47 protein-coding genes, 1 tRNA gene and 1 pseudogene (1 of these 49 only partly in view) are annotated in these 42,424 nt (G+C 68.9%); 22 read left to right on the top strand and 27 right to left on the bottom strand.

Annotation, left to right across the window (positions count from 1 at the left end; all coding sequences use genetic code 11):
• The 6 genes in view from hemE to HYV14_09715 are tightly spaced (at most 4 nt apart) and all read left to right on the top strand, a layout consistent with a single transcriptional unit that may run on beyond the window.
• On the top strand, positions 1-186 hold the 3' portion of the coding sequence (gene hemE, locus HYV14_09690; protein ID MBI2386271.1) for a uroporphyrinogen decarboxylase. The gene continues 843 nt to the left of window position 1, outside the view; only the last 186 of its 1,029 coding nucleotides appear in the window; its start codon lies beyond the left edge, outside the window; its stop codon occupies positions 184-186.
• Entirely contained in the window at positions 183-1,625 is a 1,443-nt protein-coding gene (gene hemG, locus HYV14_09695) for a protoporphyrinogen oxidase (protein MBI2386272.1), read from the top strand. Before hemE ends, hemG begins: the two co-directional genes overlap by 4 nt.
• On the top strand, positions 1,597-2,238 hold the full coding sequence (locus tag HYV14_09700) for an MgtC/SapB family protein (GenBank protein ID MBI2386273.1): 642 nt from the start codon (positions 1,597-1,599) through the stop codon (positions 2,236-2,238). Before hemG ends, HYV14_09700 begins: the two co-directional genes overlap by 29 nt.
• The gene (locus HYV14_09705; protein ID MBI2386274.1) at positions 2,238-3,278 is read left to right on the top strand and encodes a 23S rRNA (adenine(2503)-C(2))-methyltransferase RlmN; all 1,041 of its coding nucleotides are present in this window, start codon (positions 2,238-2,240) and stop codon (positions 3,276-3,278) included. Before HYV14_09700 ends, HYV14_09705 begins: the two co-directional genes overlap by 1 nt.
• Positions 3,275-3,757, top strand: a complete 483-nt coding sequence (locus HYV14_09710; GenBank protein MBI2386275.1) for a hypothetical protein — start codon at positions 3,275-3,277, stop codon at positions 3,755-3,757. Before HYV14_09705 ends, HYV14_09710 begins: the two co-directional genes overlap by 4 nt.
• Positions 3,758-3,761: 4 nt before the next feature.
• Entirely contained in the window at positions 3,762-4,181 is a 420-nt protein-coding gene (locus tag HYV14_09715) for an acyl-CoA thioesterase (GenBank protein MBI2386276.1), read from the top strand.
• A 10-nt stretch (positions 4,182-4,191) separates the two neighbouring features.
• Here the strand turns inward: HYV14_09715 and HYV14_09720 are convergent, their stop codons facing one another.
• Both HYV14_09720 and HYV14_09725 read right to left on the bottom strand, forming a co-directional pair.
• Positions 4,192-5,853 carry a putative transporter gene (locus HYV14_09720; GenBank protein ID MBI2386277.1) on the bottom strand — a complete coding sequence of 554 codons (1,662 nt, stop codon included), beginning with the start codon at positions 5,851-5,853 and terminating at the stop codon, positions 4,192-4,194.
• Between the two features lie 54 nt (positions 5,854-5,907).
• Complete coding sequence (locus tag HYV14_09725) at positions 5,908-6,543, bottom strand: protein-L-isoaspartate(D-aspartate) O-methyltransferase (protein ID MBI2386278.1); 636 nt, start codon at positions 6,541-6,543, stop codon at positions 5,908-5,910.
• Positions 6,544-6,923: 380 nt separating this feature from the next.
• On the opposite strand from HYV14_09725, the gene HYV14_09730 reads away from it, so the two are divergent.
• The 6 genes from HYV14_09730 to HYV14_09755 are packed head-to-tail and all read left to right on the top strand — an operon-like array spanning position 6,924 to position 10,329.
• Positions 6,924-7,196: a hypothetical protein gene (locus HYV14_09730; GenBank protein MBI2386279.1), complete on the top strand. Its 273-nt coding sequence runs from the start codon at positions 6,924-6,926 to the stop codon at positions 7,194-7,196.
• A 24-nt stretch (positions 7,197-7,220) separates the two neighbouring features.
• The gene (locus HYV14_09735; GenBank protein ID MBI2386280.1) at positions 7,221-7,766 is read left to right on the top strand and encodes a HEAT repeat domain-containing protein; all 546 of its coding nucleotides are present in this window, start codon (positions 7,221-7,223) and stop codon (positions 7,764-7,766) included.
• Positions 7,763-8,602, top strand: a complete 840-nt coding sequence (locus HYV14_09740; GenBank protein MBI2386281.1) for a hypothetical protein — start codon at positions 7,763-7,765, stop codon at positions 8,600-8,602. Before HYV14_09735 ends, HYV14_09740 begins: the two co-directional genes overlap by 4 nt.
• Positions 8,599-9,192, top strand: a complete 594-nt coding sequence (locus tag HYV14_09745; GenBank protein MBI2386282.1) for a MotA/TolQ/ExbB proton channel family protein — start codon at positions 8,599-8,601, stop codon at positions 9,190-9,192. Before HYV14_09740 ends, HYV14_09745 begins: the two co-directional genes overlap by 4 nt.
• Positions 9,176-9,577 carry a biopolymer transporter ExbD gene (locus HYV14_09750; protein MBI2386283.1) on the top strand — a complete coding sequence of 134 codons (402 nt, stop codon included), beginning with the start codon at positions 9,176-9,178 and terminating at the stop codon, positions 9,575-9,577. The genes HYV14_09745 and HYV14_09750 overlap by 17 nt, the downstream gene beginning before the upstream one ends.
• Positions 9,574-10,329: a TonB family protein gene (locus HYV14_09755; GenBank protein ID MBI2386284.1), complete on the top strand. Its 756-nt coding sequence runs from the start codon at positions 9,574-9,576 to the stop codon at positions 10,327-10,329. Before HYV14_09750 ends, HYV14_09755 begins: the two co-directional genes overlap by 4 nt.
• A 78-nt stretch (positions 10,330-10,407) precedes the next feature.
• On the opposite strand, the gene HYV14_09760 is transcribed toward HYV14_09755, so the two are convergent.
• Positions 10,408-10,917 carry a GNAT family N-acetyltransferase gene (locus HYV14_09760; GenBank protein ID MBI2386285.1) on the bottom strand — a complete coding sequence of 170 codons (510 nt, stop codon included), beginning with the start codon at positions 10,915-10,917 and terminating at the stop codon, positions 10,408-10,410.
• Positions 10,917-12,380 carry an MFS transporter gene (locus HYV14_09765; protein MBI2386286.1) on the bottom strand — a complete coding sequence of 488 codons (1,464 nt, stop codon included), beginning with the start codon at positions 12,378-12,380 and terminating at the stop codon, positions 10,917-10,919. The genes HYV14_09760 and HYV14_09765 overlap by 1 nt, the downstream gene beginning before the upstream one ends.
• On the opposite strand from HYV14_09765, the gene HYV14_09770 reads away from it, so the two are divergent.
• The gene (locus HYV14_09770) at positions 12,367-12,669 is read left to right on the top strand and encodes a hypothetical protein (protein ID MBI2386287.1); all 303 of its coding nucleotides are present in this window, start codon (positions 12,367-12,369) and stop codon (positions 12,667-12,669) included. The genes HYV14_09765 and HYV14_09770 overlap by 14 nt on opposite strands.
• Here the strand turns inward: HYV14_09770 and HYV14_09775 are convergent.
• The 3 genes from HYV14_09775 to proC all read right to left on the bottom strand — a co-directional run bounded on the left by HYV14_09775 (position 12,666) and on the right by proC (position 16,213).
• Complete coding sequence (locus HYV14_09775) at positions 12,666-14,006, bottom strand: CPBP family intramembrane metalloprotease (protein MBI2386288.1); 1,341 nt, start codon at positions 14,004-14,006, stop codon at positions 12,666-12,668. The two genes, HYV14_09770 and HYV14_09775, sit on opposite strands and share 4 nt — an antisense overlap.
• Positions 14,007-14,106: 100 nt before the next feature.
• Positions 14,107-15,273 (bottom strand): ribonuclease D, encoded by a 1,167-nt coding sequence (locus tag HYV14_09780; protein ID MBI2386289.1) that lies wholly within the window; start codon positions 15,271-15,273, stop codon positions 14,107-14,109.
• A 118-nt stretch (positions 15,274-15,391) separates the two neighbouring features.
• Positions 15,392-16,213, bottom strand: coding sequence for a pyrroline-5-carboxylate reductase (gene proC / locus HYV14_09785; protein ID MBI2386290.1), 822 nt, complete (start codon positions 16,211-16,213; stop codon positions 15,392-15,394).
• Between the two features lie 123 nt (positions 16,214-16,336).
• Here proC and HYV14_09790 point away from each other — a divergent pair, with 123 nt between their 5' ends.
• Positions 16,337-16,486: a hypothetical protein gene (locus tag HYV14_09790; GenBank protein MBI2386291.1), complete on the top strand. Its 150-nt coding sequence runs from the start codon at positions 16,337-16,339 to the stop codon at positions 16,484-16,486.
• Between the two features lie 84 nt (positions 16,487-16,570).
• On the opposite strand, the gene HYV14_09795 is transcribed toward HYV14_09790, so the two are convergent.
• A complete protein-coding gene (locus HYV14_09795) occupies positions 16,571-16,765 on the bottom strand; it encodes a hypothetical protein (GenBank protein MBI2386292.1) in 195 nt (64 codons plus the stop codon).
• 77 nt (positions 16,766-16,842) lie between these two features.
• Between HYV14_09795 and HYV14_09800 the strand changes: the two genes are divergently transcribed.
• Positions 16,843-18,255, top strand: coding sequence for a glycosyltransferase family 39 protein (locus HYV14_09800; GenBank protein ID MBI2386293.1), 1,413 nt, complete (start codon positions 16,843-16,845; stop codon positions 18,253-18,255).
• On the opposite strand, the gene HYV14_09805 is transcribed toward HYV14_09800, so the two are convergent.
• From HYV14_09805 to HYV14_09835, 7 genes are read right to left on the bottom strand one after another with little or no spacing between them, the layout of a single operon-like run.
• Complete coding sequence (locus HYV14_09805; protein ID MBI2386294.1) at positions 18,252-18,785, bottom strand: 3'-5' exonuclease; 534 nt, start codon at positions 18,783-18,785, stop codon at positions 18,252-18,254. The genes HYV14_09800 and HYV14_09805 overlap by 4 nt on opposite strands.
• Positions 18,785-20,023 carry an aspartate kinase gene (locus tag HYV14_09810; GenBank protein MBI2386295.1) on the bottom strand — a complete coding sequence of 413 codons (1,239 nt, stop codon included), beginning with the start codon at positions 20,021-20,023 and terminating at the stop codon, positions 18,785-18,787. The genes HYV14_09805 and HYV14_09810 overlap by 1 nt, the downstream gene beginning before the upstream one ends.
• Before the next feature lie 2 nt (positions 20,024-20,025).
• Entirely contained in the window at positions 20,026-20,943 is a 918-nt protein-coding gene (locus tag HYV14_09815) for a homoserine kinase (GenBank protein MBI2386296.1), read from the bottom strand.
• Between the two features lies 1 nt (position 20,944).
• Complete coding sequence (locus HYV14_09820; protein MBI2386297.1) at positions 20,945-21,982, bottom strand: threonine synthase; 1,038 nt, start codon at positions 21,980-21,982, stop codon at positions 20,945-20,947.
• Positions 21,958-23,256, bottom strand: a complete 1,299-nt coding sequence (locus tag HYV14_09825) for a homoserine dehydrogenase (GenBank protein ID MBI2386298.1) — start codon at positions 23,254-23,256, stop codon at positions 21,958-21,960. The genes HYV14_09820 and HYV14_09825 overlap by 25 nt, the downstream gene beginning before the upstream one ends.
• Positions 23,257-23,269: 13 nt before the next feature.
• Positions 23,270-23,905: a hypothetical protein gene (locus HYV14_09830; protein ID MBI2386299.1), complete on the bottom strand. Its 636-nt coding sequence runs from the start codon at positions 23,903-23,905 to the stop codon at positions 23,270-23,272.
• Positions 23,902-24,855, bottom strand: a complete 954-nt coding sequence (locus tag HYV14_09835) for a hypothetical protein (protein ID MBI2386300.1) — start codon at positions 24,853-24,855, stop codon at positions 23,902-23,904. Before HYV14_09835 ends, HYV14_09830 begins: the two co-directional genes overlap by 4 nt.
• A 29-nt stretch (positions 24,856-24,884) precedes the next feature.
• Between HYV14_09835 and HYV14_09840 the strand changes: the two genes are divergently transcribed.
• Entirely contained in the window at positions 24,885-26,606 is a 1,722-nt protein-coding gene (locus HYV14_09840) for a peptidylprolyl isomerase (protein ID MBI2386301.1), read from the top strand.
• Between the two features lies 1 nt (position 26,607).
• On the opposite strand, the gene HYV14_09845 is transcribed toward HYV14_09840, so the two are convergent.
• From HYV14_09845 to HYV14_09860, 4 genes are read right to left on the bottom strand one after another with little or no spacing between them, the layout of a single operon-like run.
• Complete coding sequence (locus HYV14_09845; GenBank protein ID MBI2386302.1) at positions 26,608-27,330, bottom strand: hypothetical protein; 723 nt, start codon at positions 27,328-27,330, stop codon at positions 26,608-26,610.
• Positions 27,308-28,246: a hypothetical protein gene (locus HYV14_09850; protein MBI2386303.1), complete on the bottom strand. Its 939-nt coding sequence runs from the start codon at positions 28,244-28,246 to the stop codon at positions 27,308-27,310. The genes HYV14_09845 and HYV14_09850 overlap by 23 nt, the downstream gene beginning before the upstream one ends.
• Positions 28,243-28,890: a hypothetical protein gene (locus tag HYV14_09855; GenBank protein ID MBI2386304.1), complete on the bottom strand. Its 648-nt coding sequence runs from the start codon at positions 28,888-28,890 to the stop codon at positions 28,243-28,245. The genes HYV14_09850 and HYV14_09855 overlap by 4 nt, the downstream gene beginning before the upstream one ends.
• A complete protein-coding gene (locus HYV14_09860) occupies positions 28,881-29,933 on the bottom strand; it encodes a hypothetical protein (GenBank protein ID MBI2386305.1) in 1,053 nt (350 codons plus the stop codon). Before HYV14_09860 ends, HYV14_09855 begins: the two co-directional genes overlap by 10 nt.
• 111 nt (positions 29,934-30,044) lie before the next feature.
• Between HYV14_09860 and secA the strand changes: the two genes are divergently transcribed.
• From secA to HYV14_09890, 6 genes are all read left to right on the top strand, one after another.
• A complete protein-coding gene (secA, locus tag HYV14_09865; protein ID MBI2386306.1) occupies positions 30,045-32,783 on the top strand; it encodes a preprotein translocase subunit SecA in 2,739 nt (912 codons plus the stop codon).
• Complete coding sequence (lnt, locus tag HYV14_09870) at positions 32,756-34,336, top strand: apolipoprotein N-acyltransferase (GenBank protein MBI2386307.1); 1,581 nt, start codon at positions 32,756-32,758, stop codon at positions 34,334-34,336. The genes secA and lnt overlap by 28 nt, the downstream gene beginning before the upstream one ends.
• Positions 34,333-35,208, top strand: coding sequence for a histone deacetylase (locus HYV14_09875; GenBank protein MBI2386308.1), 876 nt, complete (start codon positions 34,333-34,335; stop codon positions 35,206-35,208). Before lnt ends, HYV14_09875 begins: the two co-directional genes overlap by 4 nt.
• 96 nt (positions 35,209-35,304) lie before the next feature.
• Positions 35,305-36,441, top strand: coding sequence for a peptide chain release factor 2 (gene prfB, locus HYV14_09880; GenBank protein ID MBI2386309.1), 1,137 nt, complete (start codon positions 35,305-35,307; stop codon positions 36,439-36,441).
• A gap of 89 nt (positions 36,442-36,530) precedes the next feature.
• Entirely contained in the window at positions 36,531-38,807 is a 2,277-nt protein-coding gene (locus tag HYV14_09885; GenBank protein MBI2386310.1) for a hypothetical protein, read from the top strand.
• Between the two features lie 7 nt (positions 38,808-38,814).
• Complete coding sequence (locus HYV14_09890; GenBank protein ID MBI2386311.1) at positions 38,815-39,606, top strand: RDD family protein; 792 nt, start codon at positions 38,815-38,817, stop codon at positions 39,604-39,606.
• 70 nt (positions 39,607-39,676) lie between these two features.
• On the opposite strand, the gene HYV14_09895 is transcribed toward HYV14_09890, so the two are convergent.
• The 8 genes and pseudogenes from HYV14_09895 to tuf form a co-directional block, all read right to left on the bottom strand.
• Positions 39,677-40,366 carry a 50S ribosomal protein L1 gene (locus HYV14_09895; GenBank protein MBI2386312.1) on the bottom strand — a complete coding sequence of 230 codons (690 nt, stop codon included), beginning with the start codon at positions 40,364-40,366 and terminating at the stop codon, positions 39,677-39,679.
• A 78-nt stretch (positions 40,367-40,444) separates the two neighbouring features.
• Positions 40,445-40,872: pseudogene (gene rplK, locus HYV14_09900) on the bottom strand (50S ribosomal protein L11).
• A 36-nt stretch (positions 40,873-40,908) separates the two neighbouring features.
• Positions 40,909-41,217 carry a hypothetical protein gene (locus tag HYV14_09905; protein MBI2386313.1) on the bottom strand — a complete coding sequence of 103 codons (309 nt, stop codon included), beginning with the start codon at positions 41,215-41,217 and terminating at the stop codon, positions 40,909-40,911.
• A 20-nt stretch (positions 41,218-41,237) separates the two neighbouring features.
• The gene (gene nusG / locus HYV14_09910; protein ID MBI2386314.1) at positions 41,238-41,792 is read right to left on the bottom strand and encodes a transcription termination/antitermination factor NusG; all 555 of its coding nucleotides are present in this window, start codon (positions 41,790-41,792) and stop codon (positions 41,238-41,240) included.
• Between the two features lies 1 nt (position 41,793).
• Positions 41,794-41,979 carry a preprotein translocase subunit SecE gene (gene secE / locus HYV14_09915; protein MBI2386315.1) on the bottom strand — a complete coding sequence of 62 codons (186 nt, stop codon included), beginning with the start codon at positions 41,977-41,979 and terminating at the stop codon, positions 41,794-41,796.
• Between the two features lie 36 nt (positions 41,980-42,015).
• A tRNA-Trp gene (locus HYV14_09920) sits at positions 42,016-42,091 on the bottom strand.
• 20 nt (positions 42,092-42,111) lie between these two features.
• Positions 42,112-42,264, bottom strand: coding sequence for a 50S ribosomal protein L33 (rpmG, locus tag HYV14_09925; protein MBI2386316.1), 153 nt, complete (start codon positions 42,262-42,264; stop codon positions 42,112-42,114).
• 12 nt (positions 42,265-42,276) lie between these two features.
• The coding region (gene tuf, locus HYV14_09930) for an elongation factor Tu (protein MBI2386317.1) at positions 42,277-42,424 on the bottom strand (148 nt) is incomplete at its 5' end.

Consider the following 42,424-nt stretch of genomic DNA (forward strand, 5'->3'; position numbering starts at 1 on the left):
AACCTCGACCCGATCCTGCTGTTCTCCGGCAAAAAGGCCCTGCGGGCCGCGGTCAAGGACATCATCGACCGCAACGGCGGACGCAAAGGGCACATCTTCAACCTGGGCCACGGCATCCTGCCGACGACGCCGGTCGACACCGTCAAGATGGTCGCGGACTGGGTCCACGAGTTCAGCCGGACATGAGACCCGGAAGACCGGCGCCGACGAAGCGCGTCGTCGTCCTCGGCGGCGGCATCGCCGGCCTTGTCGCGGCCTACGAGCTCTCGAAGAAGGGCCCGTCGGTCGAGGTCACCTTGCTCGAGGCCTCGCCGGTCCTCGGCGGCAAGATCCGCACGGAGACGATCGACGGCCAGATCTTCGAGATCGGGCCGGACAGCTTCCTCACCACCAAGCCGGAGATGCTCGAGCTCGTGCGCGAGCTCGGCCTGGAGGGCGAGCTGACCGGCACCGGGCCCGACGCCGGCTTCGACATCCTCGTCGGCGGCCGCTTCGTCCCGATGCCCGCGGGCATGAACCTCATCGCGCCGACGCGGCTGCTCCCGTTCGCGTTCAGCTCCCTGTTCACTCCGGCCGCGAAGCTGCACATGGCCCTCGAGCCGCTGCGGCCCGCGCGCAAGGACGGGGCCGACGAGTCGCTCGCCGACTTCACGCGCCGCCGCCTCGGCCCGGAGGCCCTCGAGCGCCTCGTCGGCCCGATGCTCGCCGGCATCTACGCCGGCGACCCCGAGCGCATGAGCGTCAGGAGCACGTTCCCGCAGCTGCTCGACATGGAGAAGAAGGGCGGGCTCGTGAAATCGATGTGGCTCGGGTGGCTCGGCACGAAGCGGGCCCCGCGCAAGGACGGGCTCACGACGTTCGTGACGCTTAAGGGCGGCCTGTCGAAGGTCGTCGAGGCGCTGAAGAGCCGCCTGCCCCCGGGCAGCGTCCGCGTCGACTGTCCGGCGCAGGCCGTGCGCCGCAGGGACGGGCATTGGGAGGTCGTCACGCCCAACGCCGTGTTCGAGGCCGACGCGGTGATCTCCGCCCTGCCCGCCTCCGCGCTCGCCGACGTCATCGAGGGCCTCGACCCCGAGCTGTCGATGCGCCTGCGCGAGATCCCGTTCTCGTCCACCGCGACCTCGGTGCTGATCTACGACGACAAGGACGTGCCGGTCCGGCCCAAGGGCTTCGGCTTCCTCGCCCCCAAGGGCGAAGGGCTGATCGTGACGGCGGGCACGTATTCCTCGGCGAAATTCCCCGGCCGCGCGGTCCCGGGCAGGACCACGGTCCGCGCCTTCATCGGCGGGGCCGGGCGGGAGGGCGACGCCGAGAGCGCGATCACCCGGCTCGAGTCGCGCGTGCGCGCCGATATCGACAAGGTCCTCGGCCTGAAGGGCGCCGCGCCGCTGGCGCAGAAGACGACGCGCTGGATCAAGGCCAATCCGCAGTACGAGGTCGGCCACGCGCGCCGCCTCGACCGCATCAGCTCCTGCCTGAGGAGCCACCAGGGGCTGATCCTCGCCGGGGCCTCGTTCAACGGCGTGGGTCTGCCCGACGGCGTGAAGTCGGGACGCCGCGCGGCCGAACTCGTTCTCGCCGGTTCACGGAGGAGTCATGACGCCGCTCGACCAGGACTTGCTTAGTCTTTTCATCGCGCTGGCGCTCGGCGCCTTCATCGGCCTCGAGCGCGAGCTCAGCGACAAGGCCGCCGGCCTGCGCACCAACATCCTGATCTGCGTGGGCTCGTGCCTGTTCGCGATCCTCTCGCGCCATCTCGCGTTCACCGCGGGGAGCGACACGACGCGCATCGCCGCGCAGATCGTCTCCGGCATCGGCTTCCTCGGCGCGGGCGCGATCATGCGCGACGGCGAGCAGGTCACGGGCCTGACCACGGCGGCGACGATCTGGGTCGTCGCCGCGATCGGCGTCACCGTCGGCTACGGCTTCTACTCCCTGGCGGCGGCGACCGCCGTGATGACCTTGATCGTGCAGGGCGTGTTCCCGCATCTCGACACCCTGATCGACGAGCTGCGCCAGCGCCACACCTTCAAGATCACCTCGAACCTCGACGACGAGGGCCTCGAGCAGATCAAGACCATATTCCGGAACTCCGACGTGAAGGTCCTGCGCCGCAAGCTGATGAAGCGGGCGAACCTGTACTACAGCGAGTGGTACGTCGCCGGCCCGCGTCTCGAGCAGAAGAACGTCGTGCGCCTGCTCCTCGACAACAAGCACGTCCGGGAGCTCACCTACTGATGGACGCGGCCAAGGTCCACGCGGCCCTGACGGACCTCGGCCTGCCCAAGTTCCGTTGGGAGCAGGTGCGGCAGGCCGTCTTCGGCCGGGCCGTCTCCTCCTACGAGGAGATCTCGGTGCTGCCCGCGCAGGCGCGCAAGGACCTCGCCGAGAAGGCCCCGCTGATGAGCGTGCGCGAGCGCCGCGTCGACGTCTCCGGCGACGGCCGCGCGCACAAGGCCCTGCTCGACCTCGCGGACGGCAGCGTCGTCGAGACCGTTCTGCTGCGGCCGAGCGAGACGCGCTGGACCACCTGCATCTCCTCCCAGGTCGGCTGCGCGGTGGCCTGCACCTTCTGCGCGACGGGGCTCATGGGGCTCAAGCGGAGCCTCACGCCGGAGGAGATCACCGACCAGGTCCTGTTCTGGCGCCAGTACATGGCCAAAAAGAACCTTCCCGGACGGCTCGACAACGTCGTCTACATGGGCATGGGCGAGCCTTTCGCCTGCTACGAGCAGGTCTCGGCGAGCCTGAAGGCGCTGCTCGACCAGAGGCAGTTCGGCATCGGCGCGCGCCACATCTCCGTCTCCACCTCCGGCGTCGCGCCCAAGATCGCTCTGTTCGGCCGCGATTTCCCGCAGGTCAACCTCGCGATCTCCCTGCACGCCGCGACCGACGAGCTGCGCACGCGCCTGGTGCCGATGAACAAGGCCTTCGACCTGGCCGCGCTCGCCGCGGCGCTCAAGGAGTACATCGGCTCGACGAACCGCAAGATCTTTTTCGAGTACGTGCTGCTCAAGGGCGAGAACGACCGCCCCCAGGACGCCGACGCCCTGGTGAAGTGGCTCGACGGCGTCGGCCCCAAGGAGCTGCTCCACGTCAATCTGATCGTGTTCAACCAGACCGACACGGCGCACAAGCCGACCGACGAGAGCGACGCGCGCGAGTTCCAGGCGCGCCTGCTCGCGGGCGGCTACAAGTCCACGGTCCGTCAGAACCTCGGGCGCGACATCGACGGCGCCTGCGGACAGCTGGTGGTATTGGAGAAGAAGGCCAAATGAGCGACGACTATCGAAAAGATCAGCCCCCGCGCGATATCCGCGATCGCCCGTCCCGCGCGCGCTACGACAAGATCAAGTCGACCCTCGACCTCAAGTGGCGGCGCCGCGCCCTGCAGAGCGAGCGCATGACGCGCGAGCTCGCCGACGCGCTGTGGGACGCCTTCGAGAACCCGTGGACGTGGTGCGGCTTCTGGCTGCTCCAGCCCGACGGCAAGGCCTTCCAGCCCGGCCCCGCCCGCCCCGAGCCCGCGCCCGCGGCGGTTCCCGCCGAGGGCGCCATCGCCGAGGCCCTGCGCTCCGGCGACGCCAAGCCCGGCTCGACGACGATCTTCGTGCCGGTCTTCGACAAGAACATGCGCGTGTGGGCCGTGTTCGAGGCGCGCTCCTCCGCCGCGTTCGACGACATGGACGCGCGCTGGATCGAGCGCCTTTTCAAGCCCTTCCAGACGATCGAGAAGCTGCCGCCGCAGGCGCCCTGACCGGATGGACCGTCTTCCCGGCGCGGAGCACGAGTACCCGTTCCAGATCCTGGAGCGGCACCTCGACGGCTTCGGCCACGTCAACAACGCGGCCTACCTCGAGATCTTCGAGGAGGCGAGGTGGGACCTGATCACGCGCGGCGGCTTCGGGCTCGAGCAGGTCCGCGAGCGCATGATCGGGCCGGTCGTGCTCGCCGTCGACATGCGCTTCCACCGCGAGGCGGTCAACCGCGAGAGGGTCGTCATCAAGACGCGCTGCGTCGAGTACCGCGGCAAGGTCGGGCGCCTCGAGCAGGTGATGGAGCGCGCCGACGGCCTGCCGTCGTGCACCGCCGTGTTCACGTTCGGGCTCTTCGACCTGCGCACGCGCCGCCTGCTGCGGCCGACGCCGGAGTGGCTGAAGGCCGTCGGCATCGCGCCTTAAGCGTCGCGGCTCAAGAGAAGAAGAGGACGAGGAGCTGGGCGCTGAGTATGCGCAGGATCATCACCGTCGGGTACACCGCCGCGTAGGCGATGGACGGGGCGTTGGAGGCCGCGATGGAGTTCGCGAATCCCAGCGCCGGCGGGTCGGTCATGCTCCCGGCGAGAAGCCCGCAGAGGCTCATGTAGTCCAGGCCCAGCAGGCGGCGGCCGGCCCAGCCCACGATGAGGAGCGGGACCAAGGTGATGGCGGCCCCGAGGAGCATCCAGGAGAACCCGGGCCCCTGGACCAGGACCTTCACGAAGCTGTCTCCGGCGTGCAGGCCCACGCAGGCGAGGAACAGGACGATGCCCATCTCGCGCAGGACCAGGTTGGAGCTGCGGGGCAGGTGCCAGGTGACCGCTCCGACGTTGCCGAGGCGGCTGAGCAGGATGGCGACGACCAGCGGCCCGCCGGCCGACCCCAGGCGTATCGGCGTGGGCAGGCCGGGGATGGGGATGGGCCAGTGTCCCAGCAGCACGCCCAGCGCGATGCCCACGAAGACGGGCAGGATCTGCGGGTGGCCGATCTTCTCCAGCGAGTTGCCCAGGAAGCGCTCGACCGAGGCCACGTCGTCGGGCTCGCCCACCACCAGGAGCTGGTCGCCGTATTGGAGCTCCAGGTCGGGGCTCGGCACGAACGCGACGTCGGGCCGCTGCAGGCGGGCCACGGCCACGCCGTGGAGCATCTGGACCTCGCCGACGCTGCGTCCGAGGGCGTCGCGGCGGGTGACCACCAGCTTGCGGCTGAGCAGGTTCGTGGAGATCGCCTTGAGGTCCTTCTCCGACTCCGGGCCGATGAGGACGCGCAGGCCCTCCAGGGCCGCGGCGCGCCCGACGACGCGGACCGCGTCCCCGGTGCGCAGGACCATGTCGGGGACGGCGACGGCGACTTTCCCATCGTGGAGCACGCGCGTGATGACGGCCTTGACCGACTGGAGGTGGGGGATGTCCTTGATCGCCAGGCCGTCGAGGTTGGGGTTCTGGACCTCCAGGTTCATCGCCACCGGCGCGTCGGCGTCCTTGTGCTGCGTCTCGAGGAAGGCCCGGGCCTCGGCCGCGGGATCGACGCGGAAGACGCGCTTGATGATCAGCATGGCGACGATGATGCCGATGATCCCGAAGGGATAGGCGACCGCGTAGCCTAGGCCGGGGAGCTTGGTGCTCTCGGGCGAGAGTCCGCTCATCGAGCCCATGGCCTGCTGCGCCGCGGCCAGCGCGGGCGTGTTGGTCGTGGCGCCGGAGAAGAGGCCCACGGCCAGGGGCATCTCCACGTCCTTGACGAGGATCGCCGCGACGGTCAGCCCCACGCCGAGCAGGACCACGGCCGCGGCCAGCAGGTTGAGCTTGAGCCCCTGGCGCTTGAGCGAGGCGGCGAAGCCCGGGCCGACCTCCAGGCCGACGGAGTACACGAACAGGATGAGTCCGAAATCCCGCACGAAGAGCATGACCTGGGGGTCGAGCGCGGCGCCTATATGCGCGGTGGCGATGCCCGCGAAGAGCACGCCGGCGATGCCGAGGCGCACGCCCTTGAGGCTCAGGTTGCCCAAGGTCAGCCCCGAGGCGATGACCAGGCACAGGACCAGGAAGTCCCGGGCGACCGACTCCAAGCTCAGGAAAGAGAAGAGGGAGGTCATCACGTCCTCATGCTACGAAACAACGGCGGATCGGCCTATGACCTAACTCAAGTCTCATGGCCGGCCGCCGCGGCCCCTCATCGGGACGAAACGCACGTCCATGCGCTTCTCGCGCTCCATCCCTTTCGCGGTCTTGCGCACGACGATGAGCTCCTGCGCGGAGAATGAGCCGCGGACCTCGGGCCCGACCGGGATGATCATCCGTCCTCCCGTCTTGAGCTGGGCGACCAAAGGCGGGGGGATGTGGTCGGGGGCGCAGGTCACGATGATCGCGTCGAAGGGCGCCTTCTCGGGCCAGCCCGCGTAGCCGTCGCCGATCCGGACCGTGACGTTCGCGTAGCCGAGCCTCCTCAAGGTCCGTTCGGCCCGACGGCCGAGGGAGGGGACGATCTCGACGGTGTAGACCTCCTTGGCCAGCTTGGCGAGGATGGCCGCCTGATAGCCCGATCCGGTCCCCACCTCGAAGACCTTGTCGGAGGGCCGCAGCTCGAGGGCCTCGGTCATGAGGCCGACGATCAGCGGCTGGGAGATGGTCTGCCCCTCCCCGATGGGGAGAGGGCCGTCGTCGTAGGCCCGGCGGACGAGGCTCTCGGGGACGAACTCGTGGCGAGGGACCTCGCGCATGGCCTCGAGGACTTTGCGGTCGCCGACCCGGTGATCGGGGGAGTAGGAGGCGACGAGGTCCACCATCTCCCGCCGGGCCCTCGCCGCCCATTCCTCGAAGGCCTCGGGCGCGCCCGCCTGGACGGCGCCCGCCAAGAGGAGGGCGGCCAGGCCGGAGAGGATCGTTCTCATGGGCGCAGTGTAGAAAGGATCCCCGTTCCGGGGCCATCGGGGCCTTGTCTCGGTTTTATCGCCTCGGGCGCCGATGAAAATGGCCCGCCCGGGACCATATAGGTCCCGGGCGGGCGCTCCTGGTGGGGTCGACGCGAACTGGTGTCGTTCGAGTAAGACGTTCTGTCGCGTCTAAAAGTATTCTAACAGGTCGCCGTTTCGAATTTATTTCGGCCTCATTAAATTCACGCGCCGGACCGTGGAAGATTCGGGAAGGATAAGCCATACTTATGGGGATGAGACCGGCGCTCAAGCTGAGCCTGCTTCCGGCCCTCGCGCTCCTGTCGAGCTGCGGCGAGGTCACGGTGCGCACCGACATCCCGTCGGCCTACGGCGCGCCGGCGCCCGGCACCTCGCCGTTGGCGCCCGGCGAGACCCGCCTCGACCCCGCGATCTCCAACGCCCTGATCAGGCTCGCCGAGGACCGCCGCGGCCTCAAACGCGACCTCACCAAGGTCGAGGGCACGCCGATCGCCGACATCCTGACCGGCGGCTCGCCGATCGGCTAGAGCCTCAGGAACCGCTTCCTCAACGTGGGCATCCCGCTCGGCGACGCCTTCTCGCACAGCACGGATCCCGCCTTCAGGGCTCAGCTGCTCGAGCTGTCCCGTTGGGACCGCGACGGCGAGTCGCGCGCCGCGGCGCTGATCGCGCTGGCGCGCACGCACGACCTCAAGTACCTCCAGGTGTTCAACGAGGCGCTGATCCATCTCGACCCCGCGGTGCGCTTCGGCGCCCTCGAGGCGCTCGTCGTCTTCGAGCACCCGCGCGAGGCGATGCCGCTGCTGGCCGCCGCCTCCGAGCGGGACACCGAGCCCCTGCTGCGAGTCTACGCCGCCGCGGGCCTGGCCCGCATGGGCGACGTCGCGGGCCTGCACCGCGTGCGCTCCTTCCTCGACAACCCCTCCTGGGTGGTCAAGGCGCTGGCCGCGAAGTACCTCGGCGAACTCGGCACGGCCGAGGACTACGACCTCCTGCTCCGCCGCGTCGACGGCGAGGTCGGCAACGACTTCGTCGTCGCCGAGTTCTGCGTCTCGGCGCTGAAGCTCTGGCCGAAGAAGAAGGCGGCCGCCAAATGAAGACGATCCTGGCCGCCGTCCTGCTCCTGGCGCCGCTGCTCGCCGGCGCGGCCGAGCCGCTGCCCGTGAACCTGGGCGCCGACGCGGGCATGCTGTTCTCGCTCGAGCCGCTGACGATCACCGCCCCGCGCGTCAAGCAGGAGGACCTGATCGACCCGCGCATCAACGCGCACCTGATCCGCCTCCTGCAGCAGCGCATGGACGCGCGGCCCGACACCCTCGCCTCGAGCGACGCGTCGCTGTTCAACCTCGCGCGCCTGTCCACTTTGACCGGCTACTCGCTGAAGACGCGCTACACCGAGCTCGGCTTCCTGCTCACCGAGGGCCTCGCGGGCACGAAGGACTATCAGCTCCAGCGCGAGCTCGAGAACGCGGCGCGCTTGGCCAAGAACGTGCAGACGCGCGCCGCCGCGCTCGTCGCGCTGTCCTACGCCAAGGACATGCGCCACCTGAGCCTCTTTCAGGGCGCGCTCAACGACCCCAGCGTCACCGTGCGCTTCGCCGCTCTCGAGTCCCTGCTGACCCTCGGCGACGCCTCGATCCAGCTCCAGCTCGGCGGCGCGGCGCGCAACGACCAGTCGGTCGCCGTCCAGGTCTACGCCGCGGCCGGGATGTGGCGCAAGGGCGACAACTTCGGCAAGGAGATACTATTGCGCTTCCTCGACCATCAGGACTGGTTCGCCCGCGCGATGGCGGCCTACTACCTCGGCGAGATGGGCGGCGGCTACGAGTACCGCCGCATGGCCCAGTACCTCGAGCGCGAGACCGATCCCTCGACGAAGGCGGAGCTGGCGACCGCCCTCATGAAACTCCATCCGAAAAAGGACGAGAATTGAACAACAGCCCCTTGATGGCGTTGGCGCTCACCGGCGGCGGCTGGGTCATCTGGGCCCTGATCATAAGTTCCATCGGCGGCGTCGCCGTGGCCTACGACCGCTGGAACCTGCTCAAGGAGGAATCGAAGGCGCTCTCGGCCCTGCGTCCCGTGTTCCTCGCCGCGCTCGCCGCGGGCGACCACGACGCGGCCGACAAGGCCGTCAAGGCCAACCCCGGCGCCGCGTCGCGCGTGCTCTCCGAGCCGGAGAACCTCCAGGCCGCCCTGTCCGACGAGAGGCGCCACCTCGAGGGCCGCCTGCTCTGGCTCGGCACGCTCGGCAACAACGCGCCGTTCGTCGGCTTGTTCGGCACCGTGCTCGGCGTCATCAAGGCCTTCCACGACCTGGCCGAGTCCGGCGCGGGACCGGAGGTCGTCATGGCCGGCCTCTCCGAGGCGCTGGTTGCCACCGCCGTCGGCCTGCTCGTCGCGATCCCGTCCGTGCTCGCCTTCAATTTCCTGCAGAAGAAGATGCGCGACCTGCTCTTGGAAACGGAGGCGCTCGGCCTGCGCTACGCCGCCGTGCGGACCCACCATGCACGCCACCGATGACGCCGACAGCCCCATAACCGGGATCAACATCACCCCGCTCGTCGACGTCGTCCTCGTCGTCCTCATCATCTTCATGGCCACCGCCCCCATGATCGCCCGCCGCGCGATCAAGGTCGACGTCCCCAAGGTCTCCAAGTCGGACAAGACCGCGACGGAAGCCATCGCGGTCGCGTTGAACGACAAACGAGAACTGACCGTGACTGGAAAGCCCACAACGCTTGATGATTTGAAGAAGATGCTGTCGGCCGCGACCGCGCTCAAGCCCGATCAGGCCGTCACCCTCTCCGCCGACAAGACGCTTCCCTACGGCGAGATCGCGGAGCTCCTCGACGCGGTGCGCTCCGCCGGCGTCAAGAAGGTCGGCCTGGAGGTCCAGCGCAAGTGACGACGGCCCAGAAGAAGCGGGCGCCTTCTCCGCCGCCGTTCCAGCGGTCGGTGGCGATGTCCGCGGGCATGCACGTCCTCTTCTTCGCCGCGCTGTGGCTGCTGCCGCGCCTGAGCTTCGACTCGCCGCCCCCGTTCGAGGTCGAGATCACGAGCCCCTTCCTCGGCGACGGCCCCGCGAAACTCGGCGCGCCCAAGGCCTTCGTGCCCGGCGTGCCCGCCAAGATCAACGTGACGCCCGACGTCCCCGTCCCGCCCAACCCCATCGAGAAGGCTCCCGAGCCTCCCAAGGATTGGACCTTGCCCGGCCCCAGCACCAAGGTCGTCGAGACTCCGGAGCCGGTCGCCCCGACGCCCGGCGGCGAGGTCGGCGGCACCGGCACGGCGGCCAAGACCGGCGGCTCGGGGGAAGGCTCCGACGACGGCGTTCCCGGCGGCACCGGCCACGGCGGCACCCCCCTCAAGGAACTGCCGCGCCTGCTCAACCGCGACGAGGTGCTGGCCGGCCTCAAGCGCCTATATCCGGAGAGCGAGCGTCAGGCCGGCCGAGAGGGCGCCGTCGTCATCATGATCCACCTCGGGACCGACGGCCTGGTCTCCTCCTCCGACATCACCCGCGCCGCCGGCCCCGCCTTCGACGCCGCCGCCCGCAAGGTCGGCGCCCTCATGCGCTTCTCTCCCGCCATCGGCCTGAATGGCAAACCGGTGCCCGTGCGCATGCCCCAGGAAGTCCGCTTCAGGCTGACGGACTAAGAATTTCGGTGATTTTGGTGCCTGACTCGCAAATTCGTCGAATTCGAATTCAATGAATTTGCGAGTCAGGCACCTTTTTTAGGGGCGCCGGATCTCGTAGACGACGGTGGGGTCGGGGGAGCCGTCGGGCTTGGCGCGCTCGAGGCGGCCGACGAGCTTGGCGCCGATCTTCTCCAGGGCGCGGCGCGAGCGGAGGTTGAGCGGGCCGACGTGGAAGAGCGCGCGGCGCACGGCGAAGAAGGCGTGGTCGAGCATCATGAACTTCAGCTCGCGGTTGTAGCTCCCGCCCCAGTGATCGCGAGTGAGGAACGTGAAGCCGATGCAGACGGAGTCCTTCCCCTCGAGGTCGTAGTAGCGCGAGGTGCCGACGATCTTCCTCGTCGCCTTGTCGACGACGGCCAGCGCGCCGCGCGACTTGAGGGCGCGGTCGAAGAATTCCTCGAAGACCCGGAGTTCGTGGCGGTTCGGCGCCGGGTGCTGCTCCCAGATGAGGGGATCGGAGGCCGCGGCGTAGAGCTCGTCGAAGTCGGCGGCCTTGAGCGGGCGCAGGCGCAGACGCGGCCCTTCGAGGACGGGCTGAAGCTCCATCAGGGCTTCAGGCGGCGCGAGGCGAGGTACACCGTGAGCGCCAGCGCGCTGAAGCCGCCGCAGATCCAGTACAGCGCGACGGCCGCCGGCATCGCGCCGAGCAGGCCGCCGAGCGCCAGCGACAGCAGCGACGAGCCGATCACGAAGGCGCCGTACAGGAAGCTGATCGCGCGGGGCTGGTCCTTCTCCGAGACCGTCCGCTGGACCTCGGAGCGCAGCGACAGGTCGCTGGCGGCCCAGGTGAGCGAAGAGAAGAGGATCAGGGGCAGGAGCAGCGGCAGGCTCGTCGAGAAGGCCAGGACCCAGGTGAGCAGGAGGCCGAGCGCGCCCCACTTGACCCAGCCGTGGGAGCCGGGGAAGCGCGCGGCCAGGCGCAGCAGTACGGCCGCGCCGGCGAGCTCGCCGGCGTTCGAGGCGGTGAGCAGCCAGGCCGAGGCCGCGGGGTTCTCGAGCACGGTCTTCGCGAAGACGGGGATCAGCAGGTTCTCGAAGACGCGATGGACGATCTGCGGCAGGACGAAGGCGAGCGCCACCCAGCGCATGCGCCCGTCGCCGATCACGAGCTTCGCGCCGGCCTTGATGTCGCTGAAATAGGCGCGGACCTTGGCGACGGCGCCGCTCTTGGCGGGAGGGTCGCCGGCGGGCAGGGGATGGCGGACGCGCCAGAAATACCACGCGGCGAGGGCGAACGCCGGGGGCTGGATCGCGAGGGACCACAGCGGGCCGACGAAGGCGATGAGCGCGCCCGCCGTCAGCGCGCCGATCACGCCCGCGACCTCGTAGGAGATGTGCAGCTTCGCGTTGTACTTCTTGAGCGCGGCCTCGTCCTGGCCGAGGAGCAAAGTGGGGATCGAGTGGCGCGTGGTCTCGATGACGCCGGTGACGCCGCCGATGAGGAGGTAGAGGGGGATCAAGGTCGGCATCGACAGCGCGCCGGCGGCGCCGACGGCGATCAAGGTCCCGACGAGGGCGGCCTGCGCGAGGACGGCTCCCGCGAGGACTTTGCGGGCGGAGAAGCGGTCGGCGAGGCCGCCCGCCATGGCGGCGAAGATCGCCTGAGAGAGGCCGTAGACGACGACGAGGCCGGCGACGGCGGAGATGCCGCCGAAGGCGGTGAGCGCCAGCATGGGCACGCTGAGGGTGATGGTCTCCATGCCGGACTTCATGACGGCGGTGCCGACCATCATGCGGCGGACGTTCTTGGAGGTCTCGGGGGCGGGGGTCGGAGTACGCGGCGCGGGGTCGGACGGGACGGCGGAAAGGAAGGGAGAGTCGAAGTGCGCGGGGGCGGCGAGGACGGCGGGGGAGTCGGCGCGGCGGGTCAGGGCCTCTCCGGTCAGCAGGGAGAAGCTTTCGGCGGCGGCGGCGGGGGCGTGCGAGACGGGGAGGTCGGGAAGAGCCTTCGTGAGGGCCGAGGCGGCTTCGACGCGGACGGATAACGGCGACGGTTTGACGGGCTCCATCCCGGGAACGGCGACGGATCTGATGCTTGCCGGCGAAACGGCGGCCTGGAGCGCCGGCGCGGCCGCGACGGATAATCCGAGGGAGGAGGGCGACATCAACGGCGACGGCAACGACATTAACGACAACGGAGTGGAGAAGCTCGAGGAGAGACCGGCGCCCGCAACGGAAGGAACGACGCGCGGGGCGTTGATCGTAATGGTACGGATTTGTGCGACGGCGTCGGCGGGGACCGAAGCCGAGACCAATGATAATACGGCGAGGAAGCGGACGGCTCTCATCTCTGTTTAGGCCTTCCGGCTCCGGAGCATCGTGATCCCCTTCACGATCAGCGCGATCGCGCCGATGATCCAGAAGATGTTGGGCATGAGGAAGAAGTAGCCGAGGGCCAGGACGCCGGCCATGAGGAACGAGAGTCCGGCGGTCAGGGGCTTAGGGGTCAGGGCGCCGGAGGCGATGTCGGGCTTCTGGGCGCGGACGACCTTGGCGGCGCGCAGGGCGAAGTACAGCGCCGCGGGGACGACCGCGAGGCCGAGCCAGGGCAGGCCGAGGGCGGAGAAGACGACGGAGAGGGCGAGCAGGCCGTTGAAGAAGCCGTGGGCGGCCATCGAGGCGAGGATGCCTTCCTTGTGGTAGACGTGGCTGAGGATGAGGGCGTGAACGAAGCGGGTGAAGAAAAGCACCGGATCGGAGGTCTCGTGCAGGGCGACGAAGATGAACGAGGTGATGGCCGCGGGAACGACGAAGTCGCCGATGCGGAGCTTGGCCGTCAGTTGGGAGAGCTTCTTCTGAAGGCCGCCGCGGAAGATGGCCTCCTCGGAGACCGGGGCCATCACGGCGGCGCCGATCCACATCGCCAGCGCCGACAGGATGGTCGGCACTTCGCCCGCGCTGGGGCCCTGGTAGTTCGGGTGCAAGACGTAGCCGAACAGCTGGGCGATCACGACGGTGACCATGGTGACCGCGATCGGCACGACGGCGGCAAGGAAGCCGACGGAGAGCGTGCGCTTGACCGAGGTCGCGGGCGCTTCGTCCGGGCCGCGGAAGGACTTGACCCAGCGCGGGCCTTGGGCGGGGCCGCGGGACGGATCGAGGCGGGGGGCGCCGGAGGCGGCGGAGCGGGCGGAGACGGCGAGGGCGTCGGGGCGGGCGGCGGAGCCTTCGAACAGGCCGTCGAGGGCGGTCCGCGGGGCCTCGGCCGCGCCGGTCCTGGCGGCGGTCTCCAGGGCCTTCGTTCCGGTCTGAAGCGAGGAGAGAGCGGCGACGGGGGCGGCGGCTATAACGGGTGCGTTCGCCGCCGGTGCGGCGGACGCGGCGACGGCCTTGAGCGCGGCCGGCGAGGCGATCGACGGCACCGCGGCGAAGACGCCGGCGGGCGCGTTCAGGACCGGCGTCAGCGCGGCGGAGGGGGTCAGCGAGGGGACGAGGCCGAGCCGGAGGCTCGCCGCCGGCAGGGCGAGGTTGGCGCCGCCCAGGCCGTGGATCGAGGCGCCCGCGGCGCCGATGGAGCCTGCGGGAACGGCCGCGCGCGCGGCGCCGACCGTCTGCGCGGCGGCCTGGTACGGGGCGAGGCCGGGGGCGGCGAGGAGGAGCGACAGCGCGACGAAAAAGCGGGCGATCCGGTTCATGGGACCAGTATAGCGGGAGGAGGAGGGGCGGGCTCGGTCCGAGAGGGCGTTATTGGGGCGGCACAGTGCCTATGAGGAAGGAGGACCTAGGTCCTAGGGTCTAAGCGGCTTTGCCGTTGGCGCGGGCGGCGGCGATGACCTTGAGGATGTCGTCGCCGTAGCGGGAGCGCTTGAGCTCGGACAGAGGGCCGAGCGGGTCCCCGCCGTGGTCGCGGCAGGCGTGGATGGCCAGCGTGCGCAGGTTCTCGGTCGTCATGATGACGACGGGCTCGACGGCGTCCTTCTCGGAGCGGCTCTTGCGCCAGGCGCGCAAGGCCTCGAAGGTCCGCCACTCGAGGTCGGTCAGGCGCTTGCGCTCGGGCGCGGCCGACGGGGGGCGCGTGATCGGCGGCGCGGCCTTGCCCCGCTCGACGGCGGCCAGCAGGCCGGAGGCGAAGCGCTCCAAGATGTAAGGCGACATGCCGCGCACCGCGGCCAGGGCCTCGCGCGTCTCGGGCATGGCCTGGGCCATGCGCACCATCAGGTCCTCGGGCATGACGCGGAACGGCGCCCGGTCGCGCGACTGGGCCTGCTGCTCGCGGTACAGCCAGATCTCCTTGAGGACGGCCATCTGCTGGCCGCCGATGTCGTCGCGGCCGACGAGCTTCCAGTAGCCCTCCTGGTCGAAGGTCTTGAGGTTCGGCTCGAGGGCGGCGAGGTCGCGGAAGGACTCGAACGCGTCCTCCATGCGGCCCTTCTCGACGAGCATCTTCTTTTGGATGTCGGCCAGGCGCATCAGGAAATGGGTGTCGCCCTGGGCGTAGCGGATCATCTCGTGCGTCAGCGGGCGCTTGCCCCAGTCGGCGCGCTGCAGCTTCTTCGAGATCACGATCCCGAAGTGGCGCTCGATGGCGGCGGCCAGGCCGAGCTCCTTGGTGCCGAGGATGCGCGCGGCGATCATCGTGTCGTAGAGGTTGGCGAAGGTGAAGCCGTAGTCCCGCTTGAGGCAGAGCACGTCGTACTCGCCGGCGTGGAACAGCTTCTCGATCTTCGGGTCGGCGAACAGCGGGCCGAGGGCGGAGATGTCCTTGAACGCGATCGGGTCGACGATGAAGTCTTCCGTCGGCGTGGAGATCTGGATCAGGCAGACCTTCTCCTTGTGGGCGTAGAAGCCGTTGGACTCGGTGTCGAAGGCCAGGCGGTCGCACTTGGCGAACTCGACGCACACCTCTTCGAGGTGCTCCTTGGCGGTGATCAGGGCGGCGGTTTTGATTTGGCTAAGCGGCATGTCGCGGCAAGTTCCCTATAAATAAAAAGCCGGAAGCGCCCCAGCTCGGCGTTCCGGGTGAACTACCTGTTCTTTATAACAGGTAAGGGACGGTCCGTCAAGGCTGGAGGACGGCGCGTCAGGCGTCGAAGAGCCTCGAGAGCTCCTGCGAGCGCTTGGTCGCGGCCTCGACGCCGTCGATGAGGACGGAGCGCAGGCCCCTGCTCTCGAGGACGTGGATCGCGGTGATCGCGGTGCCGCCGGGCGTGGTGACCTCGTCCTTCAGCACGGCGGGGTGCTTGCCGGACTCTAGAACGAGCTTGGCGGAGCCGTACACCGTCTGCGCGGCGAGCTTGGCCGCGACGGCGCGGGGGATGCCCATCTTCACGCCGCCGTCGATCATCGCCTCGATGGCCATGTAGATGTAGACCGGTCCCGAGCCGGAGAGGCCCGTGACGGCGTCGAGCGCGGACTCCGGCAGGGTCACGACGAGGCCGATCGCGCCGAACACGGCCTCGGCGAGCTTGAGCTCGCGCTCGCTGGCGTGGGCGCCGGCGGCGACCGCGGTAGCGCCCGCGTCCACGAGGCAGGGGGTGTTGGGCATCGCGCGCACGACCGGCCCGTCCACGCGCAGGGCCTTGCTGATCGAGGCGGTCGTGACGCCCGCCATCACCGAGATGACGAGCTGCTCGCCGGAGATATGGCCCGCCAGCTCCTCCATGACTTTCCGCGCCATCTGCGGCTTGACCGCGAGGATCACGATATCGGCGCCCGCGACGGCCTTCTTGTTGTCGGTCGAGGCGCGCACGCCCCATTTCTTCTGGAGCGCCGCGAGGGCCTCGGGGTCGCGCCGGGCGGCGACGATGCTCTTCGCGGGGACGAGCTTCGATCTGATCATGCCCCCGATCATGGCTCCCGCCATGTGCCCGGCCCCGATCACCGCGATGGTCTGGTTCTTCATAGGACTCCTATATAACAGCCGCGCCCGGAGGCGTCAAGGACGTGATCCCGGTCACGGGAAACATTCGCTGAATCGTAACACCCATGTAATGACATTCCGGGCCTCCCGGGCTATACTCCATCCATGAAGCTCGCGCTCTCCGCCAAGGTGACCATCGACCCCCGCCGGCTCCTCAAGAGCCGCTGGATCCACGACACCGCGCACCGCATCGTCGACTCGCTGCGCAAGGCGCAGGACGACGCGCGCCGCCAGGAGACCCGGCGCCGGCACTGAATTTTCGGCCCACCGAAAGACAGGCGCCCGGGGGCGATAATAAACCCCCGGGCGCTTCGTTTTTTCTCCCCGAAGGGAGAAAGGCTACATGTTGATGAAGTCGTGGGCGCGGACGGTCTTGCGGCCGTTCGCCTTGGCGCGCTTGGCGGCCTGCTCGAGCAGCCAGTAGGCCCAGCCGTTGAGTCCGTCCAGCGCGTCTCCCGACGTGTTGCAGCCGGCCTTCTTCAGGATCGCCTTCGCCTTGCTCGCGATCACGAGCGGTTCCATCTTCTTCGCCATATCGTTGTCCTCCGGAGCCCCTCGGGGGCTTCGACGTCCCATCCTACTTAACCAAGTTTACGGCTACAATAATGATCGTGAGAGAGGACCGGGCGAAGAGGGGCGGCTTAGCGGTCATGGCGGCGGCGGCGATCCTGGCGGGGACCGTCCTGCGCGTCCTGTTCCTCGGGGCGAGATCCCTCTGGCTCGACGAGGCGAGCGTCCTGTTCCTCGCCGGGAAGCCGCTGTCCGAGCTGGTCCCCGCGCTCGTGAACAACGAGTTCAACCCGCCTCTGTACTTCGCGCTGATGCGGTTCTGGCTGAAGGCCTTCCCGGACCCGCGCCTGGGCTTGAGGCTGTTCTCGGCGCTGTGCGGCGTCGCCTCGCTGTTCGCGTTCCGCGCGCTCGCGGACAAAGTCCTCCCGGAGCGTGTGCGCCTGCCCGCGCTCTGGCTCGCGGCGGCGTCGTCCTTCTGGATCCACGTCGCGCAGGACGGGCGCTGCTATTCCCTGCTGCTGCTGGTGAGCCTGCTCTCGACGCTCGCGGTCGTCGAGCTGTCGGAGGAAAATCCCCGCCGGCGGGCGCTTGCGGCCTACGCGCTTCTGGCGGGACTCGGCCTCTACACGCACTACTATTACGCGATCCTGCTCGCGGGCCACGCCGTCTGGCTCGGGCGGAAGATGAAGGACCGCCTCGCCTGGCTGCTCGCGCACGGGGCCGCGGTCCTGATGTTCGCGCCGTGGCTGCCGAGCCTCGCGGCGCAGGCCCGGGTGCACGGGGGGGAGGCGGTCGTCGGAGAGCCGCTGACCTTCCCGCGCGTCCTGGACCTGCTCGGCACGGCCTTCTTCGACGTCACCTTCCTCGGCCTGGCGCTGCCGGCCTGGACCGGGGTCGCCGTCGGCGCCGGGTTCGCGGCGCTGGCGCTGTCCGCCGCCGCGGACGCGCGCCGCGCGCCCCGCGGCTCCCCCGAGTCCCGCGCCCTCGATCTCGCGCTGACCCACGTCGCGGCGGCGCTCGCCCTCATCGTCTGCGTCGAGCTGGTCGGCGGCCGCCCCGTCACCCAGGCGCGCTACTTCACGCCGCTGTCGCCGGTCCTGCTCCTGCTCGCCGCGCTCGGCGTCCGGCGGAGCTGGACGAAGGCCGCCGCCGGCGTCGTGGTCGCCGCGGGCTGCGCCGGCTACTTCTTCTCGGCGCTCAACGTGGACCCCCGGCTCGACGCCCTGGCCGCCGTCATCCGCCGCTCGTCGGACGCGGGCGTTCCCGTCGTGCATCTCGGGCGGTACTACTACCTTCCGCTGCGCGTCTATTATCTCCCCGAGCGCCGGCACCTGCTCATGGCCTCGGCGGCGATCGGGATGGACTACCGGGGCATGCCGCCGTATCCGGGCGTCGTCGAGGAGAAGGACCTCACGAGCCTGGGTCCCTGCGTCGTGGTCGACGAGAGCCGCGCCCTGTCGCTGGAGCGCGTGAGCCTGGCCACCGGCGCCCGGCTCGCCGAGCTCCTCCGCTAGATCCTGACGCCTTTCTTCTCGGCGGCGATGACGATCTGAGCGCACGCCAGCGCGTCGGACAGCGCCTCGTGGTGGTTGAGCTGGATGTTGAGGTGCTGGCAGACGTTGTTGAGCTTCGTCGGGTAGATGCTCCACGTGCTGCGCGCCAGGCGCACCGTGCAGACGAAGCGGTGCGCGGGCTTGGGAAGGCCCGCGGCCTCGCAGCAGGCGTTGAGGACGCCGCTGTCGAAGGGGGCGTTGTGGGCGGCCATGAACTCGACGCCCTTCAGGATCGGCGCGAGCTTGGGCCAGGCCTGGCCGAAGGTCGGCGCGTCGAGCACCTGCTCGGGCTTGATGCCGTGGATGTACGTGAACATGAAATCGGCCGGGGCGGGGGTGAAGAGGTCTCCTCCCTCGAGGCGGGGCGGCCGGATGAGCTGGACCTCCTTCCGGGTGATGACGCCGTGCTCGACGCGCACGAGGCCGACCGAGCAGGCGGAGTCGCGGCCCTGGTCGGCCGTCTCGAAGTCGATGGCGACGAAGACGGACATCAGCGCTTCCCTTTCGCCAGGCCGTAGGCCTTGTGCAGCGCCTTCAGCGCGGCCTCGCCCTGGCCGAGGTCCACGATGCAGGAGACGCGCAGGTCGGAGGCGGAGATCATGTGGATGTTGATCTTATGGTCGGCGAGCGCCGTGAACATCGTCGCCGCGATCTTCGGGCTGTGACGGAAGCCGGTGCCGACGGCGGAGATCTTGGCGACCTGCTCGTTGAGGTCCACGCGCTCGGCGCGCAGGGCCTTGGCGACGCCCTCGAGCGCCTTCTTGGCCTTGACGGCGGACGCCTTCGGCGTCATGAAGGACATGTCGTTGACGCCGGCGTGGCTCGGCGCGGACTGGATGATCATGTCGACGGGGATGTCGGCGGCGGCGAGCGCGGTCAGGACTTTCGCGGCCACGCCGGGCTGGTCGGGGACGCCGACGACGGTCAGGCGCACCTCGCTCTTGTCGAGGGCGAGGCTTGAGACGAAGGCTTTTTCCAGCATGAGCTTCTCCTTGGAAACGACCCAGGTGCCTCCCTGAGGATGGAACGCGGAACGGACGTGGATCTCGACGCCGAAGCGCTCGGCGACCTCCATCGACCGGGCCTGCATGACCTGGGCGCCGGAGCCGGCGAGCTCGAGCATCTCCTCGAAGGAGACGCGGGCGAGCTTGCGGGCGTCGTGCACGACGCGCGGGTCGGCGGTGTAGACGCCCTTCACGTCCGAGAAGATCTCGCAGCGGCCGGTCTTGAGCGCCGAGGCCAGCGCCACCGCGGTGAGGTCCGAGCCGCCGCGGCCGAGGGTGACGGTGTCGCCGTTCGGGGCGCGGCCCTGGAAGCCGGCGACGGCGACGATGCGCCCGGCGTCGAGGTGCCTGAGGATCGCGCGCGTGCGGATGCGGCTGACCTGGGCCTTGGACGCGTCTCCGATCGCCTCGATCCCCGCCTGCGGTCCGGTGAGGGATATCGCGGGAACCGCCCTGGCCATGCAGGCCATCGCGAACAGGGAGATGCCGACCTGCTCCCCGGTCGTGATCAGTTGGTCGAGCTCGCGGTCGTCGGGCTTGGGCGTGATGCGCTCGGCGAGCGCGATGAGCTCGTCGGTCATGTCGCCGGGAGCGGAGACCACGACGACGACGCCGAAGCCCTTGCGGCGCTCGCCGATGGCTCGCTCGGCGGCGCGCGAGATCTTCTCGGGGTCGGCGACGGAGGTGCCGCCGAACTTCATGACCGTGATCTTCCCGCGGGCCATGGTCAGCGCTCGACGCGCACTCCCTGATGGTCGACGGCCAAGGCGAGCCAGCGGCTCCCGACGCCGTGCTTCGAGAAGGCCTTGACCATCGCGTCGCCGACCGAGGCGTTGCGGCCCTCGACGAAGGCGAACACGGTCGGGCCCGAGCCCGAGAGCGCGGCGCCGGCGGCGCCGTGCTCGACGGCGGCGGTCAACGCGTCCTCGAGGCCCGGGACGAGCTTCGCGCGGTAGGGCTGGTGCAGGCGGTCCTTCATCAGCTCGGGCAGCCGCGAGACGTGGCCGGACTCGAGCGTCTTCGCCAGCAGGAGCGCGCGCGAGGTGTTGAACACGGCGTCGGCGAGGAACACGGTCTCGGGCAGGACGCCGCGGGCCTTCTTCGTGGACAGCTCGAAGTCGGGGATGCAGACCACGGTGGACAGCGAGGGATGGATGCCGAGGCGATGGGCGCGCGCGCGGCCGTCGACCGCGAGGCTCGCGGTGAGGCCGCCGTGGACGCAGGGCGCGATGTTGTCGGGATGGCCTTCGAGGGCGACGGCCATCTGCTCGAGCTCGTCCTCGGAGCGGCGCAAGGTCCCGAGGAGGTGGGCGCCGGCCCACAGGCCGGCGACGATCGCCGCCGCCGACGAGCCGAGGCCTCGCGCGAGCGGCACGCGGTTGCGCGCCTTGAAGACGAGGCGCCCGGGCAAGGAGGCGGGCAGCACCTGGCGGGCGGCGTGGACGAGCATGTTCTGCTCGCCGCGGGGCAGGTCCTCTGCGCCCGCTCCCTCGATCTCGACCAAGGGCGGGCCGGAGGCGTCGTGCAGCTCGAGGACGAGCTCGTTGCGCAGACCGAGCGCCAGGCCCAGGCAGTCGAAGCCCGGCCCGAGGTTGCTCGTGGACGCCGGAGCCGTCACCGTCACGCGCGCGAGGACCTTGGTCATGTCAGAGCTCGATCCGTCCGCCCGCCTTCACCCGGCGGATTTTCGGCGCGAAGCGCGCCGTGATGCCGGGGTCCTTGAGGCCGTTGCCCGTCAGCACGCAGACGCTGACGCCGCGCGGGGCCTTCCCGGCCTTGCCGAGCTTGAGCAGGCCGGCGACCGAGGCGGCCGACGAGGGCTCGCAGAACACGCCTTCCCGCGAAGCGAGGAGCCGGTAGGCGGAGAGGATCTCGGCGTCGGTGACCTTCCCGATCATGCCGCCGGACTCGTCGCGGGCGGCGATCGCGCCGTTCCAGGAGACGGGGGAGCCGATGCGGATGGCGGTCGCGAGCGTCGTCGGGTTCAGGATGGGCCGGCCGGAGACGAGCGGGGCGGCGCCGGCGGCCTGCCAGCCGAACATGCGCGGCTTCGCCGCGCTCTCTTTATATCCTTTCCAGTACGCGGTGATGTTCCCGGCGTTGCCGACGGGGATGAAGTGGTTGTCGGGCGCGCGGCCGAGCTGCTCCAGGATCTCGAAGGCCGCGGTCTTCTGCCCTTCGATCCGGAAAGGGTTCGAGGAGTTGACGAGGGCGAAGCCCTTGGTCTTGGCGGCCTCGTTGGCCATCACGAGCGCCTGGTCGAAGTTGCCGGCGACCTCGACGATCTCGGCGCCGTGCATGACGGCCTGGGAGAGCTTGCCCGCGGCGACCTTGCCCTTGGGCAGGAACACGACGCAGCGCAGCCCCGCGCGCGCGGCGTACGCCGCCGCCGACGCGGAGGTGTTGCCGGTCGAGGCGCACAGCACGCCGGAAGCGCCCGCCTCGACGGCCTTCGAGATCGCGAGCGTCATGCCTCGATCTTTGAAGGATCCCGTCGGGTTGGCGCCCTCGACCTTGAGGAACACGGAGCCGGGCGGCAGCCCCGCGGCCTTGGCCACGCGGTCGGCCCGGACGAGGGGGGTGTTGCCCTCGCCGAGCGTGACGACCGGCGTGCGGGCCGTCACCGGCAGGCGGGCGCGCCAGCGCGAGATCAGACCGTTCACGCCATCATCCTCATCGCGCAATGGCGCGGCGAAACGGCGGACAAGGACAGGATGCGTTTGCGCGCGCGCTCGAAGCGGCCGCGCTCCGCCGGATGCGTCACGATCATCACGGGCACCGAGCGGCCGCCGGCGGCCTTGTCCTGATGGATCGCGGCGATGGACACGCCCGCGTCCGCGAGGGCGTCGGCGATGCGGGCCAGCGCTCCGGGACGGTCGAGGACCTCGAGGCGCAGGTAATAAGAAGAGACCGCGTGGTCGGGCGAGGTCAGCGCCAGGCGGCGGGCCGTGGCGGCCGCCGCGGGGATCCCGCCGCGGATGTCGCGCGCGAGGACGAACACGTCGGCGACGACGGCCGACGCGGTCGGCCCGGCGCCCGCGCCCTGTCCGTAGAACATGAGGTCGCCGGCGGAGGCGGTGTGCACGAGGAGGGCGTTGTACTGGCGGCGCACCGCGGCGAGAGGATGGCCGAGGGGGACCAAGGTCGGAGCCACGGAGGCGGACACGGCGGGCGCGCCGGGCTTGCCGTCGAAGCGCAGCGAGGCGACGAGACGGGCGGCCATGCCGAGGCGCTCGCGCGCGAAGGACAGGTCGCGCGCGGTCACGGCCTCGATGCCCGCGACGGGGAAGGAGCCGGGCTTGAGCCAGCCGCCGGTGACGAGGCCGGCGAGCACGCTCAGCTTCTGCGCGGCGTCCTGGCCCGAGAGGTCCATCGCGGGGTCCTTTTCGGCGAAGCCGAGCCTCTGGGCTTCTTTGAGCGCGTCCTGCGGGGAGAGCCCTTCTTCTCCGCGCGATAAGATGTAGTTGGTCGTCCCGTTGAGGATGCCGTCGACGCCGAGCACGCGGTCGCCGGAGAAGGACAGCTCGAGCGCGCGCAGGACCGGGATGCCGCCGGCGACGCTGCCCTCGAAGGCGAGGCGCGCGCCGCTCGCGCGGGCCGCGCCGGTGATCTCGGGCCAGGCGTGGGCGAGCAGGCGCTTGTTGGCCGTGACCAGGGCCTTGCCGCGGCCGAGGACCTCGAGCGCGAAGCGCTTCGGCGCCTCCAGCCCGCCGAGCAGCTCGACGAACAGGTCGGCCTCGGCTCGGCGCGCCATGTCGAGCGGGTCTTTGTAACGGGAGACCGCGGGCGGAAGACCGAGGGCTTTCGCCTCGCGGGCGGCGTCGTGGTCGGCGACGGCCACAAGGCGCAGCTCGGCGCCGAGGCGCTCCTTGAGCTCGGCGCGGCGCGCGCGCAGCAGGCGGACGGCTTCGCGGCCGACGGTCCCGAGGCCCGCCACGGCGACGTTGAGGGCGTTCATCCGGTTATTCTACTCAATGTGCCGCGAGCGCGTCAGACTCGAGCGTGAGCGTTCCCGGGATCCCGCTGCGCGTCGAGGCGATCAGCGCCGCCGCGACGGCGTCCCCGGAGACGGCGCGGTACTTCCGCCACGGGCCGACGAGCAGCGGCGAGGCGAGGGCGAGGGCCGCCTCGCCGAGCTTCTCCGCGAGGCGGGGCTCGGCTCGCGCCCCGAGCAGCAAGGAAGGGCGCGCGATCACGACGGTCTCGAAGCCGAGCCCCGCGACCGCCTTCTCCGCCTCGCCTTTGGTGCGGGGATAGAGGAAGAAAGAGGCGGCGTCCGCGCCCGTCGAGGAGACAAGGCCGAAGCGCCGCGCCCCGCCCGTCTTGGCCGCGCGCGCGAAGGCGACCGCCAGGTCTAGGTCCACGGCGCGGAAGGCCGCGGCGCTCCCCGCGTCCTTGCGCGTGGTGCCGAGGCAGCCGTAGGCCTCGTCGAGCCCGGTCAGCGCCGGCCAGCCGGCCGCGACGACCGGGTTCTCGAGCTTCGGGTGCGGCGGCAGCGGGCGGCGCGTCGGGGCGATCACGCGCGCGATATCGGGGTCCTCCAGCAGCCGGCGGAGGACGCACCCGCCGACGAGGCCCGTGGCGCCGGCGACGGCCGCGGTCTTCAATGGGAGGGACTGATCTGCGGCTGCTCGGTCGGGGCCGGAGCGCGCTCGGCGGGCGGACCGTCCGTCGCCGGGCCGGTGGACGGCTCGACCGGCGCCGCGACCAAGGGGGTCGTCGATATGTCCGGCGCGGCGCCGTTGGCGAAGGTCGTCGCCGGGGCCGGCTCGGCCAGTATGGGCGGCGGCGCGGCGATCAGCCCGGCGTCCTGCGCGAGGCCGGACGCGATCTTGGCCGCGAGCGGGACGGCGAGCGTCTGGAGGCGGTCGGTGAGCTCCACGGGCGCGGCGCGGAACTCGCTGAGCGTGGTCGAGGAGGTCGCGTCGCTCACGCGCTCCTCGCGGCTCCACAGCATGCGCGTGGTGTCCGCGCGGTAGGCGCGCGAGGCGGCGGACAGCAGCGGCAGGGTGCGTCCCTGCTCGTCGGGCTCGAGGCCGAAGGAGAGGTTCACCTCGACGACGACGGCGTCGTCGAGCGACAGCAGCTTCGAGTAATCGCGCGGCGAGGGCCGGTCGGGCTCGGTGAAGTAGTACTTGCGCCGCCAGTCGAGCTGGTCGGAGGCGGCGTTCCACTCCTTGCGCTGGAGGGGGGCGATGCCGGCCTCGGCCGAGGTCAGGACGGGCCCGCCGTGCGCGGCCTTGAGCGCCGTGATCAGCGCGGCCTCGACGGCCTGGTCGTAGCGGGGGCGGGGGAGATAGGGCTGTATCTCCTTCGAGAGGTCGTTGATGCGGTCCTCCTGCATGCCCTGCAGGAAGGTGCCCAGCGGAAGGACCTTCATCGCGGACTCCGCCTTGGAATCGGGGTCGGCCACGATCCAGGGGCCCGGGGACTGGAGGACCATGACGATGAGGCGCTGGCCGGGCTTGATCGCTCCGCGCGGGTTGGGCGGCGGCTCGATCGTGACGCAGGACGCGAGGAGCAGCGCGATGACGGCGAAAAGGGGATATCTTCGCATGGCCGGCGTTAAGGATATATAATCGGGGCGTGCGCGCGCTCGCTCTCGCCGGTCTCTTCGTCCTGACCGCCTGCGGCACGGCTCCGCGCGGCGAGACCGCGAGGTTCGGGGCCCTGCGCTCCGGGCTGAGCTCCCCGGACGCCGCCGCCCGCGCGCGCGCCGCCTGGGACCTGGGCCAGCTCGGCCTGGCCGAGTTCCCCGAGGGCGAGGCCGAGCCCGCCGTCTCCGTCTCGCTCCGCGAGGCCGCGGCCGCGGCCCTGATCCCCGCCGTCTCCGATCCGGAGGCTCCCGTGCGCCGCGCCGCCGTCGAGGCGCTCGGCAAGACCGGCGGCGTGAACATCGAGGATCCCTTGCTGTCCGCCGCCACCGATATCGACGCCGGCGTGAGAGGCGAAGTCGCTCTGGCTCTGTTCCGTCGAAGGTTCCTGAAAAGAGTCCCGGAATACTCGACCGCAAGCCTTAATAAGCTGTTGACGCTCGCTGTCGACCCCAACCCCGAGGTCCGTTGGCGGGCGAACTACGCGTTCTCGCGATTCTCCGACGTCCGTGCGGAGAAGATGTTGACGCAAGCCGTGAAGGACCCCGACAAGGTCACCCGTCTTTTTGCCGTTCGATCTCTTTCAAAGCTGGTCCGTAAGGTCGACGTATCGTTGTTGTCCGACCCCGACCCCTACGTCCGCGGCGAGGCCGCCGCCGCGTTCGGCGCGGCCAAGGCCGCGGGAGAGCTTCCGAAGTCGGTATTCGACGATCCGTCCGTCCATGTGCGCGCCGCCGCTGCCGACGCCGTCGCCGCCACCGGCGACGCCGCCCTCGCTCCGCGCCTCGAGACGATGGCCGACACCGACACCCCCATGCCCCGCGGCCGCGCCCTGATCGCCCTCGCCAAGCTCCGCGGCCCCGCCGAGTCCGCGCGTCTCTCCCTCGCCCGCTCGAACCCCCACTGGTGGATCCGCTCCCGCGCCTACGAGGCGTCCGCCCTCCTCCCCGACGCCGCCGCGATCCTGAGCGCCGGCGTCTTGGACCCCGACGCGCGCGTCGCCGCCCAGGCCCTGGAGACCTTGGCCTCCTCCATCGCGCCGGCCGCCGCCGCCGCCATCGAGCGTGTCCTGCGCGACCCCAAGGCCGAGCTCGAGCTCCTCGGCACCGCCGTCGACGCCGCGACCGAGCGCAAGTCCCCGGAGTTCGCCGTCGCCCTGCGCTCCGCGTGGGAGCGCCCCGGCCTCACCGCCGAGGTCCGCGACAACCTGCGCAAGGCGCTGAAGGCCTCCGGCGTCGCCGTAAAGGCCGGCCCCGGCCTCGACCCGCCCAAGACCTTCGCGCCGCTGGCCTCCTCCCCGACCATGGTCCTGGAGACGGAAAAGGGGACCGTCGAGCTGTATCTCGACAAGGAGGCCGCGCCGAACACCGCCGCCGCGATCGCCGACGCCGCGCGCCGCGGCGTCTACGACGGGACGGTCTGGCACCGCGTGGTGACCGCCTTCGTCGTCCAGGGCGGCGACCCGCGCGGCTCGGGCTGGGGCGACGACGGCTTCCGGCTCGTCGACGAGGTCAACCGCCTCCCCTTCCTGCGCGGGACCCTCGGCATGCCCAAGGCTGGCCCCGACACGGGCGGCTGCCAGCTGTTCGTGAGCCTCGTCCCGACCCCTCACCTCGACGGCCGCTATACGGCCTTCGGCCGCGTGATCGCGGGCATGGACGTCCTCGACGCCCTCCAGCCCGGCGACAAGATCGTCAAAGCGAGCTTGCGCTAGATCAGTGGATGATTTTGCACTGTCCGGCCATGCGGCACAACTTATGGCCCGCGTCTCGGAAGATGTGCAAGGGGCTTGAGCCGATCGTCTTGCCGTGCGTGCGGCCCCAGTAGACGCGCGCCATCGCGTACCACCGGCCGTCGCTCCGCGAGCGAAAAACGTCGCCCTCGCGCGTCCGGAACTCGAAGCGGCCTACGCTGACGGACCATAGTTTTCCCGCGTCGTACATCAGCCCCCAGTCCAGCGTCTTAGCCCTTATGAAGCCGGCCACCGGGGCGCGGCTTTCGGCTCCGAAGCGGTCGGTCTGGACCTCGTTCAACTGGCCAAAATAGGCCCAAGGGCAATAGGATCCGAAGAGCTCGACGCGGCCGTTGGTGGATTCGACGGAAGCGGCGGTGTCGCGGAACATGCCGCCCTCCCAACTGGCGAGGATCACGCGAACTTCCAAGGGAAAGGGCATCAACATGGCGTGCGCAGACGCATCGGGCAAGCCGCCTTTGCGGGGAAGATCCCAAGTCTGCCAACGCGTCTCCATGAGACGAGTGCCGACGCCCAGGCCGTAGCGCGGGTGATAGACTCCGAGTCCGAAGGCATCGAAGCCGTAGACGCCGCCGCTGCCTCCGAGCGCTCCGAGGATCTCGATCCTGCTCCAGGTCTCGGCGGCGGATGGAATCGCGGCGAGCAGGCAGGCGGCGACGGCGCTAAGGACCTTCAAGCGCATCAAGAAGCCTCCGGTGAAGCTGATCATCGTTCGCGGTCTTGCGCGCCAGCTTGGCGCGCTGCCGCCAATTCTCCTCGAACAGATCCCAGCCGATCGCCTTGTAGGAGTCGGCCAGCATCTCGTAAGCCTCGACTCCCCAGGGCGCGGCCTCGACGAGTTTTCTCAACTCCCAGATCACGCCGTCCCAATTCTGTCCGTCGCGCATGATCTCGAAACGGGAGAGATCGAATGCCTCGGGCGTGTCGGCGGATCGCGGCATCTCCCGCAGATAGGCCAGCGCCTGGGCGTCGAGCTTCGCGGGATTCTTGCCTTCCGATTTGCAGTACATCATCAGATACCACCGAGCTTGCGCCGCGTGGCCCAGTTTCGCATGCGAAGCGTAGAGCCCGAAGTACAAGTAGCTCGGCTCAAGGCCGCTTTCCAGCGCCCTATAGAACGAACCGGCGGCAGGCTCCCAACGGCCGGCTTCGAAGTCGCTCGTGCCGCCTCGGCCGTAGCCGTATCGAGCGCGGCCGCGGAACGCGGTCAGCGCCGCGCGGATAGTCTTGCGTCCGGTCGCCAGCCGGCGCGCGACTAGAAAGGCGGTCTGATCGAACGTGTCTCGATCGTCCAGAACCGTGACTTTGAATTCGTCGGCCGTCTTCCCGTTCTCGTCGATGAGCCGGAAGCGGACGCGCTCCGCGTCGTGGGTCTCGCAGCGCAGGTCGAGATCCGGATATTGGAGCTCCGTTCCGCCGATCGTCGCGAAATACGGCGCGATGCGGCGCGACAGCTCCGCGGAGGAGCAGAACGGGCTCTGGGCGTCGGCCGTGAAGCGCAGCGTCACCGGAAAGGCCGGCACGGAATAGACTTCGGCCCGCGCCGCGGACGCGAGGGTTAATATCGTCGCGATGGCGGCGGCCGCAAGCTCCGTTCTCATTGGACATCTCCGGTGCGGGCGGCTTGCGCGTACTCGCGCAAGCGCGGATCGGCCTTCTCGTGCTTCACGAGCCAGGAATCGATGATCGCCGCGCTCCGCTCGGGAACTTCGAGCTGCGCGTGCCCGAGCCCGTGAAGAGCCGAATATTGGCACATCGGGTTGTCGATCCCCAGTATCCGCTCGATGGCCGATATTTTTTCCTCGCAAAGCGCGGCGTCCCGGGCGTGCTCCGGCTTGTTTTCGAGAGGGAAAATCTCCCAGAACATATAGCAGATACGGTAGAGAGGGGAATCTCCGCCCAGCTCGAGCCGGCGGCAGCGGGCAGCGAAAAGCCTCGAAAAAAGAGCGTAGGTCGACCGGACCAAGCGCAGCCTCTGCTCGGCCGGCACCTCGTCGCCGAGAGCCGCGCCAACGTAGCCCCGACCGATGATCATCCAGAATCCGGCTTCAATCTGCTGGTCGCTGAAGCGGGCGAGGTGCTCATCGCCGCGCTCGAAGGTCCTGGCGATATACTCGGCTTTGAGAGAAGGCTCCCCTGACCAATACTCGCTGTCGGGTCGGCGATGCCACTTCGGGTCATTCTCCGGGTGGTCGAAAGCGTGCTCGAGCCAGCGCTCGAAGGACGGACTTTGGATCACGGACATAAGCGGAAGCTCCTCGCGGCTCTAAGAAACGCGGCGCAGCCTTCCTCGACGTCGGCCATCAGGTTCAGGGCCTCGACATGCCCGGCGTCGAGCTGCCGCCCGTAGCACTGCTCGGCCTCGGCCATGCGCGCCGCCCGGCAGGCGTTCGCGGCGGTTTGATTCGCCAGCGCGGAGGCGCAAAGTGCCGATACGCTCGGGCCGGATAAGCTCGTCAAAGACGCGAGCGTCATACTATTCTGTTCGTTGCACGTGTTGTCGCCGCGGCGGGATGATTTGCAGGTCTTTTTCTTTTGAGTCGTCACCTCGTCGGGACAGCAGGCGGGATTTTGGCCGATGAGGCGCCCGCACTTTTTCACGTCGGCGAGGTTCTCCTCCATTTTGCCTCGATCGGAATCTGGAAGGCCGGGACAGTCCTTCTTCTTGACCTCGAGATACGCCCGGTCGCAGTCCAGAAGGGGGGCTCGTTTCGCGAGAAGCGTTTTACAGTCCTCGCCCTGTTCACAGCCGGCCGGCGACGCGCCCGCGCACGCGGCGCGGGCGTCGGCCACGAGCTCGGCGCAGGGTTTCGACGCGGGCCGGGAGAAGCTGAGCCTGTTGAGCCAAACGGGGACGGCGGTTCCGCCGGCGGCCACGGTTTGGCGGGCGTCCTCCAGCGAATTCAACAGCATCAGCGCGGAGATGGAATTAAGGACTAGGCTCGCGGGAGGATAAAAGGACGCGAGCCGCCGTCCGGCCGTGAGAGTTATGAGTCCGGCGTTCGCGAGAATTACGTCCTCGCCGAGGATGCTGCGCGTATCGGCCAGAGGGCCGACCGGCTTCGGATGCTCCATGTTCGCGATGCTGTCATTGAGCCGCCGCAGCGTCTCGAGCTCGCATTCGCGGCACCGTTTCGGCTCCGAATACGGCTCCAAATCGGGCCGGCCGCGGGGGGTCCCGAAGTCGATCCCGGAGCAATTCGTCAACGTGCACAGTTCGCCCGCGGGATCGTCGGCGCGCCCGGGCGATGCCATGAGCGCCACCGCTAACGCCGCCATTGGGATCACGCGCAATTATAAGGGAGTAATTCGGGTCGTGCAATGGGTCGTACCGCTGCTGTGACCGCTGCCGGCGTTTATCCAGGTCCGGGCGAAATTGCTACACTGGAGGTCTTACCCATGATCAAAGCCACTTTCGAGAAGATCTTCGGCACGCCCAGCGAGCGCACGCTCAAGCGCTTCGCCCCTCTGCTGGCCCAGTGCAACGCCTTCGAGGCCGAGGTCCAGGGCCTGTCCGACGCCGATTTCCCGGTCCGCACGGCCGCCCTCAAAGCCCGCGTCGCCGAGCTGTTCTCCGCCATCGCGGTCCCCGAGAACGACGAGGACCAGCGCAAGGAGCGCAAGGAGGCCGAGACCGCGGCCCTCAACGAGGTCCTCCCCGAGGCCTTCGCCCTGTGCCGCGAGGCCGCGAAGCGCTCGATCGGCCTGCGCCACTTCGACGTCCAGCTGCTGGGCGGCATGGTCCTGCACAACGGCTCGATCGCCGAGATGCGCACCGGCGAAGGAAAAACGCTCGTCGCGACCGCTCCCGCCTACCTGAACGCGCTCGTCGGGAAGGGCTGCCACATCGTCACGGTCAACGACTACCTGGCCAAGCGCGACAGCGAGTGGATGGGTCCCGTCTACCGCTTCCTCGGCCTGACCGTCGGCTGCGTCCAGCACGACGCCTCCACCCAGGAGCGGCAGTCCGCCTACCGCTGCGACATCACCTTCATCACCAACAACGAGCTCGGCTTCGACTACCTGCGCGACAACATGGTCGTGCGCAAGGACGAGCGCGTGCTGCAGCACCTCTACTACGCGATCATCGACGAGGTCGACTCGATCCTCATCGACGAGGCGCGCACCCCGCTGATCATCTCCGGCGCCGCCGAGAAGTCCACCGAGCGCTACGCGATCGTCAACAAGCTGATCCCGCACCTCAAGGTCCGCATCATCACGGAGGAGGACGAGATCCAGGCGAAGTACCAGGGGACCGACCTTCAGAAGGGGTTTGACGCGATCGTCGACGAGAAGAACCACACCGCCATCCTCACCGAGGAGGGCGTCTCGAAGTGCGAGGCGCTCCTCGGCCTGACGAACCTCTACGACGACCTCGAGGGCGAGTGGGTCCACCACATCACCCAGGCGCTGCGCGCGTGGCACCTCTACAAGCGCGACGTCGAGTACGTCGTCAAGGACGGGGAAGTGATCATCGTCGACGAGTTCACCGGCCGCCTCATGCCCGGCCGCCGCTGGTCCGACGGCCTGCACCAGGCCGTCGAGGCCCACGAGAACCTGTCCCCGCGCGAGGAGAACCAGACCCTCGCGACGATCACCTTCCAGAACTTCTTCAAGATCTACAAGAAGCGCTCGGGCATGACCGGCACGGCGATGACCGAGGCCGACGAGTTCCAGGAGATCTACGGCATGGAGGTCCGCGAGATCCCGACGAACCGGACCTCGAGCCGCGAGGACCTGCCCGACCTCGTCTACAAGAGCGAGCGCGAGAAGTTCAACGCGATCGTCGACGAGGTCATGGAGCTGTGGAAGGTCGGCCGTCCCGTCCTCGTCGGCACGCGCTCGATCGAGAAGTCGGAGAAGCTGGCCTCGATGCTGCGCCACAAGGGCGTGCCCTGCCAGGTCCTCAACGCCAAGTACCACGAGATGGAGGCCGAGATCATCGCCCAGGCCGGCCGCAAGGGCGCGGTCACCATCGCGACGAACATGGCCGGACGCGGCACGGACATCCTGCTCGGCGGCAACCCGCAGGACCAGGCCGAGTACGAGGTCGTCAAGAACCTCGGCGGCCTCCACGTCCTCGGCACCGAGCGTCACGAGTCGCGCCGCATCGACAACCAGCTTCGCGGCCGCTGCGGCCGCCAGGGCGACCCCGGCTCCACCCGCTTCTACCTCGCTCTCGACGACGAGCTGATGCGCCTGTTCGGCTCGGACCGCATCGCGCCCCTGATGGAGAAGCTCGGCATGAAGGAGGGCGAGGTCATCGAGTCCGGCCTCGTCTCCTATCAGATCGAGAACGCGCAGCGCCGGGTCGAGACCCACAACTTCGACATTCGAAAACAGCTCCTAGACTACGACAACGTGATGAACAAGCAGCGCGAGGTCGTCTACAAGCTGCGCGACGAGGTGCTGTTCGGCGAGACCGTCGGCGAACAGATCAAGGCGATGATCTCCGAGGACGTGGCCGAGGCGGTCGAGAGCGCGATCCCCGACGACAACGACTCGCGGACCTGGAACCTCATCGAGCTGTCCGCCTACCTCGAGCGCACGTTCGCGATCGCCTGGATCCCGACGGCCGAGGAGGCGAAGCGGTTGTCCAAGGAGCCGCTGAAGAGCCAGCTCCTCAAGGCCGCGATGGACGTCTACTCGCGCCGCCCCGCCGACTTCACCGGCTACGACTTCAAGGAAGTCGAGAAGATGGTCATGCTCCAGATGATCGACAAGGCGTGGAAGAACCACCTCTACGACCTCGACCATCTCAAGAAGGCGATCTTCCTGCGCTCTTACGCGCAGAAGGACCCGAAGGTCGAGTATCAGAAGGAGTCCTTCCGCTACTTCGAGGCCCTGCTCGGGCGCGTGCGCGAGCAGACCGTCGAGTACGTCTTCCGCGTCGAGGCCCCCAAGGCCCCGGTGGCGCCCCCGCCGATCGTCGCCGTCCACCCCGAGGCGAGCGAGACGTCCGGAGCCGACGCGCCGCCCGAGCCGTCGCGCCCCGTCAGGCCCGCCGCCCCGAAGAGCATCCTGTCCGGCGGCGGCGCGGTGCCCAACGCCATCCAGAGCATCGGCCGCAACGACCCCTGCTACTGCGGCTCCGGCAAGAAATACAAGAAATGCCACGGGGCCGACGCGCCCAACTGAGCGCCGCGGCCCTCGGCGGGGCCCTCGCGGCCCTCGGCCTTCCGTCGTGGGGGCTGTGGGGCTTCGCCTGGTTCGCTCTCGTTCCCCTGGTCCTGGCGTCCAACGGCGCGCCGGCGCCCCGCGGCGCCGCGCTGGCCGGCTTCGCCGCGGGCCTCGCCTACCACGTCGTCGCGCTGCACTGGATCTACGCGACGTGCCGCTTCGCCCAGGTCCCCGCCGTCGTCGCCGCGTTCGCCGTGCTCGGGCTGTCGGCCCTGCTCGCCGCGAGCTGGGCGGCCGCCGCGGCGCTGGCCCGCGCGCTGTCGGAGTCCCTGCCGCGCGCGCTGCGGCCCCTCGTCTGGGCGCTGTGCTGGACCGCCGTCGCCTCGGCCGCGTCCCGCTTCACGCCGCGCTTCGGCGTGGACCTGCTCGGCTACACCCAGTGGTCGAACCTCGCCCTGCTGCAGGGCGGGTCCTGGGGCGGGCCGCACCTGCTCGACTTCGTCCTGATGCTCTTCAACGCGTCGCTCGCCGAGGCCTGGCTCGAGGACCGCGACGACCGCGCCGCCGCGGCCCTGACGGCCTCGCTCGCGCTCGCCGCCGGCGTCTGGGGCCACGGCGCCTACGTCCTCGCCGCGCGGCCCGACGACCGGGAGCCTTCCGCCCGCGTCGAGATCCTCCAGCCGGTGGTGGACCAATATCACAAGTGGGACGAGCGCTGGATCGCGGAGATCCTCGCTGGCTACGAGGACCTGCTGTCCCGCCCGCGGCCGTCGCCGCCCGCGCTCGTCGTCTGGCCGGAGACCTCGATCCCGCGCTGGTCGCTCCGCTCCGAGCCCGTGGCCGAGTCCGCGCGCTGGGCCGTGAAGCTCGGCGCGCAGCACCTCGTCGGGATCATCGCGGCCGCCGACCGCGACGGCGGCCCGGCCAACGCGGTGCAGCTGATCGCGCCGGACGGACGCCTCGACGGCCGCTACTCCAAGCGCCAGCTCGTGCCGTTCGGCGAGTTCGTGCCGCTGCGCCGCTTCGTGCCGCGCTTCGTCATCGACCGCTGGCTGATGGTCCTCGACAACCTCGGCGACATGGAGGCCGGGGCGGCCCGCCAGCCGCTGCTCCAGACCGCGTGGGGGCCGACCGCCGTCACCATCTGCTACGAGGCGATCTTCCCGCGCTGGCCGCGCCTCGACGCCGCGCGCGGCGCGCGCCTGATGATCAACATCACCAACGACGCCTGGTACCTCGACACCTGGGGCCCGCGCCAGCATTACCGCGTCAACCGCTTCCGCGCCATCGAGAACCGCCTGACCGTGATCCGCTCCGGCAACAACGGGGTGTCCGCCGTCATCGACCCGTGGGGCGTGACGACCGCGGAACTCGCGCTGGACGAGCGCGGGCGGCTCGACGCCGAGATTCCGCTGCGGGACGCCTTCCCCGACCGTTCCTTTTATACGAGGCACGGGGACTGGCTGGGTGCTTTGTGCATTCTTCTGGTCCTTGCCGTCGCCCCGACGCGTTTCCTGGCTTCAACGGTCGTTGACGACAGTCGAGCGGGGGATGGGGTGGATAAGTCATGAAGCCCCGGGTGGTGTACTCGCCGAAGTACGAGGTCGATTACGGCGAGCATGCGTTCTCGACGAGAAAATTCCGTCTGGCCGCGGAGGCGTGCCGGCCTTTCGCCGAGATCGTCGAGCCGGCGGAGCCGTCGCGGCAGGCGCTCCTTCTCGTTCATAGCCGCGATTGGGTCGAGAAGCTCATGACCGGCGTTTTGAGCCCGGCCGATATATCCCGCCTGGAGCTCCCGTTCTCTCCCGAGATCGCGCGCGCTCACCGTTTAGCGGCGGGGGGGACCTTGCTGGCGGCACGGCACGCGCTCGAGACCGGCGTCGGGCTCCACGCGGGCGGAGGCGCCCACCACGCTTTTAAAGATCACGGCGAGGGCTATTGCGCGGTGAACGACATCGCGTTCGCGATCCTGTCTTTGCGCTCCGAAGGCATGATCGAGACCGCGGCGGTCATCGACCTCGACGTCCACCAGGGCAACGGCACGGCGTCCCTCTTCGAGATGGATCCCGACACGTTCACGTTCTCGATGCAGCAGCACGGCCTGTATCCGGAGATCCGCCGGCGCAGCTCGCTCGACATCGAGCTCGCCCCCGGCGCCGGCGACGCGGAGTACTGCGACAAGCTCCGCCACGGCCTCCGGGCCGTGATGGAGTCCAAGCCCGACCTCGTGATCTATCAAGCGGGAGTCGACGTCTGGGAGTACGACCGCCTCGGCGGCCTCAAGCTCACCGAGACCGGCATCCAGGACCGCGATAGGGCGGTCTACGACATCTGCCGCGTCTACCAGGTCCCCGTCGCCGTCACCCTCGGCGGCGGCTACGGCCCCACCCCAGAGGATACGGCGAGGCTGCACGCCTCCACCTTGAAGCTCTTCGCCCGTTGATGGTGCCAGGCCTCCCATTATCCCATTACTCGCCTGCGCTGTATCGGGCAATGGGATAATGGGAGGCCTGGCACCTAGATTTTCTAGAATACCTTGATGTTCACCGAGACCTCCAACAAGATCGACGAGATGCGGGCTTTGCTCGCCAAGATCGGCAGGCTGCTCGACCTCGACAAGCTGCGCAAGGAGGTGTCCGCGCGCGAGGCCGAGGCGGGCGAGCCGTCGTTCTGGACGGACTCGATCAAGGCCAAGAAGAAGTCGAAGGAGCTCAACGACCTCAAGAAGACCTTGGCCGAGTACGACAAGGCCCAAGTCACCCTCGACGACCTGAAGGCGCACTGCGAGCTCGCCACCGAGATGCAGGACGAGGCGGAGATAAAGGAAGCCGCCAAGGGCCTGGCCGAGGCCGAAAAGCTGCTGCGCGCGATGGACCTGCGCCTGAAGCTCTCCGGCGAGTTCGACAAGGACGACGCGATCGTCAGCATCCACTCCGGCGCCGGCGGCCTCGAGGCCTGCGACTGGGCCGAGATGCTGTGGCGCATGTACACGCGCTGGTGCGAGAAGAACGGCTACGAGGTCGTCATCACCGAGTTGGCCAAGGGCGACGGCGCCGGCCTCAAGAGCCTGTCCGCCTTCATCAAGGGCCCCAACGCCTACGGCCTCCTCAAGGGGGAGATGGGCGTGCACCGCCTCGTGCGCATCAGCCCCTTCGACGCCAACAAGCGCCGCCACACCTCGTTCGCTTCCTTAGACGTGGTGCCCGACATCGAGGACGAGATCGACATCCAGGTCAACGACGCCGACCTCGAGCTCGAGACGTTCCGCTCCGGCGGCGCCGGCGGCCAGAACGTCAACAAGGTCGAGACCGCGGTGCGCATACGCCACAAGCCCTCCGGCCTCGTCATCGCCTGCCAGACCGAGCGCTCGCAGCTGCAGAACCGCATGAACGCGCTGCGCATGCTCAAGGCGAAGCTCTACCAGATCGAGCTCGACAAGAAGCGCTCGGCCGTCGAGAAGCACTACGGCGAGATGGGCGACATCGCCTGGGGCCATCAGATCCGCTCCTACGTGTTCATGCCCTACCAGATGGTCAAGGACCTGCGCACCGGCGAGCAGACCTCCCAGATCGCCAACGTCATGGACGGCGACCTGGATCCCTTCCTCGAGGCCTACCTGGGCTGGCTCGCCGCGGGCAAGCCGCCCCGCGTCAAAGCGGGCGCCGAAGACGACTGAAGGCCTGACCGCCCGCCGGCTTGTAAGTTCGCGAGGCCTTGACAAAACCAGGGGCCGGGCTTATCCTTTAATCGTCCCTGGAGAACCCCATGAATACCCCCTCGTTGCTCGCGTTGCTCCTCCTTTTTGCCGCCCTCCCGGCGGCCGCGGAGCCCAAGGCCGGCCACCGCTGCGATTCCGAATGGCTCGAGAAGACGCAGGCGCTCATGTCTCAGTCCGGGCGCACCGTCTCCGACGAGCGCGTCGAGATCGTCGGAGACTCCTTCAAGCTCAAGTTCGGCCACGCGAAGAGCTGCGACGCCGCGACCTGGCGCCAGCTCGCGACCGCGGAGCCCGCCGGCGGCGCGGCGCTGAGCTGGCGCAACAAGGCGGCCGGGGATTTCTGGAAGGACGCCGCCGTCGCCCAGCACATCGGTCTCGTCCTCGCCGTCGACGATTTCTTCGGGGCCGTCGACGCGAAGGCCGCGGCGGTCGTCGCCGCGGGCGACGAGGTCATCGACGCCGCGAAGGCCCTCGGCTTCGCGGACTTCACGACGTCCGAGAAGCCGCTCGCCGAGCTCTCGAAGGGCACCTCCGGCGGACCGATCGGGGCGATCAAGCCGCGCCTGGTCACCATCCTCGCCGACGACAAGTGGACGCCCGTCACCGTCGCGCCGGAGCAGCTCCTCCCGACGATGCGCAAGCTCATCAACGACGGTCCCACCCTCGGGGACTCCGTCATCAAGTTCCGCGTGGCGGTGCTGGCCCTGGAGGCGGAGCTGGGACGCCTGGGCAAATCGGAGGACTTCCTCAAGAAGCGCGTCGCCGGCGCGACCCCCGGCTTGAACGACTTCACCTCGGGCCTGCCCAAGGAGTTCGTCCTGGTCGAGGCGGAGAGGGCCAACGCGCTGAAGAACGAGAAGTACGGCGCGGCGCTGACCGCGCTGGTCGGGCCGGGGACGGTCCCCGAGCTCGCCGACCAGGGCCCGCGCGCCGCGGCCCTGCTCGACCCCGTCGATCTGGGCCTGCGGAACCTGGTCGCCATCCGCTCCGCGCAGGTCGACAAGATCTTCGAGGCGGCCAAGAAGCGCCTCAACGGAAAGACGCTCGCCCAGTACGGCGTGTCCGCCCGCACCTCCGCCGAGGCGGCGAAGCAGCCCGCGAACTCCCTGTCGGCGGCCGTGATCAAGCGCCTGGAGGAGTCGAGCGACTACCAGGCTCTCGACAACATGTACGCGGGCAACATCGAGCGGCACGGCGCGGACTGGGCGAAGTCCCCCGACGGGATGGCGATGGCCAAGGCCCGGGAGGAGATGCTCGCGGCCGCGCGCACCGCGACCGTCGAGACCCAGGCGGACGGGAGCAAGGTCGTGGTGTTCAGTCAGAACGGCAAGAAGGTCTCCCTGACGAGCGTCGTGCCCTCCGCCGTGGAGAACGACGCCTCGGTGCGCAACGACGTCGCTGGCATGATCTCCCGCTTCATCGTCTCGGGCGCCAAGGAGGACGCGCGGCATAAGGCGGTGTGGGCCGCGCTCGGCGGCAGCGGCCAGCCCGGCCAGGCGCTGTATACCGGCCTGGGCACGACGGAAGCCGAGCTCGCGAGGACTCTCCCGCCCTCGCCGAAGGCGATCAAGGAAGGCGCCGCGGGCTGCAGCAACCCCAAGGACCTCATCCGGAACGATTACGAGACCTACGCCGCGCGCAAGCGCGCCGCCGCGGCCGATATGGCCAGCGACAACGTGAAGTCCCGCAACGACGTCGAGAAGAAGCGGCTGGAGCAGCTGGCCGCCTCCGACGTCGCCTGCAGGAAGAAGAAGGAGGAGGCCGCGGCGATCGCCAAGGACTTCTTCGACGCCCCCGCCATCGCGAAGGCCAAGCGCGAGGAGGCGGCGGCCGCGGCCGAGGCCTGGTGCGCCGAGTCCAAGGCGATCATCGAGGCGGAGGCGAAGAAGAAGATCGACGCGCTCACGGCCGCGGAGAAGGGCGCCCGCGACCCGGCTAAGCTGCGCGCGGAGGCGGACGCCGAGCTGGCCAAAGGCTTCGGCGACTCGATCCTGCGGTCCGTGGAGACCTTGAGGAAGGACTACACGACGGCCGGGAGTCCGCGGCTCAAGAAGCTGGCCGAGATCACCGGCAACAGCCCGAAGCTGACGGCGTTCACGCGGTTCTGGTTCGACAAGGAGTGGCCCGTCGACGCCGCGCGTCAGGCGGACCTGAAGACGGCGGTGAACGCGTGCGCCAAGGATCTGGGCCTGGGCGACGAGTCGGACAGCCCGTCCTTCCGCAACCCCGAGAAGCCTGACGTCGTGGACAAGCACTGCAAGATCAGCGAGAAGCTGACCGCGTACATCAAGGCCAGCGCCGACGCGAATCAGCCGGTCCCCTGAGGATACCATGAGCCAACATCATCACGTCTCCCGAAAAGCGGAGTTCGCCGAGCGCGCGTTGGCCTTCGCGGTCGACTACGCGCTGTTCGCCGCGGCCTGGGTCCTGATCCTCAAGGCCTCCGACCCCGGTCTCCCGGTCCTGCTCAACGAGAAGGGCACCGGCGTCATCGCCATCCTGGCGGCGCTCTTCATCGTGTATCAGGCGCTGCTCTCCTGCGACGGGCGCGCGACTTTGGGCAAGCTCCTGCTCGGCCTGCGCGTGGCCGACGCCGACGGGGAGCCTCTCGACTTCGGGCGCGCCATCATGCGCGCGCTCGGCTACGTGCCGAGCTCGTTCTTGACCCTGGGCTTCTTCTGGGCCCTCGTGGACCCGAACGGGCGAGCGTGGCACGACTTCGCGGCCGGCAGCACGGTGCTCAGCGACCGCCGCGAGGGCGGCGCGCGCGGCGCGGCGGTCCGCCTCGCGGCGGGGACGCTCGTCATCGCGTTCGCGCTGGCCGCGGGCTGGAGCGGCATCTGGGAGCCCCGCTACCTCAAGATCATGACCGTCTCGCACGCCAAGGCGGGTCTCGAGGAGGTCAAGACCCTGCAGGCGGCCTATCATCAGCGCAACGGCCAGTACGCGGGCAGCCTGTACGCGCTGGCCGAGGCGTCGCTCGACCCCCGCGCCTTCCTGCGCGACATGGCCGCGCTGTACGACCTGAAGAGCTTCCGCTTCAAGGCGGACAAGAAGAATTACGTCGTCGTGACCCGCGCGAACGACGTGGACGCCACTTTGGTGGCCGTCAGCGGGCCGTAGCGCCGGCGTCGTCGTCAAAAACAGAAGGCCCCCGCGCGAGCGGGGGCCTTCGTTTTTCCGGCGTTCGGGCTTAAGCGGCGGCCTTGTCGCTGACTTCGACCTTGATGCCGGGGCCCATCGTGGAGGCCACCGTCACGCTGATCATGTAGACGCCCTTCGAGGCGGACGGCTTGGCCTTGAGGATGGCGTCGAGGACGGTCTTGGCGTTGCCGACGAGGTTGGCGGCCGGGAAGGACGCCTTGCCGACGGGAACGTGGATGATGCCGTAATCGTCGACCTTGTACTCGACGCGGCCGGCCTTGAGCTCCTTGACGGTCTTGGGGATGTCCATCGTGACCGTGCCGCTCTTGGGGTTGGGCATCAGTCCCTTCGGGCCGAGGACCTTGCCGAGCTTGGACAGGTCCTTCATCATGTCGGGGGTCGCCACGAGGATGTCGAAGTCCGTGAAGCCCTTCGAGATCTGCTCGATCAAGTCCTCGGCGCCGACTAGGTCCGCGCCGGCGGCCTTCGCGTCCTTCTGCTTGTCGCCGCGGACGACGACCGCGATCTTCTTGGACTTGCCGAGGCCGTGCGGCAGGCCGACGACTCCGCGGACCTGCTGGTCCGCCTGCTTCGGGTCCACGCCGAGGCGGACGTGCAGCTCGACGGTCTCGTCGAACTTGGCGTTCGCGCACTTCTTGACGACCTCGATGGCCGCGGGAAGCGGGTTCAGCTTCATGAGGTCCATGTCCTTCACCAGCGCGTCGTATCTCTTGCCCATTTTCTTGTCTCCTAGACCTGCTAGCGCCTCGTTAACGATCAGGCTCGGTCTTTTCCATATTTAAACGGCTTCGTCGGGTTACTTCGTGACTTCGATGCCCATCGAGCGGGCGGTGCCCTCGACCATGAGGGTCGCGGCGGCGAGGTCCTTGGTGTTGAGGTCCGGCATCTTCGCCTTCGCCACGTCCTCGGCCTGCTTCTTGGTGATCTTGCCCACCTTGTTGCGGTTCGGCTCGCCCGAGCCCTTGGCCAGGCCCGCAGCCTTCTTCAGCAGGGACGAGACGGGGGCATCTTGGTGATGAACGAGAACGAGCGGTCCTCGAACACGGTGATGACGACCGGGATGAGCATCCCAGGCTCTTGAGTCCGGGTTTTTTCATTGAACTGCTTGCAGAAATCCATGATGTTGACGCCGTGCTGACCGAGCGCGGGGCCGACGGGCGGCGCGGGGTTCGCGGCGCCGGCGGGAATCTGAAGCTTGATCTGCGTTTTGACTTTCTTCGCCATGACTTTTTTACAACCTCTCTTCGTGCGTCTTAAATCTCAGCGTCCCCATTTCGTCGGCCGCAGCATCTTGGCGACCACGCTTCCGAGGATCATGAGGAGGAACACCTTCCAGAACGGCACCGACTCCGAGCCGAAAACGAACTGCGTGAACTCGGCGGAAAAGACCGCCGGCCACAGGAACTTGACGAGCAGCGCGGCCACCAGCGCCTTGCCGAACAGCATCAGGAACCCGAAGCCGATCGCGGCCAGCATCGTCATCAGGGCCAGGAAAGCCCCGACGAGGCCGAGCGAGCGCACGTGCGCCACCTTGACCTTGACGCCCTCGAAGTCGGGGGCGGGGGGCATGACCTCGGCCTCGATCGCGCTCAGATCTTCTCCACCTGCAGGAAATCGAGCTCGACGGGGGTCGGGCGGCCGAAGATGGTGACCATGGCCTTGATCTTGGCCTTGGCCTCGGAGACTTCCTCGACGACGCCGATGAAGTGGCGGAAGGGGCCGTCGACGATGCGGATGTTCTCGCCCTTCTCGAACTGAACGGCCGGCCGGGGCTTGCCCGCGGCGGCGGTGTTGGTGAGGTCGAGGATGGCCTTCATCTCCTCCTCGGGAAGCGGGGTGGGGTTGGCGTCGCCCAGGAAGCCGGTCACGCCGGGGACTCCCTTGATCATCCAGTAGGTGACCTCGTCGATGATCATGTCCACGAGCACGTAGCCGGGGAAGAACTTGCGCTTGGTGATCTTCTTCTTGTTCTTCTTGACCTCGACGACGTCCTCGGTCGGGATCAGGACGCTGAACACCTTGTCCTGGAGCTTCTCGTTGTCGATCTTCTGGAGGAGCAGCTTGTGGACGCGGTCTTCGTAGCCGGACTGCGTGTGAACGACGAACCAGCCGCGGCGGCCCGTGGTAGTGGTGGTCTCGGTCATGTTATCGCCCCAGGACGGCCCTGATGAGCACGGACAGCACGTAGTCGACGCCGGCGACGTACAGGGACATCAGCGCCACGAGGACGATGATCGCCTTCGAGGAGTCGATGGCCTGCTGACGGGTCAGCCAGGTGGACTGCTTGAGCTCGGAAACGGCTTCCTTCAGGAACTGCGTCGCTTGATTCATGTTCTCTCTAACGGCTCACGTCTAAATTGCGCGATCTGGCGGGGGCGCCAGGACTCGAACCTGGAGGGGCGGTTTTGGAGACCGCTCGTTTAGCCAATTAACGGACACCCCCGCAGATCGCTCGTTTAAGTCCTACTTCACTTCCTTGTGCGCGACCTGCTTGCCGCAGGCGCGGCAGAACTTCTTCATCTCCAGCTTGAATTCCTTCTTCTTGCCGCGCTGGAAGTGGTAGTTCTTGTTCTTGCAGACGGTGCAGCCCAGGATGACTATGACTCGATCGCCCATGATAGTCGCCCCTTACGCCACGATGTCGGCGACGACGCCGGCACCCACGGTATGGCCGCCTTCGCGAACGGCGAAACGCAGACCCTTCTCCATCGCGATCGGGGCGATCAGCTCGCACTCGATGTCGATGTTGTCTCCCGGCATGACCATCTCGACGCCG

The organism is Elusimicrobiota bacterium, assembly GCA_016182905.1.
Taxonomy (GTDB): domain Bacteria; phylum Elusimicrobiota; class Elusimicrobia; order UBA1565; family UBA9628; genus GWA2-66-18.

Coding starts and splice junctions, on each gene's coding strand:
- hemG (MBI2386272.1), top strand. CDS start 183: ATGAGACCCGGAAGACCGGCGCCGACGAAGCGCGTCGTCGTCCTCGGC.
- HYV14_09700 (MBI2386273.1), top strand. CDS start 1,597: ATGACGCCGCTCGACCAGGACTTGCTTAGTCTTTTCATCGCGCTGGCG.
- HYV14_09705 (MBI2386274.1), top strand. CDS start 2,238: ATGGACGCGGCCAAGGTCCACGCGGCCCTGACGGACCTCGGCCTGCCC.
- HYV14_09710 (MBI2386275.1), top strand. CDS start 3,275: ATGAGCGACGACTATCGAAAAGATCAGCCCCCGCGCGATATCCGCGAT.
- HYV14_09715 (MBI2386276.1), top strand. CDS start 3,762: ATGGACCGTCTTCCCGGCGCGGAGCACGAGTACCCGTTCCAGATCCTG.
- HYV14_09720 (MBI2386277.1), bottom strand. CDS start 5,853: ATGACCTCCCTCTTCTCTTTCCTGAGCTTGGAGTCGGTCGCCCGGGAC.
- HYV14_09725 (MBI2386278.1), bottom strand. CDS start 6,543: ATGGTGGACCTCGTCGCCTCCTACTCCCCCGATCACCGGGTCGGCGAC.
- HYV14_09730 (MBI2386279.1), top strand. CDS start 6,924: ATGAGACCGGCGCTCAAGCTGAGCCTGCTTCCGGCCCTCGCGCTCCTG.
- HYV14_09740 (MBI2386281.1), top strand. CDS start 7,763: ATGAAGACGATCCTGGCCGCCGTCCTGCTCCTGGCGCCGCTGCTCGCC.
- HYV14_09750 (MBI2386283.1), top strand. CDS start 9,176: ATGCACGCCACCGATGACGCCGACAGCCCCATAACCGGGATCAACATC.
- HYV14_09760 (MBI2386285.1), bottom strand. CDS start 10,917: ATGGAGCTTCAGCCCGTCCTCGAAGGGCCGCGTCTGCGCCTGCGCCCG.
- HYV14_09765 (MBI2386286.1), bottom strand. CDS start 12,380: ATGGAGCCCGTCAAACCGTCGCCGTTATCCGTCCGCGTCGAAGCCGCC.
- HYV14_09775 (MBI2386288.1), bottom strand. CDS start 14,006: ATGAACCGGATCGCCCGCTTTTTCGTCGCGCTGTCGCTCCTCCTCGCC.
- HYV14_09780 (MBI2386289.1), bottom strand. CDS start 15,273: ATGCCGCTTAGCCAAATCAAAACCGCCGCCCTGATCACCGCCAAGGAG.
- proC (MBI2386290.1), bottom strand. CDS start 16,213: ATGAAGAACCAGACCATCGCGGTGATCGGGGCCGGGCACATGGCGGGA.
- HYV14_09790 (MBI2386291.1), top strand. CDS start 16,337: ATGAAGCTCGCGCTCTCCGCCAAGGTGACCATCGACCCCCGCCGGCTC.
- HYV14_09795 (MBI2386292.1), bottom strand. CDS start 16,765: ATGGCGAAGAAGATGGAACCGCTCGTGATCGCGAGCAAGGCGAAGGCG.
- HYV14_09805 (MBI2386294.1), bottom strand. CDS start 18,785: ATGTCCGTCTTCGTCGCCATCGACTTCGAGACGGCCGACCAGGGCCGC.
- HYV14_09810 (MBI2386295.1), bottom strand. CDS start 20,023: ATGGCCCGCGGGAAGATCACGGTCATGAAGTTCGGCGGCACCTCCGTC.
- HYV14_09815 (MBI2386296.1), bottom strand. CDS start 20,943: ATGACCAAGGTCCTCGCGCGCGTGACGGTGACGGCTCCGGCGTCCACG.
- HYV14_09825 (MBI2386298.1), bottom strand. CDS start 23,256: ATGAACGCCCTCAACGTCGCCGTGGCGGGCCTCGGGACCGTCGGCCGC.
- HYV14_09835 (MBI2386300.1), bottom strand. CDS start 24,855: ATGCGAAGATATCCCCTTTTCGCCGTCATCGCGCTGCTCCTCGCGTCC.
- HYV14_09850 (MBI2386303.1), bottom strand. CDS start 28,246: ATGAGAACGGAGCTTGCGGCCGCCGCCATCGCGACGATATTAACCCTC.
- HYV14_09855 (MBI2386304.1), bottom strand. CDS start 28,890: ATGTCCGTGATCCAAAGTCCGTCCTTCGAGCGCTGGCTCGAGCACGCT.
- secA (MBI2386306.1), top strand. CDS start 30,045: ATGATCAAAGCCACTTTCGAGAAGATCTTCGGCACGCCCAGCGAGCGC.
- lnt (MBI2386307.1), top strand. CDS start 32,756: ATGCCACGGGGCCGACGCGCCCAACTGAGCGCCGCGGCCCTCGGCGGG.
- HYV14_09875 (MBI2386308.1), top strand. CDS start 34,333: ATGAAGCCCCGGGTGGTGTACTCGCCGAAGTACGAGGTCGATTACGGC.
- prfB (MBI2386309.1), top strand. CDS start 35,305: ATGTTCACCGAGACCTCCAACAAGATCGACGAGATGCGGGCTTTGCTC.
- HYV14_09885 (MBI2386310.1), top strand. CDS start 36,531: ATGAATACCCCCTCGTTGCTCGCGTTGCTCCTCCTTTTTGCCGCCCTC.
- HYV14_09890 (MBI2386311.1), top strand. CDS start 38,815: ATGAGCCAACATCATCACGTCTCCCGAAAAGCGGAGTTCGCCGAGCGC.
- HYV14_09895 (MBI2386312.1), bottom strand. CDS start 40,366: ATGGGCAAGAGATACGACGCGCTGGTGAAGGACATGGACCTCATGAAG.
- HYV14_09905 (MBI2386313.1), bottom strand. CDS start 41,217: ATGCCCCCCGCCCCCGACTTCGAGGGCGTCAAGGTCAAGGTGGCGCAC.
- nusG (MBI2386314.1), bottom strand. CDS start 41,792: ATGACCGAGACCACCACTACCACGGGCCGCCGCGGCTGGTTCGTCGTT.
- secE (MBI2386315.1), bottom strand. CDS start 41,979: ATGAATCAAGCGACGCAGTTCCTGAAGGAAGCCGTTTCCGAGCTCAAG.
- rpmG (MBI2386316.1), bottom strand. CDS start 42,264: ATGGGCGATCGAGTCATAGTCATCCTGGGCTGCACCGTCTGCAAGAAC.